The sequence below is a fragment of the Vibrio sp. Vb0888 genome (genome assembly GCF_033338835.1).
GTDB classification, from domain to species: Bacteria; Pseudomonadota; Gammaproteobacteria; order Enterobacterales; family Vibrionaceae; genus Vibrio; species Vibrio alginolyticus.
Map to the genome: position 1 here is coordinate 229,230 of NZ_JAWOTL010000002.1, position 57,671 is coordinate 286,900.

The window sequence follows — 57,671 nt, forward strand, 5'->3', positions numbered from 1 at the left end:
CGCGCTGTGGCGTTAGTTTGGTTGATGAGGTAAACCAGCTCTTGCCCTTCTTTACCGATACCAAGGTGAAGTGCGACAGAGCTTAAACGGTTCCAATCATCGTGCTCCATTAAGCGACCGTCTGTACGGCGCCAGAAAATACGGTTGTTATTGCGGTTTTCGCCACTGAAAGCTCGGATAAATGGCACCATGTATTGATTTCGGTTGGCGACCATTTGTGACATCCATGCTTTGAAATGTTGCTTACGTTCTGTCTCTTCCCAGTTCAGCCAACTGGTTTCGTTGTCTTGGCAATAGGCATTATTGTTACCACCTTGGGTGTGAGACAACACGTCAGCAGTGAGAATGTGTGGGATACCGAAGGCAAACAGCAAGCTAGCAATAAGGTTGCGTTTTTGCTTCTCACGCGTGGCGATGATCATCAGATTTTCTGTCTCGCCCTCAACACCGTAGTTTTCTGAACGATTGTCACCGTGACCGTCGCGATTTTCTTCGCCATTGGCTTCGTTATGTTTGTGCTTGTAAGACACTAAATCTTGCAGTGTGAAGCCATCGTGATACGTGATGTAATTTACGGTGAGTTTGTATGGCCAGTTCGCTGCACTATAAATGTCACGAGAGCCCATTAATCGAGTGGCAAACTCTTTTAAATAGCCTTGATCACCGCGCCAAAAACTGCGGGAAATATCACGCAGTTTGTCATTACATTCGTTCCAACCAAATGGAAAGTTACCCACTTGGTAGCCATTTGGACCAATATCCCAAGGCTCGGCAATCAATTTGGTTTCACGCAAAATTGGGTCTTGCGCAACGGCTTTAAAGAAAGCTGCTTCTGGGTTGTAATCATCGCCCTGTCGACCTAACGTTGCAGCCAAGTCAAAACGGAAGCCATCGACTTTAAATTCGCTAACCCAGTAGCGCAATGTATCCATCACAAGGTTTAACGCTGGTTGGTAGGTGAGATCGACTGTATTTCCGCAGCCAGTGTAATTGGCGAAGTGGTTGCCATGTTTGATGTAAAAACAGGAATCGAGGGCCTTCAGGTTGAAGATTGTAGGCCCTTCACCACCTTCAGCAGTGTGGTTGTAAACCACGTCGAGAATCACTTCGATACCGTTTTTATGCAATTCGCGAATTGTTGTTTTTAATTCCGTAACGGCGTCTTGTTCTGCGTAGCGCGGATCGGGCACCATAAAGAGATAAGGGTTGTATCCCCAATAATTGACCTTTTCCATCTCTAGTAGGTGAGGCTCATGCATGCATGCTGCGACAGGTAGCAATTGCAGCGTGTTGATGTTTTGCTGTTTGTAAAAGGCCAGCATTTCAGGTGATGCAAGACCTAAGTAGCGCCCCTTCAGCTTGTCTTCAACCTCTGGGTGGCGTTGGGTAAGACCTTTGACGTGCGTCTCAAACAACACCATCTCTTCTCTGGGTATACGCGGGTGATCCGTGTTTTGCCAGTCAAAATCATCTTCGATAACGACGCACTTCGGCATATCGAAACTTTTGGCTGGAGAGTAGGGAGGGTGATAGTGGAGGGCTTTATCTATTGATTTTGCGTACGGATCAGAAATTAACAGTGGCTCGTCCTTGTGGGAGACAAGATAACCGTATTTTTGCCCCGGCTTAATATCTGGAATAAAAGTATGACGTATGCCAGCGTATTCATTCGGTAAACCGCGAAGCTCGTAGCTGCCATCGTCTGCAAACAATGCCAGTTGAATGTCTTTTACGCCCGGAGCATGAATAGAGAAGTTACAGCCTTCTTTATTTAATGTTGCACCCAGGGGGTAGGGGCGAGAGAGAAGTCGTGTCATCGGAGATACTTTATTTAATATTTATTGTTACCTTTAGGAAACTATAAGTTAAAAACTTTGTCTTACTAAGGTCAACCACCCTAAATATAAAAATATTCGTGTAATTTAATTACTTTATGTGACGGCTTAGAGTCAAAAATATGAAATGGCTATCACTTTGTAGCGGCTCAAAACCGAACAAACTTACTAATTCCTCCCTAGATTGGTGATCTGACTCGAAAAAACACCATTCGGTAAATTTTCTACTCCCTTCTCATCCCCCTTAAATTAGTTTAGGGCGGAGGAAGTCATCCTTGTACGCCTCGGGTAATCTCACAACTGTTGAAACAAACGGGGATTCGTTCCCATCTTACCTCTCTTTCTTTAGGTGTGTTTTTACTGCCTATATTCACCTAAAAGAGTGAGCAGGGAAGACAGAATTATAAATACCCTTAATGGAGTTAAGAATGAAAAAAGTAAGTGCAATTGCTGCTGCTGTAGCTGCAACTTTAGCTGCTGGTTCTGCATTCGCAGTGGATTTCCACGGTTACATGCGTGCTGGCGTTGGCGTGAACGCTGACGGTGGTCAACAATTAACATTCGAAAAGAACAAGATCGGTCGTCTAGGTAATGAAAGCGATATCTACGGCGAGATTCAACTAGGTAAAGAAGTTTACAACAACAACGGCAAAACGTTCTACGTAGACTCTATGGTTGCAATGACTTCTAACGGTTCAAACGACTGGGAAAGCACTTCTGCTAACTGTGGTTTGGATAACGGCGAAGTGAAATGTGTAGACGATGCACAATTCGCACTACGTCAGTTCAACGTTCAAGCTAAAGGCCTACTAAACTTTGCTCCTGAAGCAACGCTTTGGGCAGGTAAACGCTACTACCAACGTCACGACATTCATATCTCTGACTTCTACTACTGGAACATCTCTGGCGCGGGCGCTGGTGTTGAAGGTATCGAAGCTGGTCCTGGTAAAGTTTCTTTCGCTTGGGTTCGTAACGACCGCGGCGATATCGCAGACCCAGGCAACGATGGTGGCGCAACAAACGTAAACACTCTAGACGTACGTTACGCAGGTCTTCCTCTATGGGACAACGGCTCTCTAGAAATGGGCTTGAACTACGCAATTCTTAACGAAACTGACGCTGCGCCAAACGGCACTAAAGATGCGAAAAACGGCGTAATGTTCACAGCAGAATTGACTCAAGGTCTAGACGCTGGTTTCAACAAAACAGTGCTTCAGTACGGTACTGAAGGTTACTCTAAAACAATGGCATTCTACGGCGACGGTAGCTGGTACGGCGCAGAAGCTGACAACGGTGCATCTGGTTACCGCCTAATCAACTGGGGTGTAATCGGCATGGGCGACAGCTGGGAAATGGGTCACCAGTTAGTGTACGGTGTTGGTGAAGACATGTGGGCTGGCCAAGACAAGTGGGAAACAATGTCTGTTGTTGTTCGTCCAATGTACAAATGGGATGACAACCACAAAACTATCTTCGAAGCTGGTTACGCTATCGACGATAACGACGGCGAAGAAAACAAATACGGTAAGCTAACTGTTGCTCAAGCATGGTCTGCTGGCTCTAGCTTCTGGGCTCGTCCTGAAATCCGTGTTTACGCTTCTTACCTAACGGCTGACAAAGAAGACAACTCAAACACATTTGACAACGGTCGTTCAGACGATACGTTCCAGTTCGGTGTACAAGCTGAAGCTTGGTGGTAATCATCTAACCACTAAGTCCTAAATTGTCCTAGAATGATACAGCCAGAACTTATCTGGCTGTATTTATTTAAAAAACAATAAAGAGTCGAGGTAGACAGTAATGAAAAAATGGCTTGCTCCCGTACTGCTGGGCATGTTGGCTACTGGTTGTGCGTCTGTAGAACAAGTAGAGATGAGTCCAAAAGGTCAGCAACAAGTGATCACGCAATCGGGTGATATTCAATGGGTACCGCTTAACGTGCCTGTGGTTACTGAATTCGCTTTGACTGATAAAAGCCAAATGTTGTTGGATGGTAACAGTGCTGGCGCTATTGCAGCGTTTGCTCTTCCAGGTAACCGTGGCAGTCTCGATATCAAATTAGAGACATTCGTAAGTAAAGAACTTCAATTTTATGCTCCTAATGTCGCAGTGATGAACTCGGCAGGAGAAACCATTTACCAAGCAGATTTTTCAAAGTTTAAGTACGAACCAGCAAAACTGTTGGACAATGATAAATTCGTACTTGATCTCAATGTGATTCCAGACATGACAGGTAACGATCTGCATGTGTTGGTTTACACGACTTCCGCCGATCTAAAAGGAAGTACACAAGTTTTACACCCTGCAAAAGCCTTCGCCATGGCGCGCCACACTCAGCCGCCAGATATTGCAGACCCTCTAGCGAAACATAGCCCACTTGGTCAGTTCCGCTTTTCGGTATCCGCGAATGATATTGTGAATACTAAGATTGTTGCGAAAAACGACAACATTCCCCAAGGTACGGACCTTACTAGCTACTACTACAGCTCAATTGAAGCGGCAGTCGCAGCGAATGATATTCCGAAAGCGCTCACTTTGCTTGATGAAGCAAAAGAGCTAGGTATTGAAGGTGCACAACAAGTGTTTGTGAAAGCCGTAAATAGAAAATAATCAGATAAAAAAAGGTCAGCGAAATGCTGACCTTTTTCATAGAAAATAAACTAATAAAAATACCCCTACATAGAGTTACCTTATTCACATAATTATTTTTATTACTTTGTTTTTTATATAGGTTGGATCAATAATTAATGGCAGTTCCTAATTTATTTTTTGTACTTAGGAAATAAACAAACTTCTCGAAGTGATTTAAATTCACAATCTGACGATATTTATTTGGCGTTTGATATTTCCATTTTAATAACGATTAATATTTCTTTTAACCGTTGAGTTTATTTTGCTTTGGATATACTAAAAAGGAATTACGTGAAATGAACATGATGAAGACCTCTCTTGCTGCTGCTCTACTTGTTGCCTTAGTGGGTTGTCAATCGACTGCAGAACCAGAAGCGGCCGCAGAGCCTGTTGTTAATATGTCTCAAGACGAAGTGGTTGCTTTCATGAAAGCGTGTGACAACCCAGATAGCACAGCGAAAGGACCTATTTCTAAACCACTATTTGTGGTGGGTACTTTTGCGGATTCCGATTGGAAACACGTGCCTCAGCGTCAATACACCTACAAAGGGAATAATTTCTACCAAGCCGTGGTTCAAGAAAAAGTAGGCTCCTACAAAATGCAGTACGCGACCGAGTTGTGGTTCCCACAATTTACCGCAAAAGGTAATAGAATGAACGTTGGTGAATTAACACCATTAACATTTGGTGGTTACGGTACGGATACTTCGGTTGATATTAAAGAAGATGGTAAATATGTATGGAGTCTTCAGTTTGAAGGAAAAGGCAAACCTGTTCATGTCATGGTAAATAAGTGCCAATAATATTCCATTCAGTTATTTAAAATCTATTTTTATTTATTAACCCCTGCATGAAACACATGTCGGGGTTAATTTTATTACTCAAATTTCCGTAGTTTATTTGAGTAAGTTAGGGAGAATAAAATGCGTAATATCCTACGTAACCATCGCCTGTCTCGATCGTTGCTTGCGTTAAGTGTGATTGGTGCTTTATCTGCGTGTAATTCTTCTGGTGGTGGCGACACTAATAGTAGCACTCCGCTACCGGATACCAGTTATGCTTGCCAAGCCAATGTCATGGCGCAAAGTAACCAACTTCGTACTTATCAAATCATGGTAGAGAGTTTTGTGGATGGTGATGCGAGCATTGGTCACGGTACAGGTTATGGCACCAGCCATCATAACGGCGATTTGCAAGGAGTGATTGATTCACTCGATTACATCCAAGATTTAGGGATGAACGCGATTTGGTTGACGCCAGTTTTTGAATCGGAAGCGATAGCGGGCCAAGAACACTGGGCCGATCGTCTGGATGCCACGGGCTACTTTGCAACGGATTACTTCACCATTGATCCACGTTTTGGTGATTTAGAAACGGCGAGAACCTTGGTCGATGAAGCACACAAACGCGGTTTGTACGTGTTTTTTGATGGCGTATTTGGCCACCATAAGAATGGTTTGATCAAACCATCTCCCTCCGGTTTGTTGCCATCGGGATCGAGCAACCCCGTTGATTACCCAGCCAGTCTCGATTTCTACAAAGAAGTGGCAACGTATTGGATCAAAGAACTGAAGATTGACGGCTGGCGTTTAGATCAAGCCTATCAAGTTCCGACAGACGCTTGGACACAACTTCGTAAAGCCGTCGATGAAGCCTCACAAAGTGTGACGTACACCAATAGCAAAGGCGAACAAGTGAATCCGTTGGGCTATATGGTGGCAGAGATTTGGAAAGGGGAGTCTGAAATCGCGAATGAGGCGTATGGATCGAACAGCGATCCAGCATTGTGCTCTGCGTTTGACTTCCCTATGCGATATCGCATCGTTGAAACTTTGGCCGTGAATGAGAGCGGCGTGGGTGGTCGCGGTGCGGATTGGTTAGACAACGGCTACAGCACACACAACCAATATCCAACACATGCGCAGCCGAATTTGATGATCGGCAACCATGATTTAGTGCGCTTTGGTGACTTGTTACAGCGCGGAAACTTGGCGGATGTGAATGATGCAGAATATTGGTTACGCCATAAAGCCGCGTTTGCTTTCCAAGCGGCGTACACCGGGCCAATCACGTTGTACTACGGTGATGAAATCGGGGATCAAGTGGATGGTTTTGCCGCAAAAGAAGACAACAGCACCTGCGCCATTCAAGGTTTGTGCGATGATCACGTTGCGCGCAGTAGTGCGAAAATTGAAGGCGTGACGGCGACGCTTGATGCAAACCAAGCCGATCTCAAATCTTATGTGACATCGCTGATGACAATGCGCGATGCGCATCCTGCACTTTATCAAGGGTCACGCACGAATTTAGTTGCGAGTAACGGCAGTTATGTGGACTTGAAACAATCTGGTTCGGACAAAGTCTTGTTTGCGCTAAATACCTTAGAGAGCGCTAGAAGCGTCACTCTTACTCAGGAGAGTGTTGGTACTGGTGAGTTGGTGGATTTGCTCACGAATGAAAAAATTACTCCGAGTAATGGTCAATATCAGATTCTGATGTCGCCACTACAAGGACGATTCTTTGCGGTAAAACCTTAAGGAATTATCCAGAATTGATGCTCACCAGTTGAGCTGACCACAAGCTTTCTTATAAACAAGCCAAGTGTTGTTGCTGACCCCCATAGGCGCACACTTGGCTTTTTTCTGTCTGTTTTACTTTTCCCTTAATGGTTTTACGACGATGTAGCCAACAAGTTGCTTCGCTTTTTGTATTGGCGTTTGTTTTCAGCAGGTGAATATTTGTGAGATAAGCTGCACATTAAAAAGTAAATTAACACTTGTGCAACGTAAAAATGTGACTAAAGGATTACTTATGCCCCACTAATATGTTTATCGTGTTTGGGATTTATATAACTAATGGAAAAGTATAATGAAATCCATAACGAACTCCCTCTGTCTCCTTGCTGCTGTTAGCTCTCCGTTTGCATATAGCCAAATTATCAACGGTGACTTTGAACAGTGGAATGGCAATGTACCTACGCAGTGGTCAGAGATTGACGCGGGCATTACAGTGTCGCCAAGCAGCGAGCAAATCAAATCGGGTGGTCTGGCTGCCCAGGTCGTCGTGAATACAGGTACCCAAAGCAACACCGACTTTTTGCAAACCATTAATGTGGAGCAAGGGAAAACCTATCCGTTTTCTGTCTCGGTTTATCATACCGAAGGAAATGTAAAAGCACGTCTGGTGGTTGATGGTTATCACAATTACTCGAACCCACAACAGATAAACCAGTGGCAAGAGCTCGCGCACAACTACACAGCGAGCTCGAACAAGACCATCAACGTCGGTTTGCGTTTTTACGATGAAGCCAGTTTTGATGGCTCAGAAGTTGTCTACGTCGATAATTTTCAACCGACTGAGACGAGTACACAACCTCCTGTAGAAAGTTGTAGTGATCACCAAGTGGTCTTGACTCTCACAACCGATAATTATGGTTCAGAAACTAGCTGGACGTTAAAAAACAACCAAGCTGAAGTACTGTTTTCTGGTCAGGGATATGAGTCAGCAATCACCATTGAAAAGAGCATGTGCTTAGCTGACGGTAACTACCAATTCACGATTCAAGACGAATATGGTGATGGCATTTGTTGTGGCAGTGGCGCGGGGTCGTACACGCTGACTGAGGGAGATAAGACTCTTGCTTCTGGCGCTGAATTCTCGAAAAGTGAAACCACCGATTTTAACTTAGGTGACACAACGACGACCCCACCAGTGGTTGATGGTTACTATCAAGCGGCATCTGGTAAGACGGGATACGCTCTAAAAACAGCGTTGTTTAACATTATCAATAATCACTCCAGCCGAGGCTATTCTGCGGTCTGGACCTTGGTAAAAGATGCCGATATTGATCGTTATTACGAAAATGATGGCTCTATTCTCGATATGTATTCTGAAAAGCCATCTGGTAGCGATACAGTAAGCTTTACCAAAGTCACAGACCAATGTGGCCAATACAAAACGGAAGGGGATTGCTACAACCGTGAGCACTCTTTCCCGAAAAGCTGGTTTGGCGGTAAGGTTGAGCCGATGAACTCAGACGGTCATCACTTGTTTGCAACCGATGGTTATGTAAACGCGAAGCGCAGTAATTGGCCATTTGGTGAAGTGGGCACCGCGACCTACGTGTCTAGTAATGGCTCTAAACTTGGACAAGCAAGCACTAGTCTGGGCTACTCCGGTACGGTGTTTGAGCCGATTGATGAGTTTAAGGGCGACTTCGCCCGTGCTTATTTCTACATGGCAACCCGCTATGAAAATGTTGTAGGTAACTGGGAAGGCAATTCAAGCAATGCGGATGCTGTCCTTGATGGTTCAAGTTCAACGGTTTTTGAACCTTGGATGTTAAACATGCTGAAACGTTGGCACAAAAATGATCCCGTTAGTGAAAAAGAACGAAACCGCAATCAACAAGTGTTTGATTTTCAGGGCAATCGTAATCCATTCATTGATCATCCTGAGTTTGTTGAACAGATTTGGGGAAACTAACACCTTTTTGATTTTGGTATCCACCATTTAGTGACGCCAACAAAACAAAGGGGAAGCGTGATGCTTCCCCTTTTTCATTACGGATGTTTTTAAATGAAACTAGTTTTTCGTTACCGTCACGATTGGCGCCGACTTGTCAGCCGCGTTGAAGTGGAAGTTGTAATTTCCTGCTTCTGCAATCGCAATTTTCAGGTTTGCACTACCGCCACCGACTTCCATCGTTAGCGCTTTACCAAGCTCAACACTGCCTTCGCCACCGAAGTTGGTGTCTGCTGCCCAGTCTGCGCTCGCAACTTTCATTTCGTAGTTGCCCGCCGCTAGGTCAATGTCTAGCGAATAAACGTCATTTGCAACATAGCTGAACTTCGCTGTTGAGTCTTGTGCTGGAGCATCCCATGTAGTGATAGTGCCACGTAAGTAAAGTGCTGTTTCACCGAATGTTGGTGCATCTGCTGATTTGGTCACTGACACGACCGGTTTTTCTACGCTTTCATCTTGAACATGCAGCGCGTTCAGAGTGAAGTTGTACTTACCTGTTTCAGCAACAGACAGCTTACAGTTACCTTCTGAACCTAAGTCTAGTGAACCAGAAGCTATATTCGCAATATCACAACCGATGTTTGGATTTGCCCAACCAGAGTCCGCGAATTTGAACTCGTGTTCACCAGCTTCAAGAACGCCAGTTACAGAGTACATACCGTTGCCAATAAAGGTCATCGCCCAATCACTGCTATCAGACCACTCGTTCATCGTGCCTTTCACGTAAACAACGGTTTCGCCGTAAGGAGGAATGCTCGATACGTCTTTGTTATCCGTGTTTACTGGTAGGCCAGCACCTTGTGCGCCGTTTTGTGGCTGCACGAATACCGCTGTTGTCAGTGCTGGTACTGTGAACGTTTCATTGGTGAAGCTTGCACCTTTCACGATGTCATCCGCAGAGTTTTGTTGAACTTCATGTAACTCGAAACCAGTTGCGCCAGCAACCTTGAAAGATTTCTCAGTTGATGTTGAGTTCACAACGGCCACGACAGCATCGTAGTTCGAATCTAAATCGGCACCTGCTGATGTACCATCGTCGATAGACATCACAATCAAGCCTTCCACTTGGTCTTTCCCTACGTTGCGGAAGTCCACACGGTTCATCACTTCTTGCGCGGTATCTAGGCGGAACAGTTCGCTTGTGCTACGGATTTTTAGTAGCTCTAGGAATTGTTGCTTAGTCAGCTCGATGTCGGTTGAATCTGGTTTCGCCGTGCTGTCACCAACGATGGTTTTGATCAGCTCCCAGTTTGCACCGTCTTTGTCTTCACGTGGTAGACCAACGTTCCAGTTATTGTCGCTTCCGTCGAAGAATACACGGTTGAACCAGTCACCAGAATCGTACGAGTCGCGCTGCATGGATTTAGAGCGCAATAGCTCAGAACCCATGTGGATGAATGGAATGCCTTGACCAAGCATCACCGTTGATAGGGACACAGACTGCATACGTGCACGCTCGGCAGATGAAGTGCCTGTCGCAATCTTGTAGGCGTTGTTATCCCACAATGTTTGGTTGTCGTGCTTAGACACGTAAGAGATGTTCTCTGATGGCACTTTTGTGTAGCCTGCAGGCGCACCATTGTAATCAACGTTCTTACCCAGTTTGGTTTCGCCTTTGTAATCAAGAAGGATGTAGTCAGCCAAGTTACCAGCCATACCTAGACGAACCAGATCTTGGTTGTGTAAACGACCATTCACCGCTTCTGCGTCAGTTTTGGTTTCTTCGTTAGGGTAAGCGGCATTACCAAAGCCTTGGTTAAAGCGAAGTGGGTGCTTACCTTCAGAATCTACACCGCCATCAAACGGGCTTCCGCCACGAACTGCGTCACGCAGACGATCAGAGAAAGTACCGATTTCTGTCCCTGCCATGTTGACTTGTGTCGCCTGATCGAAGCGAGCGTTTTGCGCGACTTCACCGAAGTCCCAACCTTCGCCGTAGAACAAGGTATTCGGGTCAATTTCACGGACTTTTTCAAGTGCGTAAACCATCACATCTTTCGGCTGGTGGCCCATAAGGTCAAAACGGAAACCATCGACTTTATAGTCATCCGCCCATACCATCAATGAGTCAACCATTAGTTTACCCATCATCAAGTTCTCGGTTGCGGTGTTATCACAACAGGTTGAGTTTTCGACGCCGCCAGTGTTGACGTTTAGGCGGTGGTAGTACCCAGGGACAATCTTATCCAGTACTGATTTTTCGTTCACACCAGATGCATTTGTGTGGTTGTACACGACGTCCATGACCAGTTTCAGATCCATTTTATGCGTCGCTTGAACCATTTCGCGGAACTCAAGAATACGCTTAGACCCGTTAGGATCGGTCGCATAGCTGCCTTCTGGCACGGTGTAGTGGTAAGGGTCATAACCCCAGTTGAAGCTGTCTAGCATGCGAAGATCGTTCATCAACGCTTGTGCTTTGCCCGTTGTTGGGTCGTAGCTATTTAATACCTCTTCAATCACTTTGCCGTCATCCTCGGTCTCACAAATGGAGGCTTCTGGCTTGATGCCACAAAGTTTACCCACGGTGTCGGTGATATCGACTCGCTGGTCAGCGTCTTCATCCACGGTTGCAATATCAAACGCAGGCAGGATATGTAGCGTTGTTAGGCCAGCATCTTTTAGAGCTTGTAAGTGAGATACAGACTCACGCTCAGGTTCTGTAAGCGCCAGATATTTGCCATCAAGACTTGGTGTGCCTTTGCTGTCGTTAAAGCTGAAATCACGAATGTGTGACTCGTAAAGGACGTGGTCTTCGTCTTTTTTAACCGTTGGGCGTGCGTAGTTTTTCCAATCTTGAGGCATTAAGCTTGGATCATCTAAATCAACCACTTGCGAGTATCGTGAGTTCTTAGACAAGCTCATTGAATATGGGTCTGTTACCAAACGCGTTTCAACGACGCCAGTTGTTGGGTGGTATACCTTAACTTGGTAGCGATAGTATTTGTTGACAACGTTGCTTTGTGCCTCAGAAACCCAGATACCTGTTGCTGGGTCTTCCGTCATGGCAACGGTCGCTTCTTCTGCTAAGTTTTCATCGTAGATTATCAGAGCAACATCTTGGGCAGTTGGTGCCCATAGTTTGAAGGTTGCGGCACCGCCTTCCACAATCGCACCGAGTTCTTGACCGATCGCGTTACCTGCCTTGGAATCGGCAAACACCGCATCCAAAACGCCCGGTTTTTGCACTTCAGTTGCAGAAATGACGTCACCATTTGCGTTGTAAGCCACCATAACGATTTGTGACTTCAGGATCGTACGCAAGGTCGCGTCATCGACATCGATACCCGCAGCTTGAAGGCTAGCAAGGTGACGGAAGCGTGATTTTAGTCCATCAGATAACTCACCAGCTTTTGTCAGCTCAACCGCAGTACCGCCAGAGATTTGCTTGTCTTCATCCATTTTGATGTCATTGCTAAGGCTGTAGAACAGCTTCATGGAATCCGCACTGGTCGCCGCTTCCCATGCAATGGTGTTGGCGTCTAACCAATGGGCTTTTTGACCATCAATATCAACAGGGCGCTCTTCTATTGGCTCGTAGTAAAGTTCACTGCTGCCGTGGAAGCCAAACAAACCTTTCGATTCGCCGATTTTCGTCAACTCTACTTTTGAGTTTGCGCTGCCGAACGCTTTCTCATCACCTTTGTGCAGAATGAAGTTCATGCATTCGTGTGGGTCAGAGGCGTCAGGGTTTATTTTCAGTACGTAGTAAGCACCGTAGGTGTCGTTGATGCCATCGAATGGGTGTGGCGCAGACCAATCCGTTCCTGTTCCCGGAATGCCCATTGCGTCTAAATCTGTGCTGGTACAGCCCTCACCGTTCCATAGGTGCAAGCCCCAACCTTCGTAGTCGCTTGCTGTTGAAGCTGATGCTACATCACGTTTGTAATAAATGACGACTTCGTTCTCTCCCGCAGGGTACAAGCCTGAGCCAGGGTTCGTCGTATCTTCGTTCGTGCTATCACTACCACAACCGCTGATTACCGCGACGGAAATCAAAGGCAGTACGGTTTTGGCAATTGTTGATAATTTAAATGTCTTATTGTCCACGTTTACAAATCCATTGTTATTGAATTGATATTGAGCTGCGCGCTGCCTTCGCTGACTCAATCATCAAGAAGGTTTTGCACACGCTAGAAAGGCAGATGCCAAAAAAGGAAATGTTCAATTAGATGCTAATACACTGAATCATCAGCAAAATGTGAGAGCAGGCTGTTAAGTTTTTTACAGATGCAAATTTTCTGTCACAGTCGATTTTGTTCACAAATTAAATAATAAAATAGGCGCATAGTGAGAGATTCTGCACATCATTAAAATGTAAATTTTTATGGGATGAGTAAGGGGGGATGATAGGGGATGAGAATGTCTCAGCCCCAAAACCGTGATTAAGTTCTATAAAAATGAGGGCTATATTTTTCTTTTAAAAATAAGTTGCAGTGATGTTGAATAAAATACCGCCATTAAGTCTTCGCAAGCTTCAGATTTTCGCTAAGTGGTCGTTATATAATGAAGGTAGTCGGCGTTATGTCGGCGCGTAATCATAAGATTTCCCTGAAAGGGAGTTGAATTGGGCCCTGAAACCAAAAGAGGCTATTTATGAGTAGTATGGGCATTGCCATTGCGGCAACTGGCCTTTCACTCGTCCTGATATTTGTGTGGATGATCTCGTTGTCGATGCGGAAACAGAGACTCGAGGCAGAGAGGAAAGCTCGCGAAGCCGCTTATCGAAAGGCGATGCATAAAGCGCGAGAGCAAGAGCGTAAAGAGCGAGAGTTCAAAGCAGAAACCGGGCATATCCCCACCATTTTATTTCTAGCGAAAGAAGCCGAAAAGGACAACATTCGTCAAGCGCTGTATTGGTATGATAAAGCCGCTAAACTGGACAATGTGACGGGGATGTACGGCATTGTTCGCTTAAGTGAACGCATGCGCGAAGATGTGATTTTAAAAGAGCAGGCAAACTTCTGGCGTACCGCAATTGCGGGAATGGAAGGGGATACCGAAGCGAAATTTTCGACGGGCAAGGCCTTGGTCTTTGGTCGCGGAACTGAAAAAAATATCCCAAAAGGTAACCAACTGATTGAAACTGCCGCCGAAGAAGGCTGCATTGATGCCATGATTTATATGGGGGAATGGCAGCTTTCACCAGACAATAGTGCAGGACGCAGTGCAGATGCGCTTTACTGGTTTATGAAAGCGGCGGAAAAAGACAGTGCGGATGGCAAAATCCAAGTCGGCTTATGTTACCTAAATGGCATTGGTACAGAAAAAAGCATGGTTAAAGGTTGCTACTGGCTGGAACGGGCCGCGGAAGGTGGCAGTGCTAAAGCGATGTATCATGCTGGCGAAGCGTGGAAGGATAAAGGTAAAACGGGTAATGCAATTGCTTACGTTTGGCTGTTTCTTGCTGCTAATATGGGCTACCAACCTGCACGTACGTTGCGTGATGAAGTGGCAACCAATATTGGTGTTGATGTTGTCGTTGGATTGCAGTCCATAGCGAAGCCGTTGCAAAGAAAGCTGGCCTCAGGAATGGTTAGAAAGCACTCTATTATTCGAGCCCTTAACAAAGTGTACAAACGCGAAGCGTATTTTCCTGCGGAAGAGGAGCTCAATGCGGTGTTGAATGATGAGAATAAAGACGCCTCCGAAGCTTGGGAGGAGACATCAACACTAGATTTTCAGCCTAAGATGACAACGGTAACAGCAGAAGACCAGGCAAGCACATCGCCCAACGAAAAAAAACTCTCTAAAGATGCGCTCGATTTCACTCAAAACTTCCTTCAGCCATAACCTATCTTATCCAGAAGCCTCAAGATTGAGGCTTTTCTTTTGCTCTTTTGCCAGTATCTATATCAGTCACGACAACAGAATGTAAACTTACTTAAGCAGTCATTTTACTGATGTGCATACTATTTATGCGATTTTTCAACATATTTTTAGTACTTAACTAAGGTGGGATCTGTTTACCTTAAAAAAGAGGTTTTTCCCTCTTTATTTACTTCCGCTATTGGGCTTAGATCAAGCCTTTTCAATTGATAGTAATAATGATTGAAGAGCAATACTTGATGCCCCTATTTATAGGTGAATAGTACTCATTACTTTATCTAATAATGTAAATTAAAAAATGTATTATAAATCTTAAATTGTTCTTTTATATTTAGGTGTCGATTATTGATTTTATGATTAATTAGGCGCAAGATAACGTAAAAATAAAATAGCATAGTTAATATGCAGAATTACACTAGGAAGTAACTTTTTCATTACATGTTTCATAATAAATAGAGATGATTTTTTATCTCTGTTTTATTTATATTAGAGATTTGTGTATGTTGAGAATCATTAGTGCAGATAAATTTATCTCTTCAAGGTTTATCTTAGAGTACAGTAAGGCTGAGTTCGCTTCTTTATTAGGTGTTTCCGTCGCTAAAATAAGTAATATTGAAAGTGGAAAATCTTCAATCCCCCCGGTGTATGATTACGCCATTAATTACTTGTTGAGTGAACATCCATTTAAAGATAGTGCTGTTGATGCTTTATGTTCTCATGAAACGTTAAACTTTGCTCGTCGTATTGACGTCAATACCAAAGTAAAACGCTTGTCCTGTAAGCGTTGCGATAGCCGTAGACTACACGTTATGGCTGGCATGAGTGGCTTGTATTTTGTCGAGTGCATGGATTGTAAACACACTATGTACTCGTCAGGCATGTCTGTAAAACGTTATCAGCAATGGTCGAATGATGGAGTCAAACTAGATAGTCATTTATTTAATTGAATTGTGTTTCCTTTGCACCTAAAGTAAAAAGCCATCAATACATGTGTTGATGGCTTTTTTATTATATGTTTAAATTTAGTTAAAATTAAAATATTTATCATCCCTAATAATACATTCCTAATAATTATATAGTGATGTAAATCTCAAAAAATTATTTTATTGATATTTTATTTATAACAATAATGGTTGTGGTCACACAATTTTTAATTATTTTTCCTTTTAATTCTGGTTTAAATATCATTGGACTATCAATTGGAAAGTGATGAAGGTCGCGAAATTTTAATTCGAGGAAATAAGTCTTTTAAATGTGAAAATTTAATCACGAAATTTGTTTTTTGAATTTTAAATATCGTTTTCGTTTGTAATATCTGTACTTGTCAATTTTAAAGAACAAGAAAGAGATATTCCAAATGAAAAGTTTAATTATAGGTGTTAGTAATTACATGCCAGAAGACTTCAGTTTATTAGCTGAATCTTTAGATGAACAATTTAATCGTCATTTACAACCTTTAGAGCAAGTTGAATTAACCGACGTTGGTGCGGCTATTATTACTTCAGCAGACATTAAAGCAGGTCTGCATAAAATGATTTCCGAAACGGGTTACGGTATTCCAGTTTTCTTAGTAACGGATGAAAACCCAGTTTCGGCAGAAGATTACGTTTGGCTAACTGGCGTTATCGATTTAGAAAGACAATCTATTGAGTACTACTGTCGTCAAATCAACGAAGCAGTAACCAAGTACGAATGTCGTCTGCTTCCTCCTTTCTTCAAGCAATTAACGCACTACGTTGAGATGGGTAACTCAGCGTTTGACTGTCCGGGACACCAAGGTGGTCAGTTCTTCAAAAAACACCCAGCTGGTAAACAGTTCTACGATTTCTTCGGCGAAAACCTGTTCCGTAGTGACTTGTGTAATGCGGACGTGGATTTAGGTGACTTGCTGATCCACGAAGGTTCTGCACACCAAGCGCAAGCGCACGCTGCAAAAGTATTTAACGCGGACAAAACTTACTTCGTACTTAACGGCACTTCTGCTTCAAACAAAGTAGTCTGTAACGCGCTGGTAACTGAAGGTGATTTGGTACTGTTCGACCGTAACAACCACAAATCGAACCACCACGGTGCGTTAATCCAAGCGGGTGGTATGCCAGTTTACCTAGAAACGGCGCGTAACCCTTGGGGCTTCATCGGTGGTATGGATGAGCACTGTTTCGATGAAGAGTACATTCGTGCTCAAATCGCGAAAGTGGATCCAGAACGTGCACGCGATGAACGTCCTTTCCGTCTTGCTATTATCCAACTTGGTACTTATGACGGTACTATCTACAACGCTCGCTACGTAATGGATAAGATAGGTCACCTTTGTGACTACATCCTGTTTGACTCTGCATGGGTTGGTTACGAGCAGTTCATCCCGATGATGAAAGACTGTTCACCACTGCTGCTGGATTTGAAACCAGAAGACGCAGGTGTGATCGTGACTCAGTCTGTTCACAAACAACAAGCTGGCTTCTCTCAAACATCGCAAATCCACAAAAAAGACCGCCATATCAAAGGTCAAGCTCGTTACTGTAACCACAAACGCTTTAACAACGCGTTTATGATGCACGCATCGACTTCACCATTCTACGCACTGTTCTCTGCGCTTGATGTGAACGCGAAGATCCACGACGGCGAAGCAGGTCTGCGTTTATGGCGCGATGCGGTTAAGACAGGTATCGAAGCGCGTAAAGAAATCCTTAAGAGTTGTGAATTGATTCGTCCGTTCATTCCAGATGAAGTCGAAGGCCAACCTTGGGGCAGCTACGACACTGACGTGATCGCAACGAACAAGAAATTCTTCATGTTTGAGCCAAACGCAAGCTGGCACAAATTCGAGGGGTACGGTGAAGGTCAATACTTCGTTGACCCATGTAAATTGCTACTAACCACAGCAGGTATTGCTGAAGATGGCAGCTACGCAGACTTTGGTATTCCTGCAACGCTTTTAGCGAACTTCCTTCGTGAAAATGGCATCATCCCTGAAAAGTGCGACTTGAACTCTATCTTGTTCCTACTCACTCCTGCGGAAGATATGGGTAAGATCCGTCACCTTGTGGCTCAAATTAACCGATTCGAAAAATTCATCCGTGATGATGCCCCTTTAAGTATCGTACTTCCAAGCGTCTACGAAGCGAATAAAGAACGCTACCGTGGCTACACCATCCGTCAGCTATGTCAGGAAATGCATGACATGTACAAAGAGCTGAACGTGAAACAGTTACAAAAAGCGATGTTCCGCAGCGAGTACTTCCCACAAATGGTTCACAAACCTGACGTAGCAACACGCAAATACTTCCGTGGTGAATGCAATTACCTACCACTTAAAGAGGCCGTGGGCCGCGTAGCCGCTGAAGGTGCACTTCCTTACCCTCCAGGCATTATCTGTGTGATCACTGGTGAAGTCTGGACTCAACAGGTGGTGGATTACTTCCTATCTCTAGAAGAAGGCATTAACCGCTTCCCAGGCTTCGCGCCAGAAATTCAAGGTGTGTACCTTGAAGATGTTAACGGTCGCACTACCGCACATTGTTATGTCCTAAAAGATTAATCTACCCGTTCGCACCACGCTCCGGCGTCGGTGCGAACCGCTTATTCGTGGAGAATAATTTATGAGTACTGAAACTAAAAAAATGTCGGTGGTGCAGTTAACCATTCTGACGTTCATCAATATGGCTGGCTCCGGTATTATCATGCTGCCAAGTAAACTGGCGCAAGTGGGTACCATTTCAGTGTTGTCTTGGCTGATCACGGCTGCGGGCTCTTTGGCGTTGGCTTATGTGTTTGCAAAATGTGGTCGCTTTAGTAAACGAGACGGCGGTATGAACGGTTACGCGTCTTACGCATTCGGTAAATCGGGTGCGTTTATGGCGGGCTGGACTTACGGTTTGTCGCTCCTTATTGCGAATATTGCGATCGCGATTACCTGTGTGGGTTACGGCTCCGCATTCTTTGAAGTGACCCTATCTCCGGTCGAAACCTGTTTGTACACCATCGCCATTCTTTGGATTTGTACTTTCGCTAACTTCGGTGGTGCGAAAATCACAGGTCAAATTGGTACATTCACCGTGTGGGGCGTAATCCTACCAGTGTGTTCATTGGGTATTGTTGGTTGGTTCTGGTTTAACCCAACCATGTACATTGAAGCTTGGAACCCACACAGCTTGCCATTTGGTGAAGCGGTGAGTGCTTCTATTGCGATGACTCTATGGGCATTCCTTGGTCTTGAATCAGCTTGTGCGAACTCTGAAGCGGTAGAAAACCCAGAGAAGAACGTACCAATCGCAGTGCTAGGCGGTACGCTAATCGCGGCTGTGGTTTACATTGTATCGACAAACATCTGTTCTGGTATCGTTGCAAACTCTGAGCTTGCCGCTTCTACAGCGCCATTCTCAACCGTATGGACAGTGATGCTAGGTTCTGCTGCTGGTAAAGTGGTTGCGGGTATGGCGGTATTGGCTTGTGCGGGCTCTCTATTGGGTTGGCAATTCACTATCGCGTCAGTGTTCAAATCGTCTTCTGACGCGGGCTTCTTCCCTAAATTGTTCTCTCAAGTGGACAAACGCGGCACACCGATCAAAGGTATGATCGCGATTACTATCATCCAATCAGTATTGTCTCTAATGACGATTTCTCCAACGCTGAACGAGCAGTTCGAAGCACTGGTTAACCTAGCGGTAGTAACAAACGTTATTCCTTACATCTTATGTATGGGCGCAATCTTTATTATGCAGCAAGTGGCGCACGTGCCAGAGCGCGAGATGAAAACCACCAACGTTATCGCTCTGATTGGCTCTCTGTACAGCTTCTATGCGCTTTACGGCTCCGGCTACGAAGCGATGATGTGGGGCTCTATCGTAACCTTCCTAGGCTGGAGTGCTTACGGTCTGATTGCTGCGAAGCATGAGCCTTTAGCAAATTAAAAAATAATACAGAAAGAGCCTTCCCAAACGCGGTGTGGAAGGCTCTTTGTTTTTAGGCATTTACGCCAAATCCAAGTCAGCTTAATGTATTTGAGGCTAGACATCCAATGACGTGAAAACTCATTTTCGACATTTGGAGGACGAAAGATGATAAGTCAACCTGTTAAAATCGGTGACGACACCGCCGTAGTCATTCCAAGCGTAATCCTAGCTCAGCTCGGGATAAGGGAAGGAGATACCCTAGAAATCGCACTGAATAAAGACAAAATGGAAATTAAGAAGATGGTGTTGAAAACCAGCGCGCCAACTTACTCTGAAGATATTGAGGAGAATTGAGTTAGAGAATCTTGGTTTGTCGGATACACTACTGGTTTCGCAAAACTGGCGCTTGCCGCTGTCTTTGAACTATCGATAACTACAATAAGAGGTAAGGTACTATGCAAGGTATCCTCTCTATACAATCTCATGTTTCTTTTGGTCATGCTGGTAACAGCAGTGCCGTTTTCCCAATGCAACGCATGGGTTTCGAAGTATGGCCGATTCATACCGTTCAATTTTCTAACCACACGCAGTATCAAGAAGGCTGGACTGGGCGAGCGTTTGCGGCTGAAGACATCAGCGAGTTAGTTCGTGGCCTTGGTAACATCGGTGCATTGGAAAAGTGCCAAGCGGTATTGACGGGCTACCAAGGTAGCGCAGAGCAGTGTCTTGTTGTTGAAGATACCGTGACGAAAGTGAAGCAAGCGAACCCGAACGCACTTTATGTTTGCGACCCTGTGATGGGCGCGCCAGACAAAGGCTGTATTGTGGCTCCGGGCATTGCTGAAAATCTTCTAACGCGTTTGATGCCAATGGCGGACGTGATCGTTCCGAACCAATTCGAGCTAAGTCAATTTGCTGAGATGGAAATCCACTCACTAGACGATGCGATCACCGCATGCCAACGTGCGCTAGAGAAAGGTCCAAAAGTGGTGCTAGTTAAGCACCTTTACTGCCTAGAAAATGGCAGCTTCAACATGCTATTGGCTACGCAAGAAGGCATTTACCTTGCGAAGCGTCCTCAATTTGAGTTTGCTAAACAACCTGTTGGCGTGGGCGATCTTATTTCAGCTATCTTTACCGCGGGACTCTTAAAAGGCTGGTCTCCTAAACAAGCTTTCCAACATTGTCACGACGCGTGTTACGGGGTGTTGAGTGCAACGTACCATGCGGGTGAGTGGGAACTGCAAACTATTGCTGCGCAGCAAGAGTTTGTTGAACCAAGCAAACACTTCCTGATTGAAGAAGTGGCTCTGGTCACCGCGTAATTGAGCGCAATTAAACAAAAAAGGGGAGCCATCATCGGCTCCCCTTTCTATTTGTTCTGTCAGTCTTACTGAGCTTTTTGCTGCTCTGATTTACAAACTGCTGCTGTAAAGACAACGTCTGTTGAGCTGTTTAGCGCAGTTTCTGCAGAGTCTTGAATCACACCGATAATGAAGCCAACCGCTACAACCTGCATTGCTACGTCGTTTGAGATACCAAACAGGCCACACGCAAGTGGGATAAGTAGTAGAGAGCCACCTGCAACACCTGATGCGCCGCATGCAGAAACCGCAGCTACAATACTTAGAAGTAGCGCAGTCAGTAGATCAACTTCGATACCCATAGTGTGCACAGCTGCAAGCGTTAGTGTTGTGATAGTGATTGCAGCACCAGCCATGTTGATGGTCGCACCTAGAGGGATAGATACTGAGTATGTATCCTCGTCCAGTTTTAGTTTCTCACATAGTGCCATGTTTACTGGAATATTCGCCGCACTTGAACGAGTGAAGAACGCAGTTACACCACTTTCACGTAGACAACGGAATACAAGTGGGTAAGGGTTTTGTTTGGTTTTAACGAACACGATCGCTGGATTTACAACGAGTGCGATGATCATCATTGCGCCAAGAAGAACCGCCAGAAGGTGTGCGTAGCTTGCTAGTGCGCTAAAGCCCGTTGTCGCAAACGTTGAAGCAACCAAGCCAAAGATACCAAATGGTGCAAGACGAATGATAAAGCGCACAATGTGAGACACGCTGTGGCTTAGATCTTCAAATACGGCCTTCGTTGTTGCCGATGCGTGGTGTAGTGCAAGACCCAGACCCACACCCCAAGCAAGAATGCCGATGTAGTTTGCTTCTACTAGTGCATTTACTGGGTTGTCGACCAGTTTAAACAACAATGTGCGTAGAATTTCAGCAATACCTTGAGGAGGCGTTGCACCTTCAGCGCCGGTGACAAGCGTTAAATTGGTCGGGAAAAGGAAGCTTAGAACCACTGCTGATAGCGCCGCGAAGAATGTACCCATCAGGTACAGTACAACGATTGGGCGCATGTAAGTGTGTTGGTTTTTCTTTTGGTTTGCAATTGAAGCGGCAACCAAAATAAACACAAGAATTGGCGCGATCGCTTTAAGCGCACCGACAAAAAGGCTACCAATTAATCCCGCGCTTTCGGCATGGCTTGGAGAAATTGTCGCGAGCAAAATACCAAAGACGATACCGACAAGGATCTGGACGACGAGGTTACCACGAGCATATCGGGCAACGAGGCTGTTGTGTTGCATACATCATTCCTGCAATTTTATGCCAGAGTGGCAGGGCAATAGTCCATCATTACACGGCGATAATGCCCTTGTATTGCAAGGGGTGAGCATTGCTTCTGGTCACTAAGACACATGATTATCAATTATCCTGTTTTTATAAATTCAGCCATTTTCTTGCTGAATATCACATATCTTAGCTTGGTAATATTTTGTGTCTAGTTTTAGTTTGTTTTTGGATTAAATGTTTGCTCAATGTTATTTAAATAAGATTTTTATGTTGAAAATTATCATTAGTTATGAGTAATGGTTTTTAATAAAGTTGTTAAAAAGGAGACTTTCGTCTCCTTTGATTTTATTGACAACTCAAACGCAACAAATTAATAACTTTGTTGGCGCCTGCGCTTATCACTCATGGCATTTCGAGTGAGTTTCCCGAACTGTCGACTTTGAGCTCGTTGCTCTGCCAAAGTCGCACCGTTAAAGGCTTGTTCTCGCAATAGTTTTTGATAGTTATTGAAACGACGAACTTCCAGTTTGCCATTTTCAATCGCAGTTTGAATTGCGCAACCCGGCTCAGTTTGATGCTGGCAATCACCAAAGCGACAACGCTGAGCGAGAGCCTCAATATCAGAAAATGCCTCACTGACCCCCGATTCACAATCTGCTAGTTGAAGCTCGCGCATTCCCGGAGTATCAATCAAGATGCCGCCATCAGGTAATAGATGGATAGAGCGCGATGTAGTTGTATGTCGCCCTTTGCTATCGTCTTCACGAATATGCCCAGTTGCCTGTTCTTGTTGCCCGAGTAATGCATTAACAAGAGTTGATTTGCCAACGCCTGAAGAACCGATAAAAGCGAGGGTTTGTCCTTCTTTGCACCAGGTCATGAGTTTAGAAGCACTCTCTATTTCTAAGCCGTTGACTGTCTCTATCGCTAATAGAGGGTCGAGCTTCTGTACTTGGCTTTTTAGTTCATCAGTATTGTCACACAAATCGGCTTTGGAAAGCACGATGACGGGGTCGACTTCGGCTTCATGAGCCAAGGCAAGATAACGTTCAATACGACTTAAATTGAAGTCGTCGTTAAGGGAACAGACGATAAACACTGTATCCACATTGGCTGCGATGAGTTGCTCTGCCACTTTGCTGCCAGCGGCTTTGCGGCTAAAGAGGCTCAAGCGATCCAGTAGGCGAACAAATTGCTGATCTTCATTTAAGATTACCCAGTCTCCGACGGTCATGTTGGGTAAAGAATGGTGGGCATTAAGATGAACTTGCCCAGTTTCTGTTGCCAATAAATAACCACTTCGGTGGTGCGCAATCACACGAGCAAAGATAGTGTTGTCGTAATCGTCTAATGTCAGTTGTTGCTGAAAAAATGGTTTCCAACCCAATTGTTTTAGAGGGTTTGAAGTTGAAACTAATGTGTCACAAAAAGTATGTGTTTGATTCATTGTTGAATTATCCCAGACGCAAAAAAGCGCCTTAATACAAATCGCATTAGGGTCTAATTCGGATAGAGTTGACCCCGGTGAAGACCGGGCAGAGAAGGGGAGTTGTGGCTATGCCACGTAATAGGTGCGGTTAGGGTTACCCTTGCGATGCCCAGTTAGTGTTATTCAATACAATCATCATGTGTCCTCTTCGTTGGTTAATAAGTAAGTGAATTAATTAAGCCAAGAGAGTATAGCCGCCCTTTTTCTTAGAGGGTAGCTATACTGCGAAAATATTAGCTTTGTTTGTTGATGCGCTCTTCCATTATCTGCGAATACGTGTTGGCTTTTAAGCCGTATATGATTTGGGCATGACGCTCATCCAGTATCACGACGCCATGCGCGCCATGATTTTTGAGTGCATTTTTATCGATGATGGACGTCGTTCTAAGGGTAAGACGCAGCCGAGTCGCGCATGCTCCAGTTTCTAGCAGGTTTTCTATCCCCCCAATGGCGTCAATGATCGTATCGACGTCTTGTTCGACATTGGGGTTGGTTTGAGTTAGGAAACTGAAAAACTGTTTCAGCACTGACTTAACTGTCATTTGAGGAGCCTTCAGTCGTCAGTTTTGAAATGGCTTCAACAATCGGTGCCGGCGAGAGTGTATGCGGTACCTTGGTGATTAACGTGCCATCCGGCTTCAAGAAGTAAAAGTAAGAGCTGTGATCAAGCGTGTATTTGAGCTCCGAGCCTTCCAATTCGGTTTTTCGGAAAATAACACCATAGTTGTGTGCCAAAGGTGTGGTTACATCAAGCGGTGCCGATAGGCCTTCAATCATTGGATGGAAGTAATGGGCATATTTCGCCGAGGCATCGGCCTCATCACGCTCTGGATCTAAAGAAATGAACATTGGGCGCAGTTGCGCTTTTTGCGCTTCATCGATCTGATTTAGGGCTCCTGCTAGCATAGCAAGCGAAGTTGGGCAAACATCTGGGCAGCGAGTAAAGCCAAAATAGACGACTCGAATGCGAGGGTCATTCACATCGAAGATATTGACGGCTTGGTTATTTTCCCCAAACAATACCGTCTGTTGAGAGGTGGAACTATCCACTTGCTCTGGCTTCGTTTTCTGATTATCTAAATAGCTTTTTACGCCAAACCCGAGGGCGAAAGCAACTACGAGAAATAGGGACCAATTGCGGCTCATAACGATTCCTTATCTTTGCATTTTTATAGCAGGGTAAACGGTATTCTCTCCATCACTGAGTTCACCAACCCAGGTCATGGCGTCTTGAGTGCAAACCGGCAGAATGATGTCACCTTGATATCGACCGGAAGCGACTTGCTTCAGTAAAAACTTGGGTTCTCCCATCTCCATTTCTCTTCCTGAAAGGCTTAGGACTAGTTGCTCAGCATCGCTTGTGTGCCACTCAACATTCAGAGTAGTGGGTACCAAGGGTTGAGCAGTATCTGCGTTGAGCGTCATCGTAACATTCTCTTGAACGCACGAGGCAGTAGAGAGAAAGCAATATTCATCTATCGGTTTGATCGGAGTGGATGAAGAAAAGCTTTTTAGTAAAGTTGGGGCATAAAATCCCGCAACCAGTGCGGCTGAAACAGCGGCGATTTGTAACACTTTCATTAAGGTTCAGCATTTATCACTTAACATTACCTGCATCGTAGCACAGAAGCGTCATTCGCCAACTCGTGGCCTAGATAAATTGTGCGTTGTGCCTCGATGACAGAGATCAAAATAACCGCGCGGTGTAGGGGGTGTTGAATCAAACCCATAAAGATTTTCTCTTAGCCAACAAACAAGAACGAAGCCAATTGGCTCCGTTCTTGTTTGTTGATTCCGTATTGATTTGATACCGCAGTTACTTGTCTGAATCTGCAAATTTTTCGAGGCTCAAAACCAGCGCAATGGCAGCAAGCATCATCACAACGGCAAGCACTAACTGAGAAGGTTGTGATGTCACGTGTTCAAATTCAAATGGTGATAGGTTGTGCTGTAGCAAGGGCACTTGCTCACCCTTTGAATTGGTGCGCCAAGTGATGGTTTCTTTCCAAGGCCAAATCTTTGGCAACGTACCAATCATTAATCCAGTCAAAAACATCAGAGTGAAATCGCGGAACTTGCGTAGTAACCACGACAATAGGTGCGAAAAGGACAGCAAACCAATCACACAACCTGACAAAAACAGCGCCAATGTATCGACTTGGAAACCTTTCACGGCGGCTAATACTGGCGCATACATCCCAATCAATAACAAGATAAAGCTGCCAGAGATGCCCGGTAAGATCATCGCGCAAATCGCGATAGCACCAGCGAACAATGTGTTAATGGCCGTTGGTTCCATGTGCAGAGGTTTAAGCACGGTGATGCTGTAAGCAAACCCGACACCAACAAGTAGAGTCACAAAGCGGATAAGATCACGTTGTTCAACCTGACGAATAATGTGATAGACCGATACCAAAATCAGACCAAAGAAAAATGACCAAAGTGGGATGGGGTGTGTGTCAAGAAGCCAAGTGATCAACTTTGCTAGCGTAGCAATGCTGGTGAAAATACCGGCAAACAGAGCGATTAGGAAGAATCCGTTGATGTGATTAAACGCGGCTTTAAACCCTTCTTTTCGCCAGGTAGAGAAAAGTGAGGGGTTAATGCGTCGAATGCTTTCAAGCAGCGTATCGTAAATACCAGTGATAAACGCGATGGTGCCGCCAGATACACCAGGTACCACATCTGCTGCACCCATGGCGATTCCCTTGAAGAAAGTAATTAAGTAGTTCATTGCTCTAATGCTAAGTCGTTTCGATGGCAGAGAGTATACAAACATTGCGATGAAAAAAGTATGAAATAGTGCTGTAACTACTTGGCTTTATATCCAATCTGTTGCCTATCTTTATTACCCGCCAAGAGACAATGCCGCCGTAACGAGCTTTTAATGCTTGGTTTACATTTTTGAGATGATTAACTCTACTATCAATTATCAATCTTGGTTGCATTATGCAATTGCAATTTGCATTATAGAATTGCATTTTGATAATTTGCGCGTGAATAAATCCAGCTTATATGAGATCTTGTGCCCAAAAATAAGTCTTTGCATTTTGGCATGATTAATGCATAATACTGCTCGACCCTTCTTAAGCCGAGGGTCACCTAGCCAACTGACGTTGTTAGTGAATACAATTTGTTCACACTAAATATAAGCCAATCGCGATTATTGCGGTTGGCTATTTTTTTATATGAACAACGTTACTTACGTGCTTTGCAAATTGCACTTCTCTTTCTGTCAGTCATAAAAAAGGGCTGACGTGTTACGTCAACCCTTGTGTTTTACTTTACGTTTTAACCCGTTTATCTAGCAGTTCAGTATCCCATTAACTGTAGCAAATTTTCAGCTGTCACAATGGCTTCTTTACGATTAGCAATATTAAGCTTTTGGTACAGGTTGCGAATGTGGGTTTTAATTGTCGTACCTGCCACATCCAGCTCTTGTGCGATTTGCTCGTTACTAAAGCCTGAATAAATCAGCCCCAGAACCTGCCATTCGCGTTGTGTTAATGGGCTGGTACGTACTAGCTCTGGCACATTAGGGTGATTCACCAACTTTTCAATAAAGTCTTCATCAAAGTGAATCGACCGGCTACGTTGATTCGATGAAATGTCCTTCATTAACTGTTGAGCACGGTGACGCTCAAGATCGCCCAGTTCATGGCGGAGGCTCAACTTCTCCAGCAGACCGCCAATGGTTGCACCATCAATCAGGAAGTTTCCGACCATGCCAGTTTGGTTCGTCATTACTAATGCTTCTTTTAACAGAGCCTTGGCTTGCTCCTCATCTTTTTGGCGAGCAGAAAGGACTGCTTCAACCACTAAGTTGCGATTAGTATCTGTGATTAGGTTAGTGCGACGAGCTTCACCTTGGAGAAAATCTAACGCAGCACGAGCGTCGGTATATTGGCCTAAGTTAATGTGGGCGCGAGCAATGTTACGCCATTGCAATTGAGAAAAGTGGTTGCATGCCGATTCAGGACGAACCGCAGTGTTGAGCCATTCTTGCATTGCATCGGTATTCCCACGCGCTTGCCAAAATAGAATCAACGATAGTGAAGCGTTTGCAGTCCAATCTACGTGGTAAGTCGACTGTTTCATCAAGTGTTGGATGTGCTCAATGAATTTACCGGCTTTGTCTAATTCACCGCGTCCAATCGCAATACGCGCCAACATCGAATAGCTATGTAAGTGCTTGCTTGGTGAATGGTTTTCGAGAATTTGCAGACCTTTGTACGCGCATTCTTCCGCTTCATCAAGTCGGTTCCAGCACCAAAGTACTTGCGCGCGAATACGCAGCAAAAATTCATGAAGAGGAACATGCTGAAGCTGCTGATCTTCAATCAGACGGAATGCGGAATCTTGTAGTTCAAAGGCAGCTTGCACGTAACCTTGTGCAATTAAAATCTCGCTTTGCTGCAATATTGCCCATAACGCTTGGTGATATACCTGGTACTGACGAGCTAGCTTTTCAGTTTGTTGCATCATTGGCAAAGCACGGTCTAGTTTACCTAGCACGTGGTTAACTTCACCAACAACCGAAGTCGCCACAATTCGGCTACGGTAAATTGTGTTATCAAGTTGGCTAAGCGCTAACTCCGCTAATTCGAGAGCTTTTTCTGGCTGGTTACTGTTGATAGCCACTTGAGCAAGCAACGCGTTTGCTTGACCTTGATAATGAATATCTAACGCAATGTTACGCTTTTTGTGTTCCTCTTCCGCTTCTTCAAGCAGGTGGCCCACTTGGTTATAACGATGCTGACTTTGAGCCAACCATGCTCGGAGCATCGTAAGTTTTGGGTGGCTGAACAACAGATCATCGTCCAACTTGTTAATTGAGCTTTCCAGTGTGCTGAGTTCGCCTTGGTTAAACATCTTCCAGCCGAATTCGTTTAGGATCTCTACCACTAAGTCCTTATCATTCGATTTTTGTGCATGATGAATCGCTTGGTGTGGTGCTTTTTGTTGTAACCAAGCGATAGCAGCATTGCGGTGGAGATCTTTTTCTTGCTGAGGAATACGAGCTTGGCGCTCATGAGATAAAAACTCGCCAAATAAGTTATGGAACCGGAACCAGTTCTGTTCCCCTTCGAGCGGATAAATGAATAAGCCGTAACGGTTAAGCGATTCAATCATTCCCAGTGCATCTTCGCGTTGGGTAAGGGCAAACACTAGCTCATCATTGAAGTGGTCAAGCACGGATACTTGCATTAAAAAGTGACGAGTTTCGTGATCGAGTAAGTCAAACACTTCTTCGACCAAGTAATCCCACAAGTGCGCGTGATTGAACTGCGATACCGACTCTACAGTTTGTGCCAATGTGCGGTTTTGATGTTGGGCTTGTAATGCGATCAACTGCATCGCCGATGGCCAACCTTCAACATAGGTTCTGAGGCTGTTTGCCATGTCTTCGTCGATGCCATCGGCAATACGCTGATTAAAGAAGCGAGTCGTTTCTTCGGTATCGAACGCCAACATCTCGTTGCCGATTTCGATCATTAAATCACGAACACGTAAGTTTGCAGTGCCCAGAGGCGGCGCTGCACGACTGGTTACCACAACGGTGAGGTTGTCTGGCATGTGCTTTAAGAAGAAACGCATGGATTCATGGATTTCATCATTCGTGATTAAATGGTAGTCATCAAGTACCACGTAGCACTCTTGATGAAAGTCAGCCATTTCAGCGAATACTTCGCTAAATAGGGAGCGTAAAGACGAGATCTGACGTTTTTCCGCCAGTTTTTGTGCGTTAGCGCAACTGAAGTTGGTGGCTTTGTTTAATGCTTGAAGCAGATAGTTTACAAAGCGAAAGCCGTCGTTATCGCTGTCATCAATGCTGTACCAACCGACGTTTGGCTTATCGGATAGCCACTGCGCTGCCATTGTTGTTTTTCCGTAACCTGCTGGGGAGCGGAATAAAACCAATTTGTAGTAAGGCGCTTGCTGTAGTAAGTCCAACACTCGTGGGCGCACGATGGCATTGTGCAGGCGTCCTGGTCGAGTAAGCTTAGATGGAATCCACATTAGTAGTTATGTCCTTATTTATGTATACCCAAATGACAGCAACGTGATCATTCTAGTAAAGCCCCCTTGAAAGCCGTCTTACTGAATGATGTCATCAGCATCAAAAACACTGTTTGAATGCCGGATAATGTCGCTACTGTTGGGGCTTGCGTCCGTCTGAAAAACCATTCCATACGGTCACTTAGATATAAAAGCTAGCGAAAACTAGAAATAACTCACATCGCCTAATTCTAGTTTGTATAAAAAGCGTACAATCCTGTGAGCTGAGTGGGATGTTACGACATCAGAAATGTTCGTTACTTTGATCCACTTCCTAATTCTCAAGGGTTGATGGATTTACCATCAACTACGCCCTTTATTTGTGATTGTCGTCACTTAAATATCGTTTGTTTCGTTAGCGTTAAGATCGCGTTGCACATAGATTACGAAAAGTTCTTCTACGCTGACCGAGTTAATGTGACCGATATTACAATTTTCACATCATCAGATGAGTGGACTATAAAAAGCGTCATGAACGGGTTTTAACCTTTCTCACATTCCATTGTGATCAAAATCACTAAGAACTGGTGCAAAGTTCACTTTGTTGAGATTTGGATCACTAACCTAGCAATGGTACCCCCTCTACGCCCTCAGCCCTCCTCCTTCAAAGGATGAGAATTAGGAGGATGTTTATTCACAGAGGTAAATGCACGATGTATGGCAGATGAATTACCAAAAGACGTGAGAATTTCGTAATGAAACCTACTCAACAAAAACAATTTGACAAGAAGTCGTTCCAAGAAAGCGTAAAGAAACACCTATCTGTAACTTACGCTCATACGATTGAAAACGCAGACAGCCGCGCATGGTACCTAGCAATGGGGCATGCTCTGGCTGAATTTACTACTCTAGATTTGCTTGCGACAGAAGAAGATCCACGCATTAAAAGTGCGAAGAGCGTTAACTACCTTTCGCTAGAATTCCTTATCGGTCGTTTGACTGGTAACAACCTAATCAGCATGGGTCTGTACGAACAAGTAACAGAAGCAATGGCTGAACTAGGTTACAACCTAACTGATCTGCTAGAAGAAGAGCGCGACCCATCATTGGGTAACGGTGGCCTTGGTCGTCTGGCTGCGTGTTTCATGGATTCATGTGCGGCACAAGAATTCCCAACTGTCGGCTATGGTTTACATTACGAATACGGTCTATTTAAACAGTCATTCAAAGATGGTCGCCAGCAAGAAGCACCTGACGCATGGCGCGGTGTAGAAGGCTACCCTTGGGAAATTGCGCGTCCAGAACTTGCGCAAGAGATCGGTTTCTACGGTCACGTTGAAGTGATTAACGAGAACGGTAAAGAGGTTCGCAAATGGGTACCAGGCATGACAGTAAGAGCAATGCCTTGGGATCTTCCAATTGTGGGTTACGAATCAGACACGGTTTACCCGCTACGTCTTTGGGAATGTCAGGCGATTGCACCATTTTCACTAGCAAGCTTTAACAATGGTGATTACTTCGAAGCTCAGCACGCACTGATCGACGCAGGTAACATCACTAAAGTGCTTTACCCGAACGACAACCACGAGAAAGGTAAAACACTGCGTCTAATGCAGCAGTACTTCCACTCAGCAGCGTCTGTACGTGACATCCTACGTCGCCACGAAGCTGTGGGCTACTCGCTAGCGGATCTACCTAAGCAAGAGACTATCCAGCTTAACGATACGCACCCAACGATTGCGATTCCTGAACTAATGCGCATCCTGATGGATGAAAAAGGTTTAGCTTGGGAAGCTGCTTGGGAAATCAGCTCTAAGACATTTGCGTACACCAACCACACGCTACTTCCAGAAGCACTAGAGACATGGCCAGAGTCGCTAATCCAGCACCTGCTACCACGTCATATGGAGATCATTTACGAGATCAACCACCGCTTCCTACAAGACGTACGTGCAATGTGGCCGGGTGATGTCGCGAAGCAACAGAAGCTTTCTATCATCGAAGAAGGTTTCCACCGCATGGTTCGCATGGCAAACCTATGTGTAATCGGCTCTTACGCAGTAAACGGTGTAGCAGCACTTCACTCTGAATTGGTTAAGAAAGACCTATTCCCAGAGTTCCACGAAATGTACCCGACACGTCTACACAACGTAACGAACGGTATTACGCCACGTCGCTGGTTGAAGTTCTGTAACCCAGGTCTGTCTCAGCTTATCACTGAGAAAGTCGGTCCAGAATGGCCAGCGAAACTAGAGCAACTTGAAGGTATTGCGAAGTACGCTACTGACGCGACATTCCAAAAAGAATTCATGGCAGTGAAGAAAGAGAACAAAGAACGCCTAGCAACTTGGGTGAAAGAGAACATGGGTATCGAGCTCGATACTAATGCAATCTTCGATGTTCAAATCAAGCGTCTGCACGAGTACAAACGTCAGCATCTAGACTTGCTACACGTACTGTCTCTGTACCACCGTATTCTTAATGAACCAGGTTTTGAGTGTACGCCACGCGTTGTGTTCTTCGCAGCAAAAGCAGCACCGGGTTACCACCTAGCGAAAGAAATCATTTTCGCTATTAACAAGATTGCTGAGAAAGTGAACAACGACCCTCGCATCGGCAACAAGCTGAAAGTGGTCTTCATTCCTGACTACCGCGTGAGCATGGCTGAAATCATTATCCCTGCGGCTGACGTTTCTCAACAAATCTCGCTAGCGGGTAAAGAAGCATCAGGTACAGGTAACATGAAGATGGCGCTAAACGGTGCGCTAACTATCGGTACAATGGATGGTGCAAACGTTGAGATTCGTGAGGAAGTAGGCGATGAGAACATCTATATCTTCGGTCTAGATGTTGAAGGTGTGAAAGCGCTGAAAGCTCAAGGTTATAACCCATTTGATTACTACAATGCGGATCACTTACTCAAAGCGTCCATGGACCTACTACTGGGTGAAGAATTCACTCCAGGTCAACCGGGCTTACTGCGTGCCACATACGACAGCCTACTAGACGGCGGTGACCCGTACTTATGTCTTGCGGACTTTGCATCTTACGTGAAAGCGCACGAAGACATGAGCGAACAATATAAAGATCAAGCTGGCTGGGCGAAGAAGGCCATTCTTAATACCGCCCTTGTTGGCAAGTTCACGTCAGACCGCTCAATCCGCGACTACGTGAACAATATCTGGAAACTTGAAGCGGTGAAACGCTAATAGAACCTAGTTAAGACCAAGGTAGCCAAGCGCTACCTTTGGTCATTTTCCAAAAGAAGTTATTGATAACAATAAAACCCTACATGGAAGGTGTTGGTATTACCTTCGGAGAAAGCGATGAAAGAACAAACAGCATTAAAGAAAGTCGCGGAAATGGCGAGATTGGCTGATAGCTATGTCAGTGCTTGGGGAGATGAGGCTAAAGTGTCTGAGGAGACGCTACGCCGCTTGCTCGCTTCGCTTGGCTACGATACTAGCAGTGATGAAAAACTACTGGCTTCTGCTGAAAAGAAACATAAAAAAGACGTACTAGCCCCTGTTCTTGTTTTACGCGACGGCGAACCAGTCGAAGTGGAACTAAACCTAGGTACGAGTGCTCGTGAGAGTGAATTCAGCTGGCGTTTAGAAACAGAACAAGGAGAGGTACTTGAAGGCTATCTTCAGTCCCAAATTGTTCGTGATGAGCGTGCTGAGGGTGGCCCTCTAGTGTTTGCATTGCCAAAGAACTTGGCTTGGGGTTATCACAAACTGATCATCAGTCGTAAGCGTCGTAAAACACCTTACGAGATGTCATTGATCATTACGCCGAAAGCGTGTTTCAAACAAGACGATCTAAACCAACACAAAAAGCTATGGGGTCCTAGTATCCAGCTTTACACACTGCGTACTCAGCATAACTGGGGCATCGGTGATTTTGGCGACCTAAAACAACTGGTGAGTGATATTGCCTCTCGTGGCGGTGACTTCATTGGCTTGAACCCTATTCACTCGCTGTTCCCTGCGAATCCAGAAGGGGCAAGCCCATACAGCCCGTCTTCTCGTCGTTGGTTGAACATCATGTACATCGACGTAAGCTCTGTACCTGAATTCGCGCTAAGTGCAGAAGCACAACAGCGTGTTGGTAGCGCAGAGTTCCAACAACGTTTACAAAAAGCGCGAGACTCTCATTGGGTGAATTACACCGAAGTTTCGCAACTAAAAATGAGCGTTCTTCCGCTACTATTCAGTGAGTTTAAAGCTCGCCATTTAGACAAAAACACCGATCGCGCTCGTGCCTTCTTGGACTTTGTTGAAAAAGGCGGCGACAGCTTGCTACATCAAGCTGCATTCGATGCACTTCATGCTGATTTACATGCAGAAGATGCAAACATGTGGGGTTGGCCTGTATTCCCTGAGAAATACCGCACATTCGACGCAGCTGGTACTCAGAAGTACATCAAGGATAACCAAGATCGTGTTCACTTGTACATGTACCTGCAATGGATCGCAGACGATCAAATCAAAGAAGCGCAAGCGCTAGCCGAAGAAAAAGGCATGGCTGTGGGTTTGTACCGTGACCTTGCGGTTGGTGTTGCTGATTCTGGTAGTGAAACATGGGCTGATGAAGGCGCGCTAGTATTGGATGCAAGCATCGGTGCGCCACCAGATGTTCTTGGTCCACTAGGTCAAAACTGGGGTCTACCACCGCTAAACCCACAAGTGTTGGAAGCAACTGGCTACGATGCATACATCAAGCTACTGCGTGCAAACATGAAACACTGCGGTGCGCTGCGTATTGACCACGTTCTTGGTCTACTTCGTCTATGGTGGATTCCAAAAGGCGAGAAAGCGACAGAAGGTGCTTACCTGTACTACCCAGTTGAAGACATGCTAGCAATCCTAGCGCTAGAATCTCATCGTCATCAGTGTTCTGTAATCGGTGAAGACTTGGGTACTGTGCCTGATGAAATCGTGGATATCCTTCGTGATGCGGGTGTGCATTCGTACAAAGTCTTCTTCTTCGAAACATCAAAAGACGACGGCGGTTTTATTTCTCCGAAGCACTACGCTGAGCAGTCTATGGCTGCGCTGTGTACGCACGATATGCCAACACTACGCGGTTTCTGGCACTGTGATGACTTGAAGATGGGGCGTGAGATTGGTCTGTACCCTGATGAGCAGCAGTTGGAAGGCCTATTCGCTGACCGCTTGAAGTGCAAACAAGGCATTCTAGACAGTGTTCGCTGGCATGGCTATTTGCCAGAAGGCATTGGTCATGATGCTCAGTACGTGCCAATGGATTCATACCTAAGCGAAGCGCTGCAACTGCACGTAGCCGCGGGTGACTCTGCACTGCTTAGTGTTCAGCTTGAAGACTGGCTAGAAATGGATCAACCGGTCAATATTCCTGGTACGGTGGATGAGTATCCAAACTGGCGTCGTAAATTGTCGATGAACCTAGATGAAATCTTCAGCCGTGAAGATGTGAACCGTATTTCTAAACGCCTTACTGAAGTTCGTGCACAGGCGAGTAAGTAAGATGCCTAGAGTGGCGTAGATGGACGAGCTGATTACCAATTTTGTTAGCTCAGAGGTACGAAAGTTCCGTCTAGGTCACTCATTCCTAAAACACAATCCGTTAGGATGAAGTACCGTTATTATGCCCGCGACAATAGCGGGCATTTTTGTATTTTGACGCCGTTTACGCAACGAACGTGAGAAGCGGAGTCTTTTTGTGAGTTCACAACGTTGGCTGTGGAGAAACCGATGTTTGATTCAGATCTCTGGTCTTGAAAAGGATGTTGGCTCTAGGGAGAAAGATTTGAAAACCACCAAAACCAAGAAAATAAAGAAACAACACGAACGCGCATACGAACTGCTTGCTGAGGCGGCTTACTCAGATCCATTTGCGGCGCTGGGTCCTTTCATTGACGACGAAGCTTCGCTGAGAGTTTGGATGCCGGGCGCAAACAAGGTTGAACTGCTTGTTAATGGTGAACCTCGCGTGGCGCTTGAGCGTGATGGCGACAGCGGTTTCATCTTAAAAGAGCAACGCGATTTACACCTGACCCACTACCGTTTAGCGGTCGATTGGAATGGTGTTGAACAAATTATTGATGACCCGTACCAGTACCACAATATCTACCAAGAGTACGAGCATCTGCATACGCCAAAAGACATGTATCACTACATGGGCGCACACTTTGTCACGCTAGAACGTGGCGGTGAAAACATCTCTGGTGTGCGTTTCCTTGTTTATGCACCACATGCATCTGCTGTTAGCCTTGTGGGTTGCTTCAACCAATGGGATGGCCGTCGTCATCCAATGCAACGCTTAGACTACGGTATCTGGGGCCTATTCATTCCTGGTTTGGAAGAGGGGGTACAATACAAATTTGAGCTCAAAGGGCCAAATGGGGAAGGGTTGCCACACAAACAAGACCCTTGGGGTTTCTACTCTGAGCAATACCCATCGTTCGCATCCATTACCTACGATCACAAGCGTTACCAATGGCAAGATGCGAAATGGCAAAACCGTGCAGTGACACAAAAGCGTGATGAAGCGTTATCGTTTTACGAGCTACATGCTGGATCATGGAAGCGCGACGAGAACGGTGATTTCCTGAACTACCGCGAACTCGCGGAGCAGTTGGTGCCATACCTTGTGGATATGGGCTACACCCACGTTGAGCTGATGCCTGTGTCTGAGCATCCATTCTATGGTTCATGGGGCTATCAACCTGTTGGCTTGTTTGCACCAACTAGCCGTTTTGGCTCACCTGATGATTTCAAATTCTTCGTGGATGCGTGTCACCAAGCTGGTATCGGTGTAGTGCTGGATTGGGTTCCTGCGCATTTCCCATCGGATGATCATGGTTTAGCTAACTTTGATGGTACGCCTCTGTTCCATGATCCAGATCCTCGTCGCGGTTGGCACCAAGATTGGAACTCCTACATTTACGATTTAGGCCGTGAACATGTACGTCGCTTCCTTGTCTCGAATGCGCTGTACTGGTTTGAACAATTCCATATTGATGGCATTCGTGTCGATGCTGTTGCGTCGATGCTCTATCTCGATTATTCACGTAGCCACGATCAGTGGGTCCCGAACGTTGATGGTGGCAACGAAAACTACGACGCAATCGCAACCTTAAAATGGATGAACGAAGAAGTGTACAAGCACTTCCCGAATGCGATGACGATTGCGGAAGAGTCAACGGCGTTTCCGGGTGTGTCTGCGCCAACCTTTATGGGTGGTTTAGGCTTTGGCTTCAAGTGGAATATGGGGTGGATGCACGACAGTCTTTCATACATCAAAGAAGATCCTGTTCACCGTAAATACCACCACAATACCATCACCTTCCCGCTGGTTTATGCGCACAGCGAAAACTACGTCTTGTCTCTCTCTCACGACGAGGTGGTGTACGGAAAAGGCTCTATCCATAACAAGATGCCGGGCGATGAATGGCAGCAAACCGCAAACCTACGTGCATACTACGGTTATATGTATGGTCAACCGGGCAAAAAGCTGAACTTCATGGGCGCGGAAATCGGCCAAACGGCGGAGTGGAACCACGATGATCAGTTGCAATGGTTCTTGCTGGAATACGAACGTCATCAAGGCGTTCAAAAGCTGATGCGCGATTTGAACCACTTGTACCGAAATGAAGCGGCGATGCACGATCAAGATTGTGTTCCTGCTGGTTTTGAGTGGCGTCTACAAGACGAGGCAGATGCAAGCATCCTAGCGCACGAGCGTATCAGTAAAGAGGGTGAGCGTATTCTCATCATCACCAACTTTACGCCCGTACCACACGAGCGTTTCCGTTTAGGTGTTCCAAATGCAGGTCAATACGAACTGCTGCTGAACACGGACGACAGCAAATACGGCGGAAGCGATTTTAAAGTGCTGACCAGTGTGAAAACGGAACAAGTCGAAAGTGAATCACTGCCTCAATCACTTGAGCTTCGTTTGCCTCCACTTTCAACCGTGTTCTACAAGCTGCACAAATAATTTAGTCTAATCAAATTCTAAGCCCGTTTTACATTGTAAATCGGGCTTTTTTTAACCAAGTTTTCACTAACGATAAACAGACTGCATACTCTATACTTGCATCATATTGTTTTATGAAATCAGGCTAGGTCGGACTTTGAGAAAGATTAAATCCCTTCTGTTCAATATCTTATTGGTGCTTTTGCTTTTACCAGTGATGCTCGTTGGCATAGTGAAATACATCGATCCACCAATTTGGGGATGGAAGATCAGCCGCATAATTTCTCCTCCTGAAGGATTTCCTGAAGAGAGTCAAAATGAATGGGTGCCTTTGAGTGATATTTCTAAACACATTCAACTGGCCGTGATTGCGACAGAAGATCAAAAGTTCCCGACCCATTACGGAGTGGATTTTGATTCCTTGTTTAAAGTGATCTCAGAGTCTGGCGAGAGCGGTCCCTCTCGCGGTGCGAGCACGATTACTCAGCAAACTGCAAAGAACGTGTTTCTGTTTCCTTCACACTCTTATGTGCGCAAAGCGTATGAGCTTTATTTTGCTCTGCTGATGGAAGCAATGTGGAGTAAAAAACGCATTCTTGAAGTGTATTTGAATGTGGTGGAGTTTGGTCCAGGTATTTATGGCGCGGAAGCCGCTGCGCAAAACTACTTTGGTATTCCTGCTAAACAACTTTCAACACGCCAAGCAGCAAGGCTTGCGGTGGTGCTGCCAAATCCGTATCGCATCAAAGTTTACCCTCAGACTTCTTACACCATCAGCCGCGTCAATTGGGCGATGAGACAAATGCGTAACCTTGGTAGCGTTCAGCTTTAAACTCCTTTTTACCCTGCTCATAAGTAGAACTACGCCCCCATAAAAGCAAAATGTGAAGCGTCACAAGCTTTAGGGCGTAGCTTTTCAGAATGATGCGCTCAGTTTTTCATCCATTTACTATTAGTGTGAATAAAACTACAACACGAATACTGCGCCTATGCGCAACCAATGGACTGAACGATGAAACTGAATCTGATTACGACTACCTTATTGCTTGCATCGGCAAGTGCCATCGCCGAGCCAAACATCACCATTTCTACCACGACCAACAGCCGTGACTTTCCGTTAAGTGCAGAGCAGCCTTTGGTTGTGCCCTTAACCAAAGACGGATACACGCTCAAAATCACGGGTGTTGAAGGCGACTGTGTCGCGCCTGATGGCCAGAAGGTCAAATTCAACAAACCTATCGCGCTGAACTGCGGAAAACCAACAGAACTGCCGTTAAAAATCCGTTTTACTGGCGATTACTCTTTTGCTTTTGATGCGGAAGCGAAAACACTGCGCTTCAAGCGTGAACCTAAGAAAGCCGCCAAGACTGAATTCAAACGCCCAATCCCACAAGTGCAATGTGAGGTTTACCAAGGCGGCGAAGTCACCATCGCGCTGGGTGACAGTTTCCCCGATGGCACCAAGTTGCGTGATGCCTATTCTGGTCAAATGGTCGAAGTAAAAGATCAGCAAGTATCGCTGACGCCAAGCAAAGACTCAGGCGGTTTGGTGCTACTAGAGCCAGTGAAGAAAACCAAAGAAGCAGTACCGTTTGATTACCGTAATGCCAATATTTACTTCGTGATGGTCGACCGTTTCAACAATGCCGATACCAGCAATGATAACAGCTATGGTCGCAAGAAAGACGGTAAAGAAGAGGTTGGTACCTTTCACGGTGGTGACCTAAAAGGTGTGATCGAAAAGCTAGATTACATAAAGAGCCTAGGTACAGATGCAATTTGGTTGTCGCCAATCGTTGAGCAAGTACACGGTTTTGTGGGCGGCGGCGATAGCGGCTCATTCCCATTTTACGCTTACCACGGTTACTGGACGCGTGACTTTACCAAGATTGATGAGAACTTCGGTAACGAAGCTGATCTTAAAAAGCTGGTGGAAGAGGCACATAAACGTGGCCTTAAAGTCTTGATGGACGCAGTAATCAACCACACTGGTTACTCAACGTTAGCCGATTTGCAATTTGACGGTATTGAGGTGTTAAAACCAAACGCTGACCTACCTAAGAAATGGGGGGATTGGAAACCAAAAGCGGGCGAAAACTGGCATAGCTACCACCAGAATATTGATTACCAGAGTCCAAACTGGGCGAAATGGTGGGGCGGTGACTGGGTAAGAACAGGTCTACCGGGATACCCAGTTCCGGGCAGCAGTGATATCACCATGTCATTGGCGGGTTTGCCAGACTTTATCACTGAATCAGACAAAGCCGTGAAGCCAGCTCAATGGCTATTGGATAACCCTGGCACTCGCGTTGAGGAGCGTGACAATTACACCGTCTCGGACTACCTAATTGAGTGGCAAACTGATTGGGTGAAACGCTTTGGTATTGATGGTTACCGTGTCGACACGGTGAAGCACGTTGAAGGCGATGTGTGGAAACGCTTGAAAGAAGAGGCATCAAGCAGCCTTGAGCAGTGGCGTAAAGAGAACGGTAAGTCAGGTCAGCCATTCTGGATGATGGGTGAAGTATGGGGACATACCGCTTATCGCAGCCCTTACTTTGACGATGGCTTTGACGCGTTGATTAACTTCGATATGCAGAAGAAATTAGACAAAGGCGCGGCGTGTTTCAGCCAAATGGCAGACACCTACCAAAGTTACGCAGATACTATCGCCAATGAGAAAGACTTCAACCCAGTGAGCTACATGTCTTCTCACGATACGGAGTTGTTCTTCTCTCGCTTCAAAGATTACGGTATGCAGCGTAACGCCGCGAATGCACTGCTTCTGAGTCCTGGTGCTGTTCAGGTTTATTATGGTGATGAAGTTGGTCGTAACATTGGTCCTTACGCGGACGATTTCCACCAAGGCACTCGTTCTGACATGGTATGGAAGCTATCTGATGAGAAGCAAGCGCTGCTCAAACACTGGCAAACTCTTGGTCAGTTCCGTAAAGCGCACCCAGCGATTGGTGCGGGTCAGCATCAAGTAATTGAACAAGAAGGCGCGTACGTGTTCTCTCGCTCGCTTGGCAATGACAAAGTCGTTGTGGCGTTTGTGGGTCGCGACAAGTAGTTAGAACTTCGTTTTAAGCCTAGATAGAAAAAGCCCTTCCTTGAGTTATCAGGGAAGGGCTTTGTTGTATTAGTTCGCCAGTTCTTGGTCGATGACTTTTTCTAGCTCGTCAAACGGCACATAGCCAGGAATGACTTGATCATTAATGATCAACGCGGGCGTGCCGCGTAAACCAAGTTGCGTGAAATACTGATAGTTTTTATCAAGCAACGCCTTGGTCTCTTTGTCGTCGACAAGCTGTGCTTCTGTCCCCGTTTTTTTCGCGATTTGATTTAAGGAACGTGCGTCATGTGCGCCCGGTTTTTTCACCAATAACTCATGCACTTGTTCGTACTTATCTCGCTGGTTTTGCCAAACATTTAATGCGTAACTTGCCGAGTTGTAGCCGTTTTTCTCGTATTGTTCTTTAAAAGAGACATTGAGGTTAAGCACTTTTACCTGCGGATATTCCTTACCAACTTTGACCAGCTCTCCTTCTAAACGTTTACAAAAAGGGCAGCTGTAGTCTGTTACGTTAATAATGGTTAACTCAGGGTTTTCAGCACCAAAAGAGGAGTGTTTGCCATCACTTAGATATTGACGAACCTCCTTCAAGGTGTCGCCAAATGACTGTTGATACGCAATGTACTCTTGAAGGTTTTGGTGCAATGAATCAAGAATTTGAGGGTTTTCTTTTAGTATCTGAGTAACTTCCTCTAGCTTTTGTTCTGCGGTCTTTTCTGATGCGAAAGATACGGCAGGTACGATAGCCATCGTTAACGCCAAAAGTGTACGAGTGAACGTCATAATATTTCCTAAAACTTTTAAATTTCGTTGTTTGTTATGTGAAGTGAATAAAATATGTACAAAAGTCAGGCAGAAAGGTCTCTCGCCTTGCTGGCTTTATTCTCTAAACACGCAAAGTTTTAGGTGAACCCGATACTTTTCCGGTATCGGTTCTGTGTATTCCAGATAGCGAATTGCTGTGGTTGTCATCGGCAGCGCCACAATCAAAGCAAACAGAAAAAATGGAATAAGAATATGATCAAACTGATGTTGGTAAGCTTGAACCAGCTTTTCTGAAAGGTCGCAAGATGGTGATAAATTCACGCTTTCATCTTGCTGACTCTGTATTTGGTGAGCCTTCGGGCAGCTTTTCGAGAAACCAGAATTTTGGCTTAAGCATATCATCACCACCCAAAGCACGAGGGCGAGTGTCCATTTGGCTATTTTATATTGTGAGCGTAACAATGGGTCGTATAGTCCTGTTAATTCTGGTTTATGCCGTTTACATATGACCGGGCCATCCTAACCTAAATTTCGTGGCTGAATGTTACTTTCGAGTTAATCGATATTGCCTCAATGCCAAAGTATGAAGTACGTCATGAATGTTGTAGAAAGCAATATTCGTCAGAATAATTTGTTGAGTTGATGAAGAAGTCGTGAGCTATCGACATAGATTAATATACCTAATTGTTAGCACAAATTTTTATTATCTTTCAATTGTGATTGGAATCATAAAACAAAACTTCATAACTGAGTCGCGATAATGTTCGGCAGGCGGATTGATTTTGATCATCTCTCTAGCACATTATTCAGGTGAACATATGTGTTAAGTTCCACATGTGTAGGTAATGTTATGAAAATTCCTGTTCAAACTGAGCGTAAAGTTACACTGGGGTGCTACGTTGCTCTGGCGTTTGCGGTCGTGTTCTTTTCTGGCCTGATGCAATCTAGCGAATGGTACGGTGTATTCGATTTTACAACGCTCAATGGCTCTTTCGGCAAGGTGGCGTATGGTGTCACCGAAACGGCTGACGGTGTGCAAGTTGCAACAACGTCGCTTCGCGGTACTGGTGGTAGCGGTGCTCGCGACGGTTTCATTTTCGCACTTACTTTGATTCCAACTGTTATGTTCGCCTTAGGTATGATCAACGTACTTGAGCACTACGGTGCACTTGAAGCAGCTCGTAAGCTTCTTACTCCTCTTCTACGTCCTCTAATGGGCATCCCTGGTAACTCTGGTCTGGCTTTAATTGCTTCTCTACAAAGTACCGATGCAGGTGCGGCAATGACGCGTCAGCTAAAAGATGAAGGTCACCTAACTAAGCGTGAAACGGACGTATTTACCATGTTCCAGTTCACTGCAGGTGCAACCATCGTGAACTTCTTCTCATCGGGTGCTGTGCTGTTCACACTGACGATGGCTGACGGCTCTCTAGCAGTAACGTCTTCTATTGGTTTAGCAGTTGTGGTGATGTTCGCATTTAAGATCATCGGCGCGAACCTGTTCCGTATCTACCTGAACATGACGGAAGGTAAAGAAGACAAGCAAGACCAAAACAAATCAGAGAACCTAAAAGAGGAGACGGCATAATGGGTGACGTTAAAGCGAAAAAACCAATGGTGACGGATATCTTCGTCGAGGGTGCTAAGAAAGGCTGGGTAATTGCGACTACCTCTACGGTGCCTAACGTATTGATGGCGTTCGTTATCATCAAAGCGCTGCAAATCACAGGCGCGCTGGATCTGATGGGCACGGTGTTTTCTCCAATCATGGCGGTGTTTGGTCTGCCGGGTGAAGCAGCAGCGGTATTGATCGGTGCTTGGATGTCGATGGGCGGTGCGGTTGGCGTAGTGATTACGCTGTTTGACCAAGGTATCCTGAACGGCACGCACATTGCGATTCTTGCGCCTGCTATCTACCTAATGGGCTCTCAAGTTCAGTACATGGGTCGTATCATGGGGCCAATTGGTACTGAAGGTCGTTACATCCCAGTTATGGTTGCAATCTCAGTATTGAACGCGTTTGGCGCAATGCTGGTGATGAATCTGTTTGTCTAGGAGTGAGTCATGCAATTCTCTCTAAATGAATATCTAGAAGAGCTACGTCCCCTAATTAATGTGGATTGTGGCACTTACACTACTGATGGTATCGAGTTTATCGCTTCTCAATTTGAAGAGAAGTACCAAGCGATGTCAGATTGGAGCGTAAAACGCATCGACTGTGGCAGAGCGGGCATCGGTCTCGAAGTTCGAAATAAGCCGGAAGCTGAGCAAATCGATGTGATGCTGATTGGTCATATGGATACCGTGTTCCCTGTGGGTACTGCTGAGCTTCGTCCAATGTCTCAAGATGCAGAGAAAGCTTACGGTCCGGGCGTCTCGGACATGAAATCTGGCTTGCTGAACATCGTATACGCGATGCGCAATCTAGACCAAGCGGTGTTGGATAAGCTGTCTATCGCTATCTGCATGAACCCAGATGAAGAAACGGGTTCTCTGGATTCTGTGGATTGGATTCAATCAGTAGCGAAAAACGCAAAGAATGTACTGGTTGCAGAAGCAGCACGTGCAGACGGCGGTTTAGTGAAAGCGCGCAAAGGCATGGCTCGCTACAAAATGACCTTTAATGGCGTTGCAGCTCACGCAGGTAACGAGCCAGAGAATGGCCGCAGCGCAATCACTGAGATGGCGAATTGGATTCTGGCTGTCAATGCAATGACCAACTTTGAATCTGGTACCACATTGAACGTCGGTATTATTTCTGGCGGCAACGGTGCGAACATCGTCCCGGAGCACGCGGAAGCGATCGTGGATGTGCGTTTCTGGAGCAACGAAGAATACGATGATGTCGACAACAAGCTAAACGGCATGCTGGAAACACCATTCGTTGATGGTGTGAGTATCGAGTTGGTTCGTGAAGCTTACAAACCTTCTATGGTGCCAAGTGCGCAAACGGAAAGCCTGATGGCATTAGTTGAAGAAGCCGCAAGTGAACTGGCTATCGACATCAACTGGAAAGAAGTGGGTGGCGGCTCTGATGCAAACAACACGGCGATTCTAGGCGCTCCAACCTTGGATGGCCTAGGTCCTATCGGTGCGGGCTTCCACAGCGATCAAGAGTACTTGTTGCTTGAGTCTATCGAACCACGTATCAAAATGTTGATGCGTGTCCTGGAGAAGATTGCTCAATAAGGCATTCTGCTTCTAAAACTTGGCTCCCAAAGCTGTTGGTTTCTAAGACTTTTGATTTCCAAGACTTTTTGTTTCCAAAGCAATAATCCCCGGACTTCGGTTTGGGGATTTTTCTATCTGTGTTTCACTTTACTATCATTTCTTGTTATTAATCTTGCGTTCAGGTTCGATTTATTAATATGTTGGACATAGTCATAAATTTCGGAGGCAACGATGACCACAACAATGTCTGTAAAATCGGCGCCGAAAGACGCCAAAGATCAAACGATGCAAGCGCCAGATGAGAAAACATTCTGGCGAAAAATGAAAGGGTCGGTTAAGAAAGCGGGTGAAGAAATTGCCGTAATGGGCATAAAATCATGGCTCGCGATGACAGATTCCAACACCGCCGTTCGCCACAAGGCTATACTAGGTGGCGCGCTGGCTTACTTCGTCCTACCAACAGATATGGTGCCAGACGTACTCGCTGGCGTCGGTTTTACCGATGACATGGCAGCACTTACCTTAGCCGCGAACTCAGTCGGTAATGCCATCACTAAAGAACACGAAGCACAAGCCAGAGAAAAACTGAATTCGATGGCGGATTAGAAAGAATATTTCTAGACGCGGAGAAAACAAAAGCCCCGATGTTTCCATCGGGGCTTTCTTTTAGACAGGACTATATAATTTCAGAATGGTAATCGTAGAACGATTTAGGCGTCAGCGCGTTTAAGATGCACTTCTTCTTCGGCTACGCCTGCCATTGGGTCGTTGAAGCGAGCTTCATCCAATGCACCTTCTGATTTCGCAACGATGACGGTCACAGCACTATCACCAGTGATATTTACCGCGGTACGAATCATATCAAGAAGACGGTCAACACCCATGATAAGTGCAATACCCTCTAGAGGCAGGCCTACTTGGTTCAATACCATTGCCAACATTACTAGACCCACACCAGGAACACCTGCGGTACCGATAGACGCCAGAGTTGCCGTCATGATAACCATTAGGTAATCGCCCATAGTTAAATCAATATTGAAAGCTTGAGCAATAAACGCAGTTGCTACGCCCTGCATGATCGCCGTACCGTCCATGTTCACGGTTGCACCAAGTGGTACAGTGAACGATGATACACGGTTCTCAACACCCATGCGGTGCTTTGCTGTTTCCATTGTCACTGGAATCGTCGCGTTCGATGATGCTGTAGAAAAAGCAAACATGATCGCGTCTTCCATCTTACGTAGGAACGTAATTGGGTTTAGACCTGTGAAACCTTTTAACATTAAGCTGTAAGTAACTAGACCGTGTAGGACAAGCGTACCAGCCAGTACTAAGAAGTACTCTGCCAGATTGACGATCGCGCCCAGACCAAGACCAGTAAATAGCTTCGCCATTAAGAAGAACACCCCATAAGGCGCCAAGTTCATCAAAATCGCGACCAGTTTCATGATCACTTCATTCAGATCAGAGAAGAATGCTGCGATGCGTTCGCCTGGTTTACCCGCTGCACTGATCGCGATACCGAATAGCACGGCGAACACGATAACTTGCAGAGTTTTACCTTCTGCCATTGCGCTGATTGGGTTGGTCGGGAACATATCGATGATCACCTGACCCAAAGATGGTGCTTCTGCTGATTTGAATGAACTTGCTGCGGTTAGGTCAGCGCCAGCACCTGGCTGGAACAGAGTACCCATAGTTAGAGCAAGCGTAATCGCGATAGCCGTTGTTGTAACGTAGAAAGCGAGGGTTTTACCACCCATGCGACCCAGTGTAGAAAGGTCTTTGAGGGAGCTAGTACCACAAACTAGTGAAACAAACACTAGAGGGACTACGAGCATTTTTAAGCTGGCGACGAAGATCTGTCCACCAACTTCAAATAATCCATTAACAATGTATGCGTCGACAAATCCGTTGCCGGCAAAAAGTGTGCGAATTGCAAATCCTGTCAAGATACCCGCTACCATCCCCAAAATTACGCGGCTGGTTAGCGACATCGGTTTCTTGGTATTCATGAGAACACTCCTTATAGTTATGCACCTTGAGTTCACTTCAAAGCGGCGAGCAGAGTAGCAGTGGAGTGAGAAAATACAAAAGAATAATCCTCTAAATGGTTAATAGATGTGAACTTTATCACTAATAAAAATAGAGTTTTAACTAAATCTTAACTATTTGACTGGTCGAAAAGTTTGTATTTTAACACTTTTATCGAACATACAACCGATAAGAAGGAGTGTTTACATTTATTTTTGGTAGTAAATGGAGTGCATATTACCTTTAAGGAGTGTTGCTCTTGCATAACTATCTAGATTTTATTCAGGCTAGAAGCCGTCTCTTTTTGACTGTTTTTGTATTGGGCTGAACACCAGGGGCTAACGAGCCGTCTATGCCCCTGCTTATGTTACCTATCCGCTGAATCAATGATGGTTGGTCAATGTAGATAATTGGAGGTGATCCCAACTCCAATAATTCTGACTGGTATTTTTAATCCCTCCAACCCAATAGCATTGTTTCGCTCGTATTAAGCCTTCCAAACACTGCTTGCCAGCCTCAGTGATACGGACGCTTTGTTCCCACCAGTGCCTTTCACGTGACTCAATCGTGATCAAAGGTGTTTGACACTGTGCTAGAGGGAGGAGTAACGCGTAAAACATCACGTCTCCTAGGTAAGGAAGAGGTTCTAGTTGTTGATATTGCTCAAACCAATCTTTGATGGGAATTGAACGATTTTGCGAGCTCAAGACCTTTAGTGCGAGGTGTTGTGTCAAGCTCAATCCAGTTTGTGAATTAGGTAACTCTTGCAAATGGCGTTTAAGCACGTTGAATATATTGGGCAAGCAATCCAGGTTATGCTGCTGAATCAAATTAACTATGGAAATAGGTGTCGGTGATGTAATAGCGTGCCAACACCGTTTAGCCTGACTGAATAATTTTGCTGTCACAGGTTTACGGTATCGCCAACAAGAACGAATAGCTTCTTCAGGCAACTGCCCAAAGCCGATGAATCGTTCAGTGCCCGGGAACTGGTTCAACTCAATGATCTCTATCACTTTATTCTCTACATTCTCTAACTGTGTTAGAGCACGAATTAGCATCAATTGATCATAACTGTCATGTTCGACCCAAAAGACGATTCGTTCAAATACATCACTTTGCAACAGATCGAGGTTTGATTGTTCCAATGTGACTATATCTTGAACCGAGTCTTCACGCTTCATCACAGGCAGCAGAGTCTCTACGACATATTGGGCACGAATGGCAAGGAAGTTCTGCGGTGTTGCTGGTATGGGGCCAATACAAAGCGGATCGATCAGGGCTAAAAATGTCCCTTCAAATCCACTGGTTTTAAGCTGTTGTTGTATATCGTGACCGCAACGAACGTGTAGCGTTTTTACTTTCGCATCTAGGGGCGGTTTTTGTTGTTTGATGGCTAGTTTGTGCGCTTCTAGCTCTTCGACATGAGCTTTTAGTTTACTCCAACTGGAAAAGCCCAGTTCTCTTGCGAGTGCATGTTGAACGTCAGCCAATTGAATTGTATTGGGACCCAAAGATTCTGGTTTGGAGTGAAATCGCTTAACTAACTCCAACATGGCGTCATCGTATAGGCGGATAGCTTTGAGCCTTTTTTTAGCAATGGATTTTTGCTGATTGATATTGATCGAGAAGCTATTTGTAGAGTTCATATTTCACCTTTCTTATTTCTTCCACACTCGCCTATATAGAAGCAAAAAAGAAGGTAAAAACAGATTGTGCCTGCTAAACCAAGCAGGTGAGGATATTGCCATGAACCGAGTTCTTTCCGCGAGTGTTGGGTGCTTTAGGCATGAGCAGAGTGATAGTAGGTGGTCGCTATCCTTCGTGCAACCTTTTGTGAGAGTGTAGCGTCACAAAATGGCCGTTTCTCTATATTTAGGGAGAATCAATAGCCGATAACACTAGCGATTCAACTCAATACCACTGTTGCTAGACTCGAGTTTCTACACTTTTGAGTAAAGTACGATAAAGCGCTTGAGTCGCAGGACCACTTTTGGCTCCTTTGGGCAAAGTGAGGTGCAGCGCAACTTGATATTGATGGGAGTGTTCGATCTCCAATACTTTAATTTTATCGCTCTTTCGGGCTGAGACTAAGTGCGCTGGTAGCCGACAAAACCCAACGCCTTGCTCTACGGCGTGAAAAGCGTGGTCGAAGTTATCGACGGTAATACGCTGACGTGCGCGTAACCAACCCACATCTCTTTTCGTTTTGTCTGAATCACCTAAGTCACGGATGACAATTTGGCTGGTGGTTGCAAAATCGTCGATGGAAACATGCGGCTTTTTAGCGAGTGGATGGTGTGTTGCGATTACAGGCAGCATGGTTGTTACGCCAAATGCTTCGGCAGGGTAGTTGGTTATCGGTAAGTTGATGATTGCGATGTCAGCGAGCTCATTTACGACCATTTCGGTTGTTTTGCTCAGTGACGTTTCAACCACTTGAACGGAGGTCGTGTTGTTGTCCTCCAAAAATTGACTGAGTGGTGCATAAAGCCAACAAGGGTCACAAAGATGATCTACTGCGACCGTGATTTGAGATTCCACCCCACTTTTTAACTGCTCGCTGATGACTTCTAGTTCCCGCGCTTGTTCAAGCATGGATTGTGCACGACGCAGTATGGTTTTGCCGTGCTCTGTCAAACCCGCTTTGCGCCCTCGTACTTCGATAAGTTGAATACCAAGTTGGTCTTCTAACTTCCTCACCGAGTAGATCAATGTAGTATGGCTCTTGTTGAGCAGTAAAGCTGCGGATTGAATGCTGCCTTCTTGATTAATCGCTTGTAGCGTTTGCCATTGTTCTAAGGTCGTTTTTAGTCTCATGATTCAATTTTTTAGACAGTTAATGGCGAAATTATGAACTTTTCTGTCAGTTTTATAAAGGTAATAATCTTGTCATCGAAAACGAGTCAATAAGAAGAGGAGACTCAAGATGGCGAAATTATTGCAAGTTGATTTTGAATTTCATGGTCCGTTTGGTGACGAGATGTCGAATGCTCTGGTCGACTTAGCTAAGTCGATTAACCAAGAGCCGGGCATGATTTGGAAAATCTGGACGGAAAGCGAAAAAGACAAACTCGGTGGTGGTATCTATCTTTTTGAAGATGAAGCCACGGCGCAAGCGTATCTCGAAATGCATGCCGCACGCTTACGAAAAATGGGCGTAGTCGAAGTACGAGGTCAAATTTTCGATATCAATGTGCCGTTAACGACGCTCAATCAAGGGCCTATTAGAGGATAAGGAGATGATGACCAACCGCACTTTTCTAACCGTTCATGGTGTCGTATATACGGTATTCGCTTTTGCGTTGTTTTTTGTACCAACCATAATGTGGCCGATGTATGGAGTACAAATTAACGACCAGTACGCGCTGTTTTTATCGCAGCATACTTCGATCTTTTTAGGTGGAATCGCAGCGGTGAGTTTGATGTTACGTAATGTGGAATCAGGGCATACTGCGAAACAGCTGTTTAAAGCATTATTGATTACTAATGGCTTAGGGGCAGTGATTACTACCTATGCCGGCATTATCGGAGTATTTGTCGGTTTTGGTTGGAGTGACCCAATATTCTTTGTCTTGCTTAGTTTGATTACGTACAAGCAACTAAGAGTGCAATAGAAAAAGCCCTGCTGTTTCTAGCAGGGCTTTGTCATATTTGGTTTAATTAGCGATCTAAATTCAAGTTATGATTCGCTTTTGTACGCGTAGTTATAGTAGCCGTATCCATAGCCGTATGAGTTAGATGCTTTTTTCTCAACTGCATTGAGAATCACACCTTTAACTTCAACGCCTGATTGCTCGAAGCGACCTTGCGCGACTTCAATCTCCTTCAAAGTCGTTTGATCAAAACGAGCGACCATCAGAGTTGTTCCTGCAAGCGCGCCAACAATGCTTGGGTCGGTAACTGCGAGTACAGGCGGCGTATCGATGATGACTAGATCGTATTGTGCAGACATCTCGTCAACAAAGCTCTTGAAGCGAGGGTGCATAAGAAGTTCTGACGGATTTGGTGGTACTTGGCCGCGAGTCACAACATCTAAATTATCAATGGATGTAGATTTAATGATGTTGCTAAGGGATGTCTTACCGCTCAAGTAATCAGAAAGACCGTTGTCCCAGCGTAGACCGAAGCATTGCTGCAAATAACCTTTACGCATATCCGCATCAATAAGCAGCACTTTCTGACCGGTTTTCGCAGCGACGGCCGCAAAGTTGGTCGATACAAATGTTTTGCCGATAGATGGTGCAGGACCTGAAATCATAAGAACGTTATTCTTCGCTTCCATCATTGCAAAGTGCAAGCTAGTGCGAAGACTACGTAGAGCCTCAATGGAAAGATCAGCTGGGTTAGCTTCCGCTAGAAGGACTAGCTCATTGTTGCTGCCTTTGTTGCGCTTAAGCTTGTTTGCAAATTCCAGTTGTTGAATAGATTTTGGAACGCTTGCGTAAACTGGCATGCCAATCTGTTCAATTTGATCTGGTGTTTCCACACCACGGTGGAATGCTGCACGAATTAATACGAAAGCCACGCCTGCCATACCGCCAAGCAGTGTTGCTAGCACAACGATAAGCGCTTTTTTCGGCTTGATTGGCTTAGAGAAAGATTGAGCGTTATCTAAGATTCGAACGTTGCCAACTGTTCCGGCTTTAATAATGTTGAGCTCTTGAACCTTGTTCAATAGTTGGATGTAGATTTGTTGGTTTACTTCTACATCGCGTGTCATACGTAGAACTTCACGCTGTGTTTTCGGTAACTTTTGAACTTGTTTATTAAGACGTTCTTTCTCTTTTAGTAGTGTTTCACGTTTATCAAGTAGCGACTTATAAGCTGGGTGATCCTGTGTGAAGCGTTGGCTGATCTCACTTTCTTTGAATGTAAGCTCATTTAGCTGTGCTTCTAACTCAACCATTACTTTCAGCGTTGACTGAGCTTCAAGGCCTAAATCGATAGATTCATTTTCTTGACGGAACCGATTTAAAACGTCTTCAGAAGCGGTCAGTTTTGTTTTGATGTCTGGGAGGTGACCTTTCAAGAACTCGAGGCTTTGCTCTGCCTCTGCAGAATTTCTTTGAACGTTTTGTAAGAAGTAGTTTTGGCTAATGTCGTTCAAGATATCTTGAATCTTAGCGCGGTCTTCACCAGAGAAGCTTAAAGATATAATCCCGGTTTGCTTACCACGTTCGCTAATCGATAAGTTTTCTTGAAGTTTATTAATTGCATCTAATTTACTGATTTTGCTGACCGTGAATGAGTCACCAGTTTGAGCCACAAGTTCAGTCGCCAAAAACTGGTATCCATTCTTCTCAAGCAGTTCACCAACTTTACCTTCTAGAATGACGTTATTGTCATCTTCTAAGAGCCTGAACGTCTGTTTTTCAGAATCAATAACTTCAAGAGTTAAAGGAACGCCAACTGCGTAAGAAGGAGCATTAAATCGTGAAACGCTCAGACTGATTTGCTCACCTTGTAGTCGAGCTAGGCCTTTACCAATAATTGGCATGTAGTTTGGAGAAACGACAGTCGTTAAGTTGAACTTATCAACAGTACCGCCCAAGATCATACGAGATTTGATGATCTCTATTTCTGTTGTCGCTGATGATTCTGCTGAAAACAGCTCTCCCATATCACCAACCATCGCTGAAATACCACCTGAACTCTTACTTTCGATTTGGATAAGAGCGTCAGCTTTATAGATAGGTGTTGATAGAATGGCAACGCCGACGCCTATAATCGAAAATAGGACTACGGTACATAGAATGAGCCATTTGGCATCGAGAATGATCCCAAATAACTTTCCCAAATCGATCTCATCGTCGGCTTGACGTGATTGCTTAATAGTTTGTGTTGTCATTACTTTAACTTCTTAAATACCTTGCCATTGGCGTTTATTTAGCCTTGCGGCTTATAGTTTTTGAGACCACGCTTTTGCTGCTTTTTCTATAAGCGTATATGCATGTTCGAAAGCTTCTCTACTTTGTCTGTATGGATCAGGGATGTTTTGTTCATTTATCCACTGTCCAAACAGCATCGTTTTACCTCGTGCCTCAGGAGCGATTTTGGTTAAGGCTTCTAAATGACCTTTTTCCATAACCAATATCAGATCGTATTGAGCGCAAAGCTCAGGTGTTAATTGTCGTGCTTCGTGTCCATCTAAGCTTACGCTATGTTCGTTCGCGATAGTGGTTGCCATCTCGTCAGCAGCTTTTCCCGTTAGATGGCTCTTATCTACTGCGATTCCTGCTGATGCGACATGTTTGTTTGGTAGTAAAGACTGCAAAAGCCGCTCTCCTGTTGGAGAGCGGCAAATATTACCGACACAGACGACAAGAATATTAGAAAACAAATGCTTACCCTACTTTAAGTTGTATGCTTATGATCTCAACTGAATTGCTGGCTTCTTTATATTGCGCAATTGAGCTGAGTAGCTATCGATTACGTGCCGCAAGAGATAATTTTCTTGCGGCACGTTGTTTTACGGCCAAGTGCGTACTCGTAGTACACCTTCAGTTAGTTCATTAAAGCCGGAAATGGTTGGAACGAGCTGAGCAATCACACGATTCCAACGACTAACAGGTGCAGCCGTCACATAGACTATGTCGTAAGGGTTGAGATCAAACTCAGTACCAATCACCAAAGCAGAAGCGTCAGAAACATCTAGCTGATAAATGTCCGCCATTTTAGCTTCTTCTTTTGAACGTCTGATGACAAACACACCGGTAGCATCTGCGGAGATTTCACTGATACCACCAACGCTGCTAAGAGCCTCAGTAAGGCTCATGCCGCTACGATCAATTTTGAGTAATTTCGGATCGTTAACCTCGCCCATAACAAATACTTTTTGCGCATCGTTTCGAGGAATATGAACAATATCACCAGGCTTTAGAAGGCGGTTTTGAGTTAAATCGCCTTGTTGCATCAGAGCATACAAAGAGACGTTTTCAACAACGCCATTGCGTGTCAGTGTCGCATTACGCCAATCAGCCTCGGCAGCCAGTCCGCCAGCTCTATTCACAGCATCTAGAAGTGTAAGGGGGATGTTTGTAATTGGTTGTTGTCCTGGCTTGTTAACTTCGCCAGTTACATAAGTCTTTTTAGAGCGAAATGCCGCAACGCTTACATCGACCTGTGGGCTCTCAATGTATTTTGCAAGGCGGCTTGCAATGTCTGCACGAATCTGACGTACGTTTTTGCCTTCAACATGTACGACACCTATGTAAGGGTAGAAGATCGTGCCATCCGAATGCACCCAGTTACCCGCTTCGGCTGAGCTTCGGTATGAGCCCGCTGGGATCGTTAGCTCTGGGTGATCCCAAATAGTGATATTTAGGATATCGCCAGGTCCTACTTCGTATTCATATTTTGCGATTTCAATATCTAACTCTGGGTTTGGTTTTGAAAAAGGGTCCACTGAATTTAAAGACGTTACGCGCTCCAAAGTTAAGGGATAAACGGTAACCTGAGACTCTATATCACTCGATTCAGTGCTCATGACGGTTTTGTCACTGACCGAAAGGTGGCTACCAGGCAAAGTACACCCTGTAAGAAGGATAGGAAGTACTGATATCCCCAAAAATTTATTAAATGTGTTCATTGGTTTATAACTACCGAAAGAAAGTTTGCCGACTGAAATTGATTCATTCTAATTGAACTGCATTTCATCAATATTGATGATTTACTGCAGTTTTAAGCCTTTAGAAAGCGAGTCCATTCAGAATTATTTGTGTAATAAACACTCCAAATGGCTGCTAGCGACTTAGAGCTCTTAGTTTCATTAATGAAGGTGTGAAAATCCGACCCACAAAAAATAGTCAACTATTATCCATCTGGTTGCAATAAAGGCAACAAGTTACTTGAAAAAATACTGACGAATACATGACAAAATTGTGTCTATTTAACGTTATTGAGATGAATGCATGATTTTGCACAAGCAAACAGGCAAGAATGTGAAAAAACTCATGCCAAAGTTGTATGCATCCTATTTACACTATATGCAACTGCCGTTATGCTTCCTGTTGCGGTCGGATATAACAACAAATATTGGAGCTAATTTTGAAAATCAAACTTTTAACGGCAAGTGTGGCAGCAGTCCTACTAGCAGGTTGTGGTAGTGACAGCGACCCTGAGGTAAAAAGATACTCAGTTCAGGCTTATGACCCAGCTGTTATCGGCATGAAAGTTCAAGCAGTATGTGGTGGTGAGACATACGACGCGATTGAAAATACAACAAACTATGAAGGTATGGTTGGTAAAGCGCGTTTTGAAAATATCAACGTTGTAAATGCGCCAGGTGATTGTGCTTTCGTATTAACGCACACAGAAGATAGTAAAGACGCGTCAAATGGCAAACCTATTACATCTGACTACAAAATCCCTCAAGGCCTAGCCCAGGCGGATTCATTGGTAACAGGCTCTCCATTTACGACTTTGGTTGCTAACTCTTTAAAAGATGGTGAAGTATACTCTTCTGATATCGCTGAAAAAGTATTCGAGAATTTGGGTATCGATATCAATGCAAGTGGTAAAACAGTTGACGAAATCCTTCGTGATACAGAATCTGTAGTAGCAGGACTTGGCAGTGAGGGTGGTAACAGCGCACTTGCTACTCAGCTAGTTGCAACAGCAAACGTTGTATCAGATATCATCAAAGCGAACCCAACAGCTTCGCCTGAAGCTGTAGCTGTTGCTGCAAAAGCAATCACAGAAGATGTAATCGCGGCGAACCCAAATTATCCTGAGAATGATTCAGGTGACGTTATCTACGTAACGATTCCAGCTGAAGATACTCAGAAAGTTGTTGCTGATGTACAAGAGGCTATCGATAACGACATTCCATTAGAAGATATCGAACCTGACGTACCACAAATTCCAGATGCGGAAGTCGGTGAGCCAATTGAACCTGAAGATCCACCGGGTACAGGCACTGGCGCGACAGGCGGTAACTAAGCAAGCTTTTGCTGACAGATTCTAAAGGCCTCTTCAGAGGCCTTTTTTGATCCTATCGTATTGTGGTCATCACCTTTTAGTGAGCCCTTTTCTGTTTAAGTAAGGCAGGATGTGCGGACGTGATTCGCCAGCCAGTTTACTGGTGACTTCTTGTGACCAAGTACTCTGTTTTTGATTGCTCGAACGGTTTGCATAGTAGTTTTGCATAGTTTGGTCATACGTCTGAATATCATCCAAGTTTAGGTCTTGATACTGATTTTCATGCACCACGACATGCTTAGGTAGGCGAGGTTTTACTTCAGGGGCTTGATCTGGATGACCAAGACACATACCAAATAAAATGGCGGTATTTTTAGGTAAACCTAATAATTCGTCTACTTTTTGGGCATTGTTTCGTAAACCACCAATATACACACCTCCTAGTCCCATCGACTCCGCCGCAAGCAAGCAATTTTGTGCCATGATGCCCGAGTCTACAGCGCCTATTAGCGTTAACTCGGTAAAGTCAGCTTGAACATCTGGGTTGATACTGGCATGGCGCTGGTAATCAATACAAAACACCAAAAACTCAGCCGCGCTTTCAACGTACCCTTGATTTCCGGCATATTGAGCTAATAGCGTGCGTTTTTCTTTGTCGGTCACGCGGATAATTGAAACGACTTGCAACATGCTTGATGAGGATGCCGCAAGGCCGGCTTGAAGAATGGCATATAATTGTTCACTCTCAATCGGTTGTGAGGTGAATTTTCGAATTGAGCGGTGATTGAGAATTGTTTGAATCGTGCTGTTCATGGTGACTTAACATCCCCTGTTACGTTAAAGGCTGAAGACTCACCTTAGCGACATTTGATGAGTCGGTAAACTATCTCAAAAGAAAAACAATGCTTGGTGCATAAGTGTGAAGACGAATCGAGAATACACCACTCGTTCTGTTTGAGAGCGTATATACTGTTTTTAGAATCAATAATTTAAATGCAGTGGAAAATATGAAAGAACTCATTGTTCATACAGTTACGGTGTTTATGGGCTTCTTTGCCATCATGAACCCTATCGCCAATATTCCCATCTTTTTGAGTTTAACTGCTGATGAAGATAAAGAAACCATCCGTTCCATTGCGCTCCGCTCAGTCTTTATTGCATTTATTATCATCGCGATATTTTCTATTGCCGGTAAGTTAATTTTTGATTTGTTTGGTATCACGCTTTATGCATTGCGAATAACAGGCGGTATTTTGGTGTTTTTGATAGGTTTTAACATGCTTCAAGGTGATTCGACGCATCAGAAAACCAAAGAGAAGGCGTATTCACCAGCTCAGCAACGGGCGACATTGAGTATTGCAGTGTCTCCATTGGCGATGCCAATATTAGCTGGGCCCGGAACGATTGCTACCGCGATGAACTTTGCGACAGCGGGTGGTTTCGATCAAACCATTATTACTATCGTTTCTTTCGCTGTCCTTTGTGTGATCACCTATGTACTGTTTTTGTTTGGAGACAAATTGGTCAAAGCGGTTGGACCAAGTGCTCTAAATGTTGTGACTAAAATGATGGGCTTAATTCTAGCGGTTATTGGTACTCAAATGTTTATTGATGGCGCGGGCGAAGCCTATAAAACGGTTTTCTCCTAGATTTCTCTTAGACCTTGCCACCTTGGTTAAGCCCGCAATTACATTTCTAACGGGTACGGATTTTTTGAACTTTAGTTTTCATTTTCTAAGAGAGAAATAAATAGACTTCACCTATTTCAATAATAAGAATATTCAATTGTTGTGATTGCACGAATTTCATTACTCTTTTGGCAAGGAGAATGGGGGAAATATGGCAACAAAAGCAATTGTAGTAGAAGGTGGCGCGATGCGAGGCGTCTTCGCAAGCGGAGTGTTAGATGCGTTTTTAGAGCAGAGTTATAAACCGTTTGATTTTGCA

General features: G+C 44.9%; 43 protein-coding genes (2 of these 43 cut by a window edge). 25 read left to right on the plus strand and 18 right to left on the minus strand.

The window, feature by feature from the left end; translation table 11 throughout:
- A protein-coding gene (gene glgX / locus R7P72_RS05155) for a glycogen debranching protein GlgX (protein WP_213906959.1) crosses the window boundary here: on the minus strand, positions 1-1,817 show its 5' portion. Its footprint begins 175 nt before the window's first position; the window shows 1,817 of its 1,992 coding nt (coding positions 1-1,817); the start codon lies at positions 1,815-1,817; the stop codon falls past the left edge of the window.
- Between the two features lie 446 nt (positions 1,818-2,263).
- Between glgX and R7P72_RS05160 the strand changes: the two genes are divergently transcribed.
- The 5 genes from R7P72_RS05160 to R7P72_RS05180 all read left to right on the plus strand — a co-directional run bounded on the left by R7P72_RS05160 (position 2,264) and on the right by R7P72_RS05180 (position 8,951).
- Positions 2,264-3,535, plus strand: a complete 1,272-nt coding sequence (locus tag R7P72_RS05160) for a maltoporin (protein WP_005374784.1) — start codon at positions 2,264-2,266, stop codon at positions 3,533-3,535.
- 100 nt (positions 3,536-3,635) lie between these two features.
- Entirely contained in the window at positions 3,636-4,445 is an 810-nt protein-coding gene (locus R7P72_RS05165; RefSeq protein WP_005374786.1) for a MalM family protein, read from the plus strand.
- A gap of 317 nt (positions 4,446-4,762) precedes the next feature.
- Positions 4,763-5,269, plus strand: a complete 507-nt coding sequence (locus R7P72_RS05170; protein WP_005374788.1) for a hypothetical protein — start codon at positions 4,763-4,765, stop codon at positions 5,267-5,269.
- Positions 5,270-5,389: 120 nt separating this feature from the next.
- Positions 5,390-7,003 (plus strand): alpha-amylase family glycosyl hydrolase, encoded by a 1,614-nt coding sequence (locus R7P72_RS05175; protein WP_213906958.1) that lies wholly within the window; start codon positions 5,390-5,392, stop codon positions 7,001-7,003.
- A 331-nt stretch (positions 7,004-7,334) separates the two neighbouring features.
- A complete protein-coding gene (locus R7P72_RS05180) occupies positions 7,335-8,951 on the plus strand; it encodes an endonuclease (RefSeq protein WP_213906957.1) in 1,617 nt (538 codons plus the stop codon).
- Between the two features lie 99 nt (positions 8,952-9,050).
- Here R7P72_RS05180 and pulA read toward each other — a convergent pair whose 3' ends face one another.
- A complete protein-coding gene (pulA, locus tag R7P72_RS05185) occupies positions 9,051-13,040 on the minus strand; it encodes a pullulanase-type alpha-1,6-glucosidase (RefSeq protein ID WP_213906956.1) in 3,990 nt (1,329 codons plus the stop codon).
- 546 nt (positions 13,041-13,586) lie between these two features.
- Between pulA and R7P72_RS05190 the strand changes: the two genes are divergently transcribed.
- The 6 genes from R7P72_RS05190 (at position 13,587) to pdxY (ending at position 21,036) form a co-directional block, all read left to right on the plus strand.
- Positions 13,587-14,783 (plus strand): tetratricopeptide repeat protein, encoded by a 1,197-nt coding sequence (locus R7P72_RS05190; RefSeq protein WP_033906656.1) that lies wholly within the window; start codon positions 13,587-13,589, stop codon positions 14,781-14,783.
- Between the two features lie 536 nt (positions 14,784-15,319).
- On the plus strand, positions 15,320-15,766 hold the full coding sequence (locus R7P72_RS05195; RefSeq protein ID WP_005374797.1) for a helix-turn-helix transcriptional regulator: 447 nt from the start codon (positions 15,320-15,322) through the stop codon (positions 15,764-15,766).
- 410 nt (positions 15,767-16,176) lie between these two features.
- A complete protein-coding gene (gene speF / locus R7P72_RS05200) occupies positions 16,177-18,357 on the plus strand; it encodes an ornithine decarboxylase SpeF (RefSeq protein WP_176311362.1) in 2,181 nt (726 codons plus the stop codon).
- Between the two features lie 61 nt (positions 18,358-18,418).
- On the plus strand, positions 18,419-19,729 hold the full coding sequence (gene potE, locus R7P72_RS05205; protein WP_005374814.1) for a putrescine-ornithine antiporter: 1,311 nt from the start codon (positions 18,419-18,421) through the stop codon (positions 19,727-19,729).
- A gap of 147 nt (positions 19,730-19,876) precedes the next feature.
- Entirely contained in the window at positions 19,877-20,065 is a 189-nt protein-coding gene (locus R7P72_RS05210) for an AbrB/MazE/SpoVT family DNA-binding domain-containing protein (RefSeq protein WP_017634469.1), read from the plus strand.
- Between the two features lie 101 nt (positions 20,066-20,166).
- Complete coding sequence (gene pdxY, locus R7P72_RS05215; RefSeq protein WP_213962302.1) at positions 20,167-21,036, plus strand: pyridoxal kinase PdxY; 870 nt, start codon at positions 20,167-20,169, stop codon at positions 21,034-21,036.
- Positions 21,037-21,101: 65 nt separating this feature from the next.
- Here the strand turns inward: pdxY and sstT are convergent, their stop codons facing one another.
- The 7 genes from sstT to malT form a co-directional block, all read right to left on the minus strand.
- Positions 21,102-22,319 (minus strand): serine/threonine transporter SstT, encoded by a 1,218-nt coding sequence (gene sstT / locus R7P72_RS05220; protein WP_005374821.1) that lies wholly within the window; start codon positions 22,317-22,319, stop codon positions 21,102-21,104.
- Positions 22,320-22,675: 356 nt separating this feature from the next.
- Positions 22,676-23,752, minus strand: a complete 1,077-nt coding sequence (gene rsgA, locus R7P72_RS05225) for a ribosome small subunit-dependent GTPase A (protein WP_213906954.1) — start codon at positions 23,750-23,752, stop codon at positions 22,676-22,678.
- Between the two features lie 275 nt (positions 23,753-24,027).
- Positions 24,028-24,336, minus strand: a complete 309-nt coding sequence (locus tag R7P72_RS05230; RefSeq protein WP_213906953.1) for a PTS transporter subunit EIIB — start codon at positions 24,334-24,336, stop codon at positions 24,028-24,030.
- Positions 24,326-24,940 (minus strand): SCO family protein, encoded by a 615-nt coding sequence (locus tag R7P72_RS05235; RefSeq protein WP_006740812.1) that lies wholly within the window; start codon positions 24,938-24,940, stop codon positions 24,326-24,328. Before R7P72_RS05235 ends, R7P72_RS05230 begins: the two co-directional genes overlap by 11 nt.
- 9 nt (positions 24,941-24,949) lie before the next feature.
- Positions 24,950-25,375 carry a hypothetical protein gene (locus tag R7P72_RS05240; protein WP_065646150.1) on the minus strand — a complete coding sequence of 142 codons (426 nt, stop codon included), beginning with the start codon at positions 25,373-25,375 and terminating at the stop codon, positions 24,950-24,952.
- A 235-nt stretch (positions 25,376-25,610) separates the two neighbouring features.
- Positions 25,611-26,528 carry a DUF368 domain-containing protein gene (locus R7P72_RS05245; protein WP_206953128.1) on the minus strand — a complete coding sequence of 306 codons (918 nt, stop codon included), beginning with the start codon at positions 26,526-26,528 and terminating at the stop codon, positions 25,611-25,613.
- Between the two features lie 578 nt (positions 26,529-27,106).
- Positions 27,107-29,815 carry an HTH-type transcriptional regulator MalT gene (gene malT, locus R7P72_RS05250; protein WP_005374834.1) on the minus strand — a complete coding sequence of 903 codons (2,709 nt, stop codon included), beginning with the start codon at positions 29,813-29,815 and terminating at the stop codon, positions 27,107-27,109.
- A 734-nt stretch (positions 29,816-30,549) separates the two neighbouring features.
- On the opposite strand from malT, the gene R7P72_RS05255 reads away from it, so the two are divergent.
- The 5 genes from R7P72_RS05255 (at position 30,550) to R7P72_RS05275 (ending at position 40,829) form a co-directional block, all read left to right on the plus strand.
- Positions 30,550-33,003 (plus strand): glycogen/starch/alpha-glucan phosphorylase, encoded by a 2,454-nt coding sequence (locus R7P72_RS05255; protein ID WP_213906952.1) that lies wholly within the window; start codon positions 30,550-30,552, stop codon positions 33,001-33,003.
- A 117-nt stretch (positions 33,004-33,120) separates the two neighbouring features.
- On the plus strand, positions 33,121-35,301 hold the full coding sequence (gene malQ, locus R7P72_RS05260) for a 4-alpha-glucanotransferase (protein ID WP_005374838.1): 2,181 nt from the start codon (positions 33,121-33,123) through the stop codon (positions 35,299-35,301).
- A 283-nt stretch (positions 35,302-35,584) separates the two neighbouring features.
- A complete protein-coding gene (glgB, locus tag R7P72_RS05265; protein WP_224721283.1) occupies positions 35,585-37,777 on the plus strand; it encodes a 1,4-alpha-glucan branching protein GlgB in 2,193 nt (730 codons plus the stop codon).
- A gap of 136 nt (positions 37,778-37,913) precedes the next feature.
- Positions 37,914-38,588, plus strand: coding sequence for a monofunctional biosynthetic peptidoglycan transglycosylase (gene mtgA, locus R7P72_RS05270; protein ID WP_031778873.1), 675 nt, complete (start codon positions 37,914-37,916; stop codon positions 38,586-38,588).
- A gap of 180 nt (positions 38,589-38,768) precedes the next feature.
- Complete coding sequence (locus R7P72_RS05275) at positions 38,769-40,829, plus strand: alpha-amylase (RefSeq protein WP_005374841.1); 2,061 nt, start codon at positions 38,769-38,771, stop codon at positions 40,827-40,829.
- 69 nt (positions 40,830-40,898) lie between these two features.
- Here the strand turns inward: R7P72_RS05275 and R7P72_RS05280 are convergent, their stop codons facing one another.
- The gene (locus tag R7P72_RS05280) at positions 40,899-41,615 is read right to left on the minus strand and encodes a DsbA family protein (protein WP_005374842.1); all 717 of its coding nucleotides are present in this window, start codon (positions 41,613-41,615) and stop codon (positions 40,899-40,901) included.
- A 96-nt stretch (positions 41,616-41,711) separates the two neighbouring features.
- A complete protein-coding gene (locus R7P72_RS05285) occupies positions 41,712-41,999 on the minus strand; it encodes a hypothetical protein (RefSeq protein WP_049872671.1) in 288 nt (95 codons plus the stop codon).
- A gap of 448 nt (positions 42,000-42,447) precedes the next feature.
- On the opposite strand from R7P72_RS05285, the gene R7P72_RS05290 reads away from it, so the two are divergent.
- The 4 genes from R7P72_RS05290 (at position 42,448) to R7P72_RS05305 (ending at position 45,374) form a co-directional block, all read left to right on the plus strand.
- Positions 42,448-43,185, plus strand: a complete 738-nt coding sequence (locus tag R7P72_RS05290; protein ID WP_005374846.1) for a nucleoside recognition domain-containing protein — start codon at positions 42,448-42,450, stop codon at positions 43,183-43,185.
- Positions 43,185-43,652, plus strand: coding sequence for a YjiG family protein (locus R7P72_RS05295; protein ID WP_213906951.1), 468 nt, complete (start codon positions 43,185-43,187; stop codon positions 43,650-43,652). The genes R7P72_RS05290 and R7P72_RS05295 overlap by 1 nt, the downstream gene beginning before the upstream one ends.
- A gap of 9 nt (positions 43,653-43,661) precedes the next feature.
- Positions 43,662-44,786 carry a M20 family metallopeptidase gene (locus R7P72_RS05300; protein WP_213906950.1) on the plus strand — a complete coding sequence of 375 codons (1,125 nt, stop codon included), beginning with the start codon at positions 43,662-43,664 and terminating at the stop codon, positions 44,784-44,786.
- 213 nt (positions 44,787-44,999) lie between these two features.
- Positions 45,000-45,374, plus strand: a complete 375-nt coding sequence (locus tag R7P72_RS05305) for a YkvA family protein (RefSeq protein ID WP_005458336.1) — start codon at positions 45,000-45,002, stop codon at positions 45,372-45,374.
- 104 nt (positions 45,375-45,478) lie between these two features.
- Here R7P72_RS05305 and R7P72_RS05310 read toward each other — a convergent pair whose 3' ends face one another.
- The 3 genes from R7P72_RS05310 to R7P72_RS05320 form a co-directional block, all read right to left on the minus strand.
- Positions 45,479-46,783 (minus strand): dicarboxylate/amino acid:cation symporter, encoded by a 1,305-nt coding sequence (locus R7P72_RS05310; RefSeq protein ID WP_005397791.1) that lies wholly within the window; start codon positions 46,781-46,783, stop codon positions 45,479-45,481.
- A 402-nt stretch (positions 46,784-47,185) separates the two neighbouring features.
- Complete coding sequence (locus tag R7P72_RS05315; RefSeq protein WP_054574882.1) at positions 47,186-48,451, minus strand: DUF1835 domain-containing protein; 1,266 nt, start codon at positions 48,449-48,451, stop codon at positions 47,186-47,188.
- A 280-nt stretch (positions 48,452-48,731) separates the two neighbouring features.
- On the minus strand, positions 48,732-49,622 hold the full coding sequence (locus R7P72_RS05320; protein WP_213906949.1) for a LysR family transcriptional regulator: 891 nt from the start codon (positions 49,620-49,622) through the stop codon (positions 48,732-48,734).
- Between the two features lie 109 nt (positions 49,623-49,731).
- On the opposite strand from R7P72_RS05320, the gene R7P72_RS05325 reads away from it, so the two are divergent.
- Complete coding sequence (locus R7P72_RS05325) at positions 49,732-50,040, plus strand: monooxygenase (RefSeq protein ID WP_005374871.1); 309 nt, start codon at positions 49,732-49,734, stop codon at positions 50,038-50,040.
- A 7-nt stretch (positions 50,041-50,047) separates the two neighbouring features.
- Positions 50,048-50,419 carry a hypothetical protein gene (locus R7P72_RS05330; RefSeq protein WP_017634450.1) on the plus strand — a complete coding sequence of 124 codons (372 nt, stop codon included), beginning with the start codon at positions 50,048-50,050 and terminating at the stop codon, positions 50,417-50,419.
- A 65-nt stretch (positions 50,420-50,484) separates the two neighbouring features.
- Here the strand turns inward: R7P72_RS05330 and R7P72_RS05335 are convergent, their stop codons facing one another.
- From R7P72_RS05335 to R7P72_RS05345, 3 genes are all read right to left on the minus strand, one after another.
- Entirely contained in the window at positions 50,485-52,653 is a 2,169-nt protein-coding gene (locus R7P72_RS05335; RefSeq protein ID WP_005374875.1) for a polysaccharide biosynthesis tyrosine autokinase, read from the minus strand.
- A gap of 51 nt (positions 52,654-52,704) precedes the next feature.
- Positions 52,705-53,145 carry a phosphotyrosine protein phosphatase gene (locus R7P72_RS05340; RefSeq protein ID WP_031780905.1) on the minus strand — a complete coding sequence of 147 codons (441 nt, stop codon included), beginning with the start codon at positions 53,143-53,145 and terminating at the stop codon, positions 52,705-52,707.
- Between the two features lie 129 nt (positions 53,146-53,274).
- Complete coding sequence (locus R7P72_RS05345) at positions 53,275-54,393, minus strand: polysaccharide export protein (protein WP_017820139.1); 1,119 nt, start codon at positions 54,391-54,393, stop codon at positions 53,275-53,277.
- Between the two features lie 458 nt (positions 54,394-54,851).
- Between R7P72_RS05345 and R7P72_RS05350 the strand changes: the two genes are divergently transcribed.
- On the plus strand, positions 54,852-55,745 hold the full coding sequence (locus R7P72_RS05350) for a hypothetical protein (RefSeq protein ID WP_005374885.1): 894 nt from the start codon (positions 54,852-54,854) through the stop codon (positions 55,743-55,745).
- A gap of 69 nt (positions 55,746-55,814) precedes the next feature.
- Here the strand turns inward: R7P72_RS05350 and nfsA are convergent, their stop codons facing one another.
- Positions 55,815-56,537, minus strand: a complete 723-nt coding sequence (gene nfsA, locus R7P72_RS05355) for an oxygen-insensitive NADPH nitroreductase (protein WP_005374887.1) — start codon at positions 56,535-56,537, stop codon at positions 55,815-55,817.
- Between the two features lie 194 nt (positions 56,538-56,731).
- Here nfsA and R7P72_RS05360 point away from each other — a divergent pair, with 194 nt between their 5' ends.
- Entirely contained in the window at positions 56,732-57,373 is a 642-nt protein-coding gene (locus tag R7P72_RS05360; RefSeq protein ID WP_213906948.1) for a MarC family protein, read from the plus strand.
- 190 nt (positions 57,374-57,563) lie between these two features.
- A protein-coding gene (locus tag R7P72_RS05365) for a patatin family protein (RefSeq protein ID WP_005374891.1) crosses the window boundary here: on the plus strand, positions 57,564-57,671 show its 5' portion. The gene runs 765 nt beyond the window's last position; 108 of the gene's 873 nt are visible here — the first part of the coding sequence; the start codon lies at positions 57,564-57,566; the stop codon falls past the right edge of the window.

What these genes read in the sequence shown, in the direction of transcription:
- R7P72_RS05160 (WP_005374784.1), top strand. Translation starts at nt 2,264, where the DNA reads ATGAAAAAAGTAAGTGCAATTGCTGCTGCTGTAGCTGCAACTTTAGCT.
- R7P72_RS05165 (WP_005374786.1), top strand. Translation starts at nt 3,636, where the DNA reads ATGAAAAAATGGCTTGCTCCCGTACTGCTGGGCATGTTGGCTACTGGT.
- R7P72_RS05170 (WP_005374788.1), top strand. Translation starts at nt 4,763, where the DNA reads ATGAACATGATGAAGACCTCTCTTGCTGCTGCTCTACTTGTTGCCTTA.
- R7P72_RS05175 (WP_213906958.1), top strand. Translation starts at nt 5,390, where the DNA reads ATGCGTAATATCCTACGTAACCATCGCCTGTCTCGATCGTTGCTTGCG.
- R7P72_RS05180 (WP_213906957.1), top strand. Translation starts at nt 7,335, where the DNA reads ATGAAATCCATAACGAACTCCCTCTGTCTCCTTGCTGCTGTTAGCTCT.
- R7P72_RS05190 (WP_033906656.1), top strand. Translation starts at nt 13,587, where the DNA reads ATGAGTAGTATGGGCATTGCCATTGCGGCAACTGGCCTTTCACTCGTC.
- R7P72_RS05195 (WP_005374797.1), top strand. Translation starts at nt 15,320, where the DNA reads ATGTTGAGAATCATTAGTGCAGATAAATTTATCTCTTCAAGGTTTATC.
- speF (WP_176311362.1), top strand. Translation starts at nt 16,177, where the DNA reads ATGAAAAGTTTAATTATAGGTGTTAGTAATTACATGCCAGAAGACTTC.
- potE (WP_005374814.1), top strand. Translation starts at nt 18,419, where the DNA reads ATGAGTACTGAAACTAAAAAAATGTCGGTGGTGCAGTTAACCATTCTG.
- R7P72_RS05210 (WP_017634469.1), top strand. Translation starts at nt 19,877, where the DNA reads ATGATAAGTCAACCTGTTAAAATCGGTGACGACACCGCCGTAGTCATT.
- pdxY (WP_213962302.1), top strand. Translation starts at nt 20,167, where the DNA reads ATGCAAGGTATCCTCTCTATACAATCTCATGTTTCTTTTGGTCATGCT.
- sstT (WP_005374821.1), bottom strand. Translation starts at nt 22,319, where the DNA reads ATGCAACACAACAGCCTCGTTGCCCGATATGCTCGTGGTAACCTCGTC.
- rsgA (WP_213906954.1), bottom strand. Translation starts at nt 23,752, where the DNA reads ATGAATCAAACACATACTTTTTGTGACACATTAGTTTCAACTTCAAAC.
- R7P72_RS05230 (WP_213906953.1), bottom strand. Translation starts at nt 24,336, where the DNA reads ATGACAGTTAAGTCAGTGCTGAAACAGTTTTTCAGTTTCCTAACTCAA.
- R7P72_RS05235 (WP_006740812.1), bottom strand. Translation starts at nt 24,940, where the DNA reads ATGAGCCGCAATTGGTCCCTATTTCTCGTAGTTGCTTTCGCCCTCGGG.
- R7P72_RS05240 (WP_065646150.1), bottom strand. Translation starts at nt 25,375, where the DNA reads ATGAAAGTGTTACAAATCGCCGCTGTTTCAGCCGCACTGGTTGCGGGA.
- R7P72_RS05245 (WP_206953128.1), bottom strand. Translation starts at nt 26,528, where the DNA reads ATGAACTACTTAATTACTTTCTTCAAGGGAATCGCCATGGGTGCAGCA.
- malT (WP_005374834.1), bottom strand. Translation starts at nt 29,815, where the DNA reads ATGTGGATTCCATCTAAGCTTACTCGACCAGGACGCCTGCACAATGCC.
- R7P72_RS05255 (WP_213906952.1), top strand. Translation starts at nt 30,550, where the DNA reads ATGAAACCTACTCAACAAAAACAATTTGACAAGAAGTCGTTCCAAGAA.
- malQ (WP_005374838.1), top strand. Translation starts at nt 33,121, where the DNA reads ATGAAAGAACAAACAGCATTAAAGAAAGTCGCGGAAATGGCGAGATTG.
- R7P72_RS05275 (WP_005374841.1), top strand. Translation starts at nt 38,769, where the DNA reads ATGAAACTGAATCTGATTACGACTACCTTATTGCTTGCATCGGCAAGT.
- R7P72_RS05280 (WP_005374842.1), bottom strand. Translation starts at nt 41,615, where the DNA reads ATGACGTTCACTCGTACACTTTTGGCGTTAACGATGGCTATCGTACCT.
- R7P72_RS05285 (WP_049872671.1), bottom strand. Translation starts at nt 41,999, where the DNA reads ATGATATGCTTAAGCCAAAATTCTGGTTTCTCGAAAAGCTGCCCGAAG.
- R7P72_RS05290 (WP_005374846.1), top strand. Translation starts at nt 42,448, where the DNA reads ATGAAAATTCCTGTTCAAACTGAGCGTAAAGTTACACTGGGGTGCTAC.
- R7P72_RS05295 (WP_213906951.1), top strand. Translation starts at nt 43,185, where the DNA reads ATGGGTGACGTTAAAGCGAAAAAACCAATGGTGACGGATATCTTCGTC.
- R7P72_RS05300 (WP_213906950.1), top strand. Translation starts at nt 43,662, where the DNA reads ATGCAATTCTCTCTAAATGAATATCTAGAAGAGCTACGTCCCCTAATT.
- R7P72_RS05305 (WP_005458336.1), top strand. Translation starts at nt 45,000, where the DNA reads ATGACCACAACAATGTCTGTAAAATCGGCGCCGAAAGACGCCAAAGAT.
- R7P72_RS05310 (WP_005397791.1), bottom strand. Translation starts at nt 46,783, where the DNA reads ATGAATACCAAGAAACCGATGTCGCTAACCAGCCGCGTAATTTTGGGG.
- R7P72_RS05315 (WP_054574882.1), bottom strand. Translation starts at nt 48,451, where the DNA reads ATGAACTCTACAAATAGCTTCTCGATCAATATCAATCAGCAAAAATCC.
- R7P72_RS05320 (WP_213906949.1), bottom strand. Translation starts at nt 49,622, where the DNA reads ATGAGACTAAAAACGACCTTAGAACAATGGCAAACGCTACAAGCGATT.
- R7P72_RS05325 (WP_005374871.1), top strand. Translation starts at nt 49,732, where the DNA reads ATGGCGAAATTATTGCAAGTTGATTTTGAATTTCATGGTCCGTTTGGT.
- R7P72_RS05330 (WP_017634450.1), top strand. Translation starts at nt 50,048, where the DNA reads ATGACCAACCGCACTTTTCTAACCGTTCATGGTGTCGTATATACGGTA.
- R7P72_RS05335 (WP_005374875.1), bottom strand. Translation starts at nt 52,653, where the DNA reads ATGACAACACAAACTATTAAGCAATCACGTCAAGCCGACGATGAGATC.
- R7P72_RS05345 (WP_017820139.1), bottom strand. Translation starts at nt 54,393, where the DNA reads ATGAACACATTTAATAAATTTTTGGGGATATCAGTACTTCCTATCCTT.
- nfsA (WP_005374887.1), bottom strand. Translation starts at nt 56,537, where the DNA reads ATGAACAGCACGATTCAAACAATTCTCAATCACCGCTCAATTCGAAAA.
- R7P72_RS05360 (WP_213906948.1), top strand. Translation starts at nt 56,732, where the DNA reads ATGAAAGAACTCATTGTTCATACAGTTACGGTGTTTATGGGCTTCTTT.